Raw genomic sequence first — 56,402 nt, 5'->3', positions numbered from 1 at the left:
CGATTGACACAGGTTGAGTTATCGGCAGATACAGCAAACACAACGGGCGGCTCTGATAACAGAGCTGCCCGTTGTGTTCGTTTATGAAAAGGAGAACTTAGATCTCATACCACTTGATCTCGTTGGCATCCAGATGCAGAGCAAAGCTGCTGCCGTCTGTGGTGTAAACGGTGGTGTCCTGCGGCTCGTAGGTGTTGTTCACCACGCAGTACTTGCCGTTTTTGACGTAGGCGTGCACCTCCACGTTGTAGTTGGAGCTGAACCATGTATGCAGCTCCTCCTCGCTGTGGGCACTCCACAGGATAGCGCGGTAAAGGGTACGGCTGTTGGCAAAACTGTAAGGCACACCGCTGATGTACACGGCACGACCCTTGCCGAAGTCGTGTGCCGCCATCTGCACTTCTTTGTTTCGCTGCACCAGCACTTCGGTGCCTTCAAGGGCGTAGATGTTCTTTTTGCCCTCGCCAAAGTCCACGGGTTGGTCGGCATCCTGCAGAATGAAATGGTCCGGGTGTTCTTCCCAGTTGTACTTGTCGTAGTTGAGGGTGAAGCCGTTTTCTTCCTCCACGCCCAGCACGCTGGCAAGCTGGAGAATGTGGCCCTGATACGGGTGACCGGAAGGCTCACCCACGCCGATAAAGCCGCCGCCGTTCCAGACGAACTTGCGGATAGCGGAGGAGATCTCCGGATCTTCCCACCAGATGCCGCCGGTGTGTGCGGTGTCGGCATCGCCGACATTGATAATGACATCCAACGAATCCAGCAGATGCGGGTCGTTCTTGATATCCTCAAAGCTGATAAACTTCACATCAAAGGGCGCACCGGACAGCATCTCAATGACACCGGCATAGCTATAGTTCTGCTTGTAATAGAGGGCGTGATGCACCATGTGACAGCCCCAAGCCCGCATTTTACCCCAACAGTTCAGCACGGCCACCCGCTTGACACAGTAGGGTGTGGTGCCCTTGATGTTCTCGTACAGTTCGCGGAACTCGTTGCAGACGCTCTCCACGTAGTCCACGAACTCCGGGAACTGCAAGGCCAGTTTCAGATAGCCGCCATAGCCGATGCGGTCGATGGGCTTGCGCAGGATAGCGCGGCGGGCTGTAACCCAGTTCTCCTTGGCTTCCCGCACCGGGTCGCCGCCCTCGTGGAAGGTGTCGGGGAAGAAGTACGGCAGGAAACGGCCCTCGGTGTACTTCACGCCCTCAATGTCAGAGATCAGGCGCAGGGTGGAGCCGTTGCCCACGCTGCCCACTACGGCATCCAGTCCGATGGTCTTGAACTCCGGCATGAAAGGTTCGGTGCCGATCCAGTGATCGCCGAGGAACATCATGGCTTCGCACCCGCACGCGTGGGTGATATCCACCATCTCCTTGGCAAGCTTTGCCACCTCGCGGCGCTGGAAGGCCTGAAAATCCCGAAATTCCTTGCTGGGCACCCGATACTGGTTGTTGTAGTAGCCCTGATCGATGATGTACTCCGGGCGGAACTTGTAGCCCACTTCCTGCTCAAACTGGTTGAGGATATAAGGGCTGACCGAAGCAGAGTATCCATACCAGTCCACGAACTTCTCCCGCTTCAGCTCGTCGAAGATCAGGGTGAACTGGTGGAAGAAGGTGGTGTAGCGGATGACGTTTACATAGGGGTGCTCTGCAATGAACTTGCGCAGGCGCTCCATGGAATACTTGTGGGTCTTGGGCTGACGCACGTCAAAGGTGATCTGGTGCTCAAAATTCGTCCAGCCGTTGGTGGTAGCGTTGTACATATGCACCGGGTCCCAGATGAGGTAAGCCAGAAAACTGACGGTATACTCATGGAACGGTACGGCCTGTACGGTCACACTGCCGTCGGCGTAACTCCACTGCTCCGGCGGCACGGGCTGACCGGTGGTTCGATCCATGACCTCCCACCAGCGGGTGATGTCGTCGTTGGTGTTTACCTGCATCAGCTCCGGGCTGATGCCCTTCATCAGCGGGATGGTCACGGTGTCGCCGGGGGCGGTGTAAAAGCCGGTCATGATGTAGCACTGCTGTACCTCGTCCGGGTTTGCCTTTGCCCATGCGTTGTCCTTGCGGGTGGTATAGTAGGTGGAGTAGATCTTGGCGTCCGCATTCTTGAGCTGTTGCGGGAAGTCGGTGCCGTCGCAGTCGCGGATGGCATCAGCACCCCACTTTTTTAAGATCTCCAGCGTTTCGGGCACAACGTCCAGGTCTGTGGGAATGGTCACGCGCCCGGTCTTTCTTATTTCATCCATGGGAAACTCTCCTTTTGCCTCTCTTTGAATCGTAGGGGATCAATCGTAGGCGGCGTTATACAGCGCCAGCACAGCCAGCAGCAGCGCTACGCCCACCAGCATGATGCCAAGCCCTGCCAGCTGTCCGGTCATTTTCCAGCCGGACACCACCAGCACCAGTGCCAGCACGAACAGCACCAGCATCAGGACCATGCGCAGGGCGGGATGGTTTTTCCAGTATGCTTTCATCGTTTGTCACCTTAACCTTTCAGGCCGCCCACGGTCATGCCCTGCGTCAGCTGCCGCTGCACGCAGATGTACAAAATCAGGGTGGGCAGCATTACCAGCACAAGACCTGCATACATCGTGCCGTACTGGGCGGCGCTCTGCTGCGCCTGCATCAGGTTCAAAAGACCGACCGGCAGGGTGCGGGGTGCCTTGGTGGAGCTCATCAGGGTCATGGAGATGATATACTCGTTCCAGAAGGACAGGAAGTTGAACAGGATAATGGTGATGATGGAGGGCTTTGCCATGGGGAAGATGATGCGGGTCATGGTGGAAAAATAGCTTGCACCGTCGATATAGGCGGCCTCCTCAAAATCGTGGGGCAGGGTGGCAAAGTAGCCCGACAGCAGGTAGATGGTAAAGGGCAGCGCGGTGGCGGCGTATACCACCGCCAGCACCACCAGATTGTTCAGCAGAAAGCCGCTACCAAAATGGCTTTTCAGCCACACATCGCCGTCCCGCAGCATCAGGAAGATGGGCACCACGATGTAGTTCACGTTGATGAACAAGCCCGCCATGAACAGGGTGTTCAGCACCTTGCACCCCTTGAAGTGAAAGCGGGACAGGCAGTAGGCGGCGGGCAGGGCAACGACCAGCAGCAGCGCCAGCGCCAGCGCGGTGACGATGACCGAGTTGAGCATATATTCGCCCATTTTCGCGCCGTTCCATGCGTTGACAAAGTTCTGCCAGTAGAACCCGGCGGGCAGTGCCCACGGGTTGCCGTAGAACTCTGCATTCTGCTTGATGGAGGCCATGAACACCCATGCCACCGGCACGATGATGGTAACGGCCAGCAGAACCAGCACAAAATAGATGAAAAACTTGTACAGACCTTCCGCAGAGCGGGAAGATTTTTCGGTGGTATTCTGCATCTTCTTCCCTCCTTAAAATTCCAGCGTATCGCGGTTGGTGACCTTGTTGACACAGGCGGACAGGGCAAACGAGAACAGGAAGATTACCACGCCGATGGCCATACTGTAACCATACAGGCCAGCGTCTTTCTGGCTGTACATATAGCTCAGCGCCACATCCGATGCGCCGTTGGGCCCGCCGCTGGTCATGGCCTTGACGAAGAGGAAGGCCATGTTGATGGTGGAGATGATAAAAAAGGTGAGGGTGGTGCGGATATTCGTCCAGATGAGGGGGATGGTGATCTGGAAGAACTGGGTCAGCCGCCCGGCACCGTCCAGATTGGCGCTCTCGTACAGGCTGATGGGCACGGCAGACATGGAGGCCATATACATGACCATGTAGTAGCCGATGGCCTGCCACACCATGGCAATGATGATGGAGGGGATGACCAGTTTTTCGCCCTTCCACAGGATGGGGTCGCTCATGTTGCGGAACAGGCCGATGATGCTGTTCAGCATGCCGTTTTCCGGCTTATAGATGGCAGAGAAGATGCCGGAGATGACGACCACCGACAGGATGTTGGGGATGTAGAAGATGATGCGGAAAAAGTTCTGGCCTTTGATCTTCTCCCGGGTGAGGATGGCGGCAAATACCAGTGCAAAGGCGAAGGTGATCAGGGTGACCGTTACCACCAGCAGGATCATATTCTGCATGGAGCGGATGAACTGGGCGTCCCGCAGCAGATGCTGGAAGTTTTTAAGCCCCACAAAGGTCTCGTTGGGAGAATAGGCACCCCGCTCATACAAACTCATGCGGAACACGTTGAGGGTGGGCAGGATCATAAAGAGGAAAAACAGGATGGTAGCCGGTGCCACACAGAGGAATACGAACCGTTTGCGGCTTTTATCCGTTCTCATAGGGGATTGACCGCTCCTTTCTTGATGGTACTGTACAGCCCAAAAAAGCGGAGGCGGTAAAAACCGCCCCCGCTGGGCAGGGCTTAATTACTCGATGATGTTGGCGCGCATCTGGTCGCTGGCGGACTTGATGCCATCGATCCACTGCTGCTCGGTCATGCTGCCGGACACCAGAGAGTTGACAGGGTCGAAGAACACGGTGCGCACTTCCACGCCGGGGATGGCACTGAAGGCTGCAAAGTTGCCCATGGCGGCCTTTGCGCCGTTGTCGTAGATGGAGTAGAACATCTTGTTGTCGCCTTCCAGACTGTCGGCGATGCCCAGCACAGGCTGGATAGCGCCGCTCTCGGCAAACAGCTTGCAGGCTTCGTCGCTGTACAGGTAAGCCACGAACTGCTTGGCGGCATCCTGATGCTCGGCACCGGCGGGGATCCATGCCTGCTCGAACCAGGTGTAGCTGTAACCATCGCCGCCGGCCTTGACAGCGGGCAGGGCGGTCATGCCCCACTCAAAGCCGTCTGCACGGGGAGCCTCGGCCATCTCGCCCACGATCCAGGTGCCGTTGGGCATGAACAGGGCCTTGTTGTCCAGCACCAGCTGCTGGTTCTGGGTAAAGTCCTGATCGTTGGCCTGTGCGGGGGTGATGGGGTTGGTGTAGGAAGCCAGCTTTGCCACGATATCAAAGCAGGTCTTTGCCTCGGGGGTGTCCCAGATGCCCTCGGTGTAGTGGGTGGCCTTGTTGAAGAACTCCGGGCCACCGGCAGCGTACATCAGCGCATAGAAGAAGGCGTCGAAGTAGCCGGTGGTGGGGTAGGTGAACAGGTAGGTGCCCTCAGCGGCAGCCTTGTCGCCCAGTGCCCACATCTCGTCCCAGGTCTTGGGCACGTCCCAGCCCTTTTCCTTCAGGAAACCGGCGTTGTAGAACAGGCCGCAGGGGCTGTAGAACATGGGAGCCAGATAGGTTTTGCCGTCGCCGTAGGGGTTGGTCAGGGAGGTGTCGGTAAAGCCGCCGGCGATCTTCTCGCTCACCTTCTTGCTCTCGCCGGGCACGGTCATGCTCAGCACATCGGTGATGTCGGCGATCAGGTTGCCCTTGATGAACTGCTCGGTCAGGGCAGCTTCACGGCCGGTGGCCAGATGGACCACGTCGGGGTAGTCGCCGCCCTGCATGGAGGGGCCGATGACGTCCTCCAGCTTTTTGTCGGTGGTCAGGTCCACCTTGATGCCGGTCTGTGCGGTAAAGGCCTCGGCGACCTTCTTCCACATATCAGCGCCGTAGCCGGTCTCGATGGCGGCTACCTTGATGGTAACGTCTGCAGCCGCCGCTGCGGAAGAAGCGGCGGTGGAGGATGCCACGCTGGATGCGGTGGAGCTGGAAGAGCCGCCGCAGGCAGCCAGACCCAGTGCAGCGGCGCCAACGCCGGCCGCCTTCAGGAAATTACGACGAGAAATACGATTCATACTGTGTTGCCTCCATCATTTTGTTCCGTTCAAACACAGCCGGGCAAACAGGCTTTGCCCGAAGGACTGTGTGTTTTTCTGCCTCCAATATAAATTCTTTCGCTTCCTTGCTCAAGAGGTTTGTTGTTTCATTTTTTATAGATGTTGCTTTCTAAAAAATTCTTCCAGCAAAAGTGCTAAAAATCTTTTAAAAGTTTCAGCATAATCCCCAGCCTGTAACTATTTTGACATATTTCGAAGGGACTTGAGAAACAAAAATATAAAAATTAGCCTAAAATCAGGGCTTGCTTTTTTTGTATGTTCCCTCTATAATGAGGGTAAAGTGCACGATACAACGCACCATTTTTTGATAATGTTTTTAGAATGTTGCGTTTATTTTTAGAAAATTTGCGTTTCCCGAAGGAGCCGATCATCTATGAGTACCCAGCGCTTTGATATCCGCCACGCGCCCGCTCCGCGGGAATCCTTCCGGCTGCTGTACATCAGCAAAAGCAAATTTGGCGGCGATTGGAACAGTACCACCCACACCCACTCCTGCACGGAGCTGTTCTACTGCCTCAGCGGCGAGGGACAGTTCTACCTTGCCGGGCAGCTGTTCCCGGTAAAGCCGGACGATATGGTCATTGTGAACCCGCAGGTGGAGCATACCGAGCTTAGCCTGAACGCCTCGCCCTTGGAGTATATCGTGCTGGGCGTTGCCAGCATGGAGTTTTTGTTCAGCAAGGCGGATACGAACTACGCCATCTTCAATTGCCGGGAGAACCGGGAGCGGATGGTCACGTTGCTGCACATGCTGCTGGCCGAGGCCGACCGCAGCTTAGACGGCTGCGAGACCGTTTGTCAGGACCTGCTGGAGGTACTGCTGATCTGGCTAGTGCGCTGCACCACCATTTCGCTGCAGCTGGAGGAGGCTGCCCCGACCGAGAACCGGGAGTGCGCCGAGATCAAGCGGTATCTGGACACCAACTACCGCGAGGATATCTCGCTGGACCTGCTGGCAGAGCTTGCCCACCTGAACAAATACTATCTGGCCCACACCTTCCAGCGGGAGTACGGCATTTCCCCCATTACTTACCTGAACCGCCGCCGCATTGAGGAGAGCAAGCATATGCTAGGCAACACCAGCTACAGTCTGGCGCAGATCAGCGAGCTGATGGGCTTTTCCTCCCCCAGCTATTTCTCCCAGTGCTTCCGCAAGGCGGAGGGCATGACCCCCAACGAATACCGCCGTCAGACGCGGCAGGGAAAACGCCCCGCCCCGACAAAACGGCATGAAGTATAACGAAAACGAGGAATTTATGATGAAATCCGTTACCCTTTCTTTGCTCCAGTCTGCTGCAAATGCCTTTGATTTTGGCGGGCCTGTGCTCTGCGATGCTCACCACTATGGTGAGGGGCATATCAACGACACCTTTGTGGTCTGGCGGGAAGATCATTCCAAACGCTTTATTTTGCAGCGCATCAACACAGATACCTTTACTAACCCGGTGGGCCTGATGGAGAATGTCTGCGGCGTGACCCGGCATCTGCGGGCGAAAATTCTTGCCGAGGGCGGCGACCCAGCACGGGAAACGCTGAACGTCATCCCAACTTTGTCGGGGTCGACTTGCTATCTGGATGCAGACGGCGGCGCATGGCGTGCCTACGACTTTGTAGAAGATACCATCTGTTTGCAGCAGGTCGGCAGCGAAACCGACTTCCGCACCGTGGCCGAGACACTGGGCAAATTCCAGAACCAGCTGGAGGATTATCCGGCCTCCACCCTCCACGAAACCATCGCCCGCTTCCACGACACGCCCAACCGCTATGCCAATTTTGAAAAAGCCCTCGCCGCCGATGCACTGGGCCGCGCAAAGAACATTGCGCCGGAAATCGAATTTATCCATGCGCGGGAGCAGGACTGCCATGTCCTGCTCGACCAGCTTGCCGCCGGGGAAATCCCCTTGCGCGTCACCCATAACGATACCAAGATCAACAATGTCCTCATCGATGCCGCTACCGGAAAAGGCATCTGTGTCATTGACCTCGACACCGTGATGCCGGGACTTTCGGCCTACGACTTCGGCGATTCCATCCGCACCGGTGCCAACGACTGCGCTGAGGACGAACCTGACCAGAGCAAAGTCCATTTTGACCTGCATCTGTACGAAGTGTTCGCCAAAGGGTATCTCTCCACTGCCGGGGCATCCATGAGCATGGCAGAAAAAAAGAGCCTTGCATGGGGTGCAAGGCTCATGACGCTGGAATGCGGCATCCGTTTTCTGACTGACTATCTGGAGGGCGACCATTATTTCCATATTGCTCGCCCGGATCACAACCTCGACCGCGCCCGCACCCAGTTCACACTGGTGCGGCAGATGGAAGAGGTTTTCGATCAGATGCTGGAAATCGTCTGCCCGGACAATCACTGATTTCGCAATCTCCTCCATTCGGATACAGCAAGAAGCATGGACGCTCTCCTTTTCGGGGGCGTCCATGCTTCTTTTTACAGCTTATCCCTACACACCCATCAAATCGTCCTTTGAGGACGCTGGGAGCGTCGAGGACATGATGCGCTGCAGCAAATCATGAAAGCCCTTTTCAGCCCTGACCAATCACAATCCCCCAATGGCTATCATTGTAGCTGTAAATAGAAAAAACAGCTCAAGCAGCCTCCTATAAGTCCTACTATCACCGCTTTGCCGCAATAATTTTTTTCAAATTATCTTGACGCACCGTTCAATGCGTGATATTCTCTGTCACAAATCCCGCTGCTTTTGTGGATTGGCTTGAAGCCATCCACAAGATGTGGTCGTGTTCATTTTGAACACAGCCTCGCCGTGGATCATCCCTAAAAGATCAACCGCCCCGCAACACACCCGATTCATTTTGCCGCTGTTTCACCCGACAAAATCATCGCTGCGCTGCGTGGGCGGTATTTTTCTTTTATGGGTAACGCACCTTGAAAATTTCATGAGCCGGCCGGACGTGATACCGACTTTTTGTCAACGCCGCTGCATAAACAGGGGCAGGAACTTCGTTCGGAGCAAACGGTGACCCCATTACATGAGCAGCACCACCTCTACTTATTTTTGCGTCTTAACAATTCGGAAACATTTGTTGAAAATGCGTTTTGAGCGCAGCGGTAGAGGGCAAGAACCGTCCCGTGGCCACAAATTTTCAATTCTTGAAAATTTCCTGTCCATCCGGGACTTCACTTCTCAAACTCTTGCGAGTTTTCTAAGTGATCTTGTTGGGGTAGCGCTTGTCGGGGCAACGCCCCTCCATCTGCTGTCGCAGACCGCGCTGCCGCTTAAAAGCCCCACTGGGGCTTTCATTGCTCCGCTGCGCTTCGCAAACGCGGTCCCACCCCAAACCCTGCTCATGGTTCGCACCTGACGGTGCGAACAGCAACGGCGTGTCGTGCTTACATAACTTCACCGAGGAGTTATCGAACAGACAGGAGGTACAATGACCAAAACGAATGTTCAATCGACCCTTAGCAATTCCCAGCACCACGACACGCCGAACAACAAAACGCACGTCATCAAGTTCCGTGTAACAGCGGAGGAAAAAGCGTCACTGGAACTCACTTGCAAACTCCTGAATCTCTCCCTCTCCACCTTCATCCACCGCGCCATCCACAACGTCAAGATTCATACGCTTCCATATGCTAATACCTCTTCTGAAACAAAATAAAGCCTGTTGCTATGATATCTAGTTTTCGCTACATTGTCAATTCTTCAGTAAAATCGCAGAATATTCATTTCACAAAATTTGTTTCAGATATTTCTCCGGGTCACCATTCAGAATCAAATCTGCATACGCCAGTGGGTCATTGTAGATGAGGTAGTCCAATTCTGCCCTCTGCGCTATGGTCACATCCAACGCATCCTCGACTCCGGTGCAATTGATGGAAATTTTTCTTCCATCCCGGAGCAACAGCTCCACGCAGCCGGTGTCCATGTTGAATTTGCAAGCTCTTGCATCGTACTTCATACTCGTATCCTCCTGAAATCATGTTGTGGCTTATGTCAGTCAATCTATGATTTCGGATTTTATCTTCCACGGACACCTGCATGGAACTTGTCGGGGCAAAGCCCCTCCATCTGCTAACGCAGACCGTTCCGTCGCTTAAAAGCCCCACTGGGGCTTTCATTGCTTCGCAAACGCTAATTTTCCGAAGAAAACAAATAATCCGAACCCATCTCCTATCGGAAACAAGTTCGGATTATTTTTGTTTGGTCCGAGTGGCGAGAATCGAACTCACGGCCTCTTGAACCCCATTCAAGCGCGCTACCAAAACTGCGCTACACCCGGATATCTGCAAGCGGTTATCGCTCACAGCTCAATTAGTATACTTGATTCAGGGTGTTTTGTCAAGCTTTTTCTGCCAAGTTTTTGCAAATAAATTTTCAAAACTCCGGCTCGTTTTCCTGCAGCGGCTGATCCCTTGCGGGAAACATTTCAAATTCAACAGTGGCAAGTGCAATTGCAAACACACTCTCGGCACCGGCTGCCAGCAGCGCCTGTGTGCAGGCTGCTGCCGTGGCACCGGTGGTGATCACATCGTCTACCAAAAGCACCTTTCTGCCCTCCACAAGTTCCGTGTCCGTCACCCGGAAGGCACCCGCCACATTGGCAAGGCGCTGCTCAAAGGGCAGGCCCGCCTGATGCCGCTTTGCACGAGTGCGGCCCAGTGCTTTCGGGTACAGCGGTATCCCCAGTGCGCGGGCCAGCGGCACCGCCATGAGCTGCGGCACATTGTAGCCGCGTGCTCTGCCGGATGCCGGTACGGGAACGATGCAGTCGTACCCAAGGGACATGCCTTCCACAAGCTCCGGCACCGGTTCTGCACCGGCCATATGCATCTCGCTGCCAAAGGCCAGCTTTGCCAGCCAGAGGCCCAGCTCCACCGCCGCCCACGGTGCAGCATGGTATTTTGTATGCAGGATGCCGCGCCGCACACAGCCCTCATACCGGAACGGTGCTGCTGCACCGGTCAGTTCCCCTAAATAATGCTGAGAAGCGTCCAGCCGCATTCCCGGCTTCCTGCGCAGCTCTTCCAGCTCCGCGGCACAATCCGGGCAGATGGGCACACTGCCCAGCACCCGATCACAAAACGGGCAGCGGCGTGGGTACACCAACTGCCTTGCCCCGCGCAGAATGCGGCGCGGGACGCTGTAATAATCCATCAGTCCTTTTTGACAGCCACGATCACACGCACGCGCTTGCCCGCAGCACAGCCAAAGTTATCGTACCAGCCGGTCAGGTAGTAGCCCTCCGAGTTGACCTCGGTCAGCTTGGTGGCGTAGTACTGACCCTTGTACCACAGATACACCTGTGCGTCGTCCGCCATCTCAAAGCGGGTGCCGTTGCTCATGACCGACGCTGCACCCACCTGATCGATCTTCATGGGCATGAGCTGGACCATCGTCCGCACGCTGCCGGTCGTCTCTCTGCGGGCTGCAACACCACCTACCAGCACCGGATATTTGACGTTGGTGGTGAAAGCTACCTGCGAACCATTGACATAGCACACATAGGTAGCACCGCCGCCAATATAGCGGAAGATGGACGCATACGGTTCGCCTACAAGGCTGCCCACCTGCCGCAGACCAAGGCTGAGCAGGCTATCCGTGTTGGCTGTGATCTTCTGCCACAGAGTGGAGAGGATGTCGCCGTTGATCACACCCCACAGCACTTCGCTGGTGGTGGGCACCAGAACATCCTTCAGGTCGTCCACGATCTTATCCTGCGTATCCGTGCTGTCGCTCTTGCCGGTGGAAATGATCTTGGCCAGCGTCTGCAGTTCCGAGTAGTTGACTGCCACATTCTTGATATCATCCAGCACGCCGTAGGTCCACAGGTCGCCGGTGACATCATTCAGGATCAGGCGGTCGATCTCGCCCTTCTCATTCAGCGTATAGTAGCGGACATTCAGAAGATTCAGGTCTGTCCCCGCTAGGCGGCTGGGACGAACCGTCCCAGCCACACCCTCCGCAGTTGTATCCAGAATCTGTACATCGTCGGCAAGGGCATAGCTGCCCAGTGCCGTTGCATCTGCATTGACCTTGCCGGTAACGACCTTGTTCTCGATGCCGCTCACGGACTCGCCTTCCGGTGTTACGCGGATCTCTACCAGCCAGCCCTTGGGGTAGTTCAGGCTTTTGTCCACATTCACAGTGCGCTGAACACCATCGGTGCACATGACAGCCACACGCTGCAGCACATCCGCGCCGTTATCTTCCACAAGGCTGCGGGCTGCGCCCTGCACCACGCCGTAGAACACCTCGTCGGCCTCTGCGCCGGTAATAACATCCGCCGCCTCATTGTTCATGCCCAGCAGCAGAGTGACCACTTCGCCCACGCCGCCGCCGTTCAGGCTGGACACCTTGGAAGCCACTGCTGTGCTGCCCAGCTGATAGCTGGTGCCCGCCACGGTAACGGCCGTGGGTGCGCTGGCGCTGGGCGAAACGGCAGTGATGCGGCCTGCTGCTTTGCGGGTGTAGATCCACACCGTCTGTAGACTCTCGCTGTAATAATACACATCGTAGCGGTTCAGCTCTGCAGAAGCCGAGACCTTATCGTTGCGGTAGATGCTCACCGGCGTAAAAGGCAGCTGGGTGCCTTCCGCTGCCACAAAGGGTCCCTTCAGGCTCTTGAGCATTACCGTGGAGGTGTCCACCTGACCGTTCGAAACCGTAAAGCCCAGGCTGGTACCATAGGCGCTGCCAGAGGCGGTGTTTGCCGTGAGGGTGTTATACAGCAGCAAAGCACAATCCTCATAGTTCATGGCCTCGCTCTGGCTGCGGTTCAGCTGGTTACGCAGGCCCAGTTCCTGCGCCTTGTTCAGCTGTGCCGTCGGGAACACGCCGTTGAGGTCGGTCATTTTATAGCCCAGCAGCTTGAGCGCTGCGGTGCAGGCTTCTTCCAGCGTGACCGTATTATCCGGGCGGAATGTACCATCAGTATAGCCGTTCATCCAGCCCTGCTGCACCGCAATGCGCACATAGGGTGCCCACTGAGAGCTGCCGGGCACATCCTTATACAGTGTGCCCAGATTGCCCTGCTGGCTGGCGCTTTCGCGGTAGGCCGAAAAGGAGACCAGCATCTTGGCAAATGCACCGCGGGTGACGGCAGCATCCAGACTGCCGGTCTGGCTGGTATCCATAGCGCCCAGCGTGATGGCCGTCTGGATGGCCGAGTTGTTCAGGCTGGCCGCCGATGCCGGAAGCACCAGCACGGATACAGCCAGGCATGCTGCAAGCAGACATGCGAAGAGACGTTTTTTCATAGGTATATTCCCCTTCCTTGGTGTTTTGCAGTCCGGCGCAACGCCGGCTGAGAAGAGTTCAGTCATAGCGCAATGCTTCAATGGGGTTGAGCCGCGCTGCGCGCTTTGCGGGCAGGTAGCCGAACAGCACGCCAATCCCCACCGAGATGCCAAAGGCCACTGCGATGGAATTGAAGGACGGGCTGACCGTGACCGTTGTGCCGCTGGTGAACATGGGCAGCACCTTGTTTGCTCCCATGGATACGATGTAGCCCAGTGCAATGCCCAGTGCGCCGCCGAGGGCCGAGGTGGTGGCTGCTTCCACCACGAACTGCGACAGAATGGTGTGTTCCTTGGCACCCAGTGCCTTGCGAATGCCGATCTCGCGGGTGCGCTCAGTCACCGACACCAGCATGATGTTCATGATGCCAATGCCGCCCACCAGCAGCGAAATGCTGGCAATGCCGGTCAGGATCACAATGACCATGTTGATCATGTTGTTCATTTCCTCCAGCCACTCGCTGGCGCTGTAGACATAGTAGCCGTTATCCGAGCCAAGCAGGCGCTGCAGTTCGCTTTCCACCGCAGACTTTGCTTCGTTGGCGCGGCCCTCATCCTCCATGACCGCGGCATAGTTGTTCACCGTGCTCTGGCTGGAAAGACGCATGGCCGTGGTATAGGGCAGGTAAACGCAGTCGTCATCGCTGCCCTGCTGCATGTCCGGATCGCTGACTTTGGCCGCCAGCACGCCCACGATGCGGAACTTGTTGGCACCGATCTTGAGCGTCTGGCCAAGGCCGTTGCCGCCAAAGGCCACACGGTTGAGGTAATCGCCGATGATGCACACATGCTTGTTATCCTTCATATCCATGTACTGCAGGCCGCGTCCCTGCGCGATCTGGTAATTTTTCATGGCGGAATAGTTCTCGTCCACGCCGCTGATGTTGGACCAGCGGTAGCTGGTAGTGCCGATCTTCAGCGTGCCGCTGCCGCTGAAATCGATCTGCGGCGAAATGGACTGGATCAGCTCCGGGTACTCCGTGGGCAGCTTGTACATTTCCTCCACCGAAACGGTGCGGGAGCCGTTGCCCCACACCTGCACCGAAAGGGTGTTGGTACCCAGTGCCGAAAAGCTGTCGCGCATGCTTTTGGTCATGCCGTTGCCCAAGCCCACGATGACGATGACTGCCATAACACCGATGATGATGCCCAGCATGGTAAGGAAGGTGCGCAGTTTGTTGCTCCACACGTTCTGGATGGCCTGACGGAAGGTTTCAATAATCATGCTTTCTCCTCCTCATCCGGCGTTTCCGGCAGCAGCGTGGGCTGCACCACGGCTTCCGGTGCATGGGCATCGCCATCGTAGACCACCCGCCCGTCCTCCAGACGGATGATGCGGTCTGCCTGCACCGCAATGGAATTATCGTGGGTGATGAGCACCACGGTGTGGCCCTCATCGTGCATCTGCTGCAGCATTCCCAGCACTTCGCGGCCGGTGTGGCTGTCCAGTGCGCCGGTAGGCTCGTCGGCCAGAATGACCGCCGGGTTCCGCACCAGCGCCCGAGCGATGGAAACACGCTGCTGCTGGCCGCCGGAAAGCTGGTTGGGGCGGTTCCTGAGCTTATCGCCCAGACCCACCTGCTCCAGCACCTCTTTGGCCCGGGCGTGGCGCTCGGCGCGGCCGATGCCCGCATACACCAGCGGCACCTCCACGTTCTCCATCAGGTTGAGCCTTGGCAAAAGGTTGTACTGCTGGAAGATGAAACCCAGCATCTCGTTGCGGACGGATGCCAGCTCATTGCGGCTCATCCTGCCAACGTCTTTTCCGTTCAGGCGGTAGGTGCCGTGGGTGGGCACATCCAGACATCCGATGATGTTCATGCAGGTGGATTTGCCGGAGCCGGACTGGCCCACGATGGCCACGAACTCGCCTTTTTCGATTTTCATGGTGATGTGGTCTGCAGCCTTTACCGTGGTGTCACCCATCTGGTAATACTTGCACACCTCATCAAACTCGATCAGAGCGCTCATGCATTCCTCCTGTGTCAGCCCAGATAGACCACGCCGTCTGCCTGAGACGGATTCACGTCATCCCCTGCGGAGCCCTGCTTTTCCTCGGCTTCCACAGGCTCTTCCGCCGGTACGGTCCCGTTTTCCGTTTCTTCTTCATCGACCATGCTGTTCGCAGCATCGGCGCCTTCCTCGCCCTCGGTGCCCTCTGCATCCGCCTCGTAATAGCCGCCGTCGTCATAGTACGTATCGGTACTTGCTGCGGCAGAGTCGTAAGCCACCGTGTCATTGCCGGTCAGCCCGCTGACGATCTGGGTGTAGTTGTCATCGCTGACGCCGGTCTTGACCGGCACATACACATAGCCGTCCGGCGCGATCATGCCCGGGTCTGCGTTGACTGCGCTGGGGGAGTCCTGCGTGACCAGCACATAGCCGCCGCGCACGATGGCAGCGTTGGGCACGGTAAGGGTATTCTTTGCCTGTGCCACCACGATCTCAGCATTGGCGTTCATGCCCGGGCGCAGGCCATCGGTCTCATCAATGCGCACCTTGACCGGGTAGGTGGTGGTGCCGCCGTTGGAGGTACCCTTCATGGAAACACGGGTCACAACGCCGGTATAGGTCTTGTCCGGCACGGCATCCGCCGTGACCTGCACGCTCTGACCCACCGACAGGCTGCTGACCTGCAGCTCGTCCACGTTCAGGGTCATCTCCAGATAGCTCAGGTCAAAGATCGTGCACAGGTCCGAGCCGGCGGACAGCGCGTCCCCGGCCTTGGCATTCTTTTCAATAATGGTGCCGCTGATGGGCGAGGTGATGGTGTAGTTGTTCATGGCCTCCTGCAGATTGTCCATGTTCAGCTCGGCGCTGCGCAGGCTCTCGGCGGCAGACTGGATGGCCTCGGTCAGGTCCTCGCCGCTGATCTGCAGCACGATATCGTCCTTGTTCACGGCTCCGCCTTCCGGCACATTGATGGCCGTCACGGTACCGGCGGCAAGGGCAGTCAGGGTGCGCTCCGCCTGATACTCAAAGCACTTGGCGGCAATGCAGTTCACGCCATTGATGGTTGCCGTTGCTGCCTGCGCAGTGGTCAGGCCTCCTGCATTGCGCACAGCAATGGTCACGGTGCGGGTGAGCAGGTTGCCGGTGCTCAGGGCATCGGTGCCGGTCACAGCGGTCACGGTGCCGGTCAGCATTTCAAAGGTGCCGTCCAGCGTCACCTCTGCGCTCTGGCCCACCGAGAAGGTGGCGGCATCTGCTGCCGGGAACTCCAGCCGCAGCACCATTTTGGAGCTGTCACGGATGACCGCCACTTCCTGACCGCTGGTCACTTCGTCACCCTTGGCCACCTTGAGGGCACTCACAACACCGGCCACCTCGGCGCGGACATACTGGCGGTCTGCCGTCTTGTCGTAGCTGCGCTGTGCCTGCTGCAGAGCAATGGACGCCTGCTCCGCCTTGGTGGTGGCATCGGAGGAGTCCACCGTGTACAGCACGGTGCCTTCCTCCACGATGTCCCCTTCCTCAAAGCTGCTGGTCAACACCTTGCCCGCTACCAGCGACTTAACATTATACGTATTGGCAGGGTTCAGAGTGCCGGTTCCGCTGAGGGTGTTGGACACATCCCGCTTGGACGGCGAGACCTGCACATAGTTGATGTCCTTATTGGCATTCTGTGCCTTGTCCGGGCGCAGGATGAACCATCCGCCCAGCACGGCCACGCACACCACCGGCACCATCCATTTCCAGTTCTTGCGGAAAAAGGCTGCTGCTTTGCCGCCCTTCGCTGCGGGCTTTGCCTCACCCGCAGCCGTCTGCTGTACCGCAGCATCCTGCTTCTTTTTAAAGATCATGCTTGCTGTTTCCTCCTGTATCTTTCAGGGCATGCCCTGGTTTCGGTATCGGGCGCAGGCTTTGCAAAAGCGCGCGATAAAGAGTTTATTGTTAGTTTATCGCATTTTCGTCTATTACACAAGCGTCTAAATTTTGTTTTGACGCATTTGTGTCAAAGTTTTACCCAACTTTCACACCGTGCCCTCTTTTGCCTTCCAGACAAAACAAAAGAGACAGTGCCCCGCTCTTGCAGGGTACTGCCTCTTTTTTGAAGCACGATCTTTATTCAGCTGTAGTTTCCACTACCACATACACCCCGGCAGGGACGCATGCAGCCCATGCGCCGTCCTTGTCCAGCCAGCCGAATTGCTCGCACACATGGTCCGGGCACTGACTGTCCAAGAACGCGATGGCACCATCCTTTACCTGCAGATGCACGACATAATTGCCCACATCATACAGGTAATCGTGGTCTGTATCCAGCGGCAGAGTCTCGGTGATGCCATCGCCAAAATCGACGGTGGCCTGCAGGCCGCTGCCCTTGCTGCTGTGTGCTGCGCGCACGCCGAAATACAGCGCTGCTGCCAGCACAAGGATCACTGCAGCAAAGATCAGGTTCTTCATCCATGGCTTCAGGCCTTTGGAGCCGGAAGCGTTTTCAGGTGCTTTGCGGGTACTCATGCAGCGTAGTCGCTGGCAGCCTTACCTGCAATGCGGCCAAACACGGTGAAGTCTGCAACAGCGTTGCCGCCCAGACGGTTTGCACCGTGCACACCGCCAGTGACCTCACCTGCTGCAAACAGGCCCGGGATCACAGTGCCGTCCTCCTTGAGGACTTCGGTGTTGGTGTTGATGGTCAGGCCGCCCATGGTGTGGTGCACACCAGCAGTGACCTTGATTGCATAGTACGGAGCAGTATCCAGCGGGTTTGCAAAGCTGGTGCGGCCAAAGTCGGGGTCATTCTTGGCCTCAACATAGCCGTTCCAAGTCTTCATGGTCTCGGCAAAAGCAGCCTCATCAACGCCCATTGCCTTGCCCAGCTCCTCGTAGGTCTCGCCGGTCACGGTGAAGCCCTTCTTGATGTAGCCCTGAATGACGCTGGAAGCATCGACCATAGCCTGATCGACCACCAGCCAGCTGTAGCTGCCGGTCTGAGCGATCTCAGCAGCAGAGACCACGTCACGGGTGCCCACTTCGTCGATGAAGCGCTTGCCCTCAGCGTTGATCAGCACAGCGCCGTCGCCGCGCAGACCCTCGGTGATCAGGGCAGCGGTGTTGGCCTCAACGGTGGGGTGGATCTGGATCTGGTCCATATCCACGGTGCCAGCACCGATGGCGGTGGCCATCTCAATGCCCTGACCCTGAGCGCCGGCAGCGTTGGTGGTCATGAAGCCCTTCAGCTCAGGCTTGTACTCGACAACCATGTCCAGATTTGCGCCGAAGCCGCCGGTGGTCAGCACCACAGCCTTGGCGTTCACAGTGACGGTCTCGCCGGTAGAACCGGTGGCCTTGATGCCCACAGCAGCGCCGCTCGCATCGGTCAGGATCTCGTTGGCGGTGGTGTTCAGCAGGATCTGAACGCCAGCCTTCTCACAGTTCTCCTCCAGCAGGGGGATCATGTAGGAACCGACAGAAACGGTCTTGCCCTCTGCGTCCACAGGGCGATGGATGCGCTTGACGGATGCACCGCCAAAGCTGGAAACGCTGTGCAGGGTGATGCCGTGCTCGTCCAGCCAGTCGATGGCATCAGCAGAGTTGGAGCACAGGGTCTCCACCAGAGCAGGGTCGTTGATGCCCTTGCCGCCGATCATGGTGTCCAGCTCCATCAGCTCAACAGAGTCGAAGTAGCCGGTGGGGTTCTTCTGGTACTCTGCCCACTGCTCAGAGACGGTCTTTGCCAGAGCGGTGATGGTCTCGTTGTCAGCGTACTTTTCAGCAGCGGTCTTCAGGGTCTTTTCGACACCGGCAGACTCGCCGAACTCGTTCTCATCCTGATACACGGTCTTGCCGGCGTTCATGCCGCCGGTAGCGCGCACAGAGTTGCCGCCCACCATGGCCTGGCTCTCCACGATCACAACGCTCTTGCCCTCGGCAGCAGCGGTGATGGCAGCGGTCATGCCTGCGCCGCCTGCACCCACGATGACAACGTCAGCGTCAACGGTGGAATCCTCGGCCTTGGTCTCGTCGGCCTTGACCTCGATCTTATAGTCGTCGGCGTTCAGGCCGGCGGCAGTCAGGGCAGCGGCTGCTGCCTCCTTGATGGCGTTGGAGGTGATGGTCGCGGTGGACACGCCGTCCACGGCGATGCTGCCGGTCTCAGCGATCTGAGCGGGCAGCTGCTCCAGTGCCAGCGTACCGATGCCGGGGGTCTCGTCCTTGCCCTCAGCGGTGCAGCCGGTGATCTTGCCGTCTTCCAGCGTCAGGGTAACGGTAACGTCGCCGCCCATGCCCTTGGCAGTGCCGGTGAAATCACCGGACACGCCGCCTGCGGTGGAAGCGGACTTGCTGCCGCAGCCGTAGCCCAGCAGACTGACACCCACAACAACCGCCATGGCCAGCGCAGCCACGCTCTTGCGGATCTGATTCTTTTTCATTGTTTCTTCCTTCTCATATTCGGGTTGCTTGTGTTCGGACATCTATCAGCAAAAAAGGGGGAGCTGCTCATTCGGAAAGCAGCTTCCCCTCGCTGAAACTTAGAAAAGACTTAGGCGTTAGCCTGAGCTGCAGCAACAGCGCATGCAACGGTAGCACCAACCATCGGGTTGTTGCCCATGCCGATCAGGCCCATCATCTCAACGTGTGCGGGCACGGAGGAAGAACCTGCAAACTGAGCATCGCCGTGCACACGACCCAGAGAGTCGGTCAGGCCGTAGCTTGCGGGGCCTGCGGCCACGTTATCGGGATGCAGGGTACGGCCCGTGCCGCCGCCGGAAGCGACGGAGAAGTACTTCTTGCCGTTCTCGATGGCCCACTTCTTGTAGGTGCCTGCAACCAGATGCTGGAAGCGGACGGGGTTGGTGGAGTTGCCGGTGATGGAGCACTGAACGTCCTCCTTCTTCATGATGGCAACGCCTTCCATAACGTCGTTTGCACCGTAGCACTTGACGGCTGCGCGCTCGCCCTCAGAGAAGGGGATCTCCTTGACGACGGTCAGGGTCTGAGTGGGGATGTCGTACTCAGTCTGAACATAGGTGAAGCCGTTGATACGGGAAATGATGTAAGCTGCATCCTTGCCCAGGCCGTTCAGGATGACACGCAGGGGGGTCTTGCGGACCTTGTTTGCAGTGCGGGCGATGCCGATAGCACCCTCAGCAGCTGCAAAGGACTCGTGGCCTGCCAGGAAAGCGAAGCAGGTGGTGTCCTCGCTCAGCAGACGAGCGCCCAGATTGCCGTGACCCAGACCGACCTGACGCTGCTCAGCGACAGAGCCGGGGATGGTGAAAGCTTCCAGACCTTCGCCGATGGCAGCAGCGCACTCGGCAGCATCGGTCAGGCCGCGCTTGACAGCGATAGCGGTGCCCAGGGTGTATGCCCAGACAGCGTTATCAAAGCAGATGGGCTGAACGCCGCGCACGATCTTGTCGCAGTCGATGCCCTTAGCGAGGAGCATCTCGTTGCAAGCGTCCAGAGACTCCAGGCCGTTAGCCTTCAGGCATGCCTCGATTTTCGGCATGCGGCGATCCATAGATTCAAAAGTTGCCATGAGTTGTTCCTCCTCTCTTATTCCTCACGCGGGTCAATGTACTTCACAGCACCCTGCTCCTTGCTGAAGCGGCCGTAAGTACCCACGTTCTTCTCATAAGCCTCGTTGGGGGTCTTGCCGTGACGGATATCCTCCATCATCTTGCCCAGCTTGACGAACTGATAGCCGATGACCTCATCGTTGGCATCCACAGCCAGCTTGTTGATATAGCCCTCGGTCAGCTCCAGATAACGGACGCCCTTTGCCTTGGTGGAGAAGATGGTGCCGGTCATGGAGCGCAGGCCCTTGCCCAGGTCGTCCAGACCTGCGCCGATGGGCAGACCGTCCTCAGAGAAAGCGGTCTGGCTGCGGCCGTAGACGATCTGCAGGAACAGCTCACGCATAGCAACGTTGATGGCATCGCACACCAGGTCGGTGTTCAGAGCTTCCAGAATGGTCTTGCCGGGCAGGATCTCGCCTGCCATAGCAGCAGAGTGGGTCATACCGGAGCAGCCGATGGTCTCCACCAGAGCCTCCTCGATGACACCGTTCTTGATGTTCAGGGACAGCTTGCAGGTACCCTGCTGAGGTGCGCACCAGCCCACACCGTGGGTGTAGCCGCTGATGTCCTTGATCTCATAGGCCTTGACCCATGCGCCCTCTTCGGGGATGGGAGCCGGACCATGCTTAGGACCTTTGGTGATCGGGCACATATTCTGTACTTGCTGCGAATAGGTCATAATCATACTCTCCTTTTGACAAATGTTGCTTTGCAGCACAAAGCCGCTGCCGCGCCCTGCCGGCACAGCCGCTGCCCTTTGCTGCTTGCATCTGACCGGGCGCGCCGCTCTCTTTCAGCGCCTTAACCGGTACTACCACGCATGATTTTATTATAGAGAAAGCTGACGGATTTTGCAATACATTTCCGGTAAAAAACATCAAAACTATTTGCAGTTGCCTGCTGCTAACTGTCAATTCGGATGCTTTTGTCATTTCATTCGTCAAGTTTTTGTCAACTATGTCAAGAGGGCAAATTTCACGCTCCTGTGTCCTGCCTGCGCGGTGTCTGCCCGGCAGGCTTCAGTACCCACATGGCCGCAAAGCCCGCCGCTGCGCCGCCCACGGCAAGCCAGTGCCGCCCGGCTTCCAACCCCCAGAGATTTGCTGCAAACGGAAAGGCCAGACTGCCCACGCTCTGCCCCAGTGCCAGAAAACCGTAGTTCACCCCTGCGTGCGGCAGGCCGAACAGATCGGTGGAAAGGGCGGGCAGCACCGCTGCAAGGCCGGAATAGCAGAAGGTAAGCCCCGCATAACAGGCGATCACCCACCAGCCCTGCGCAAACGCAAACCCTGCCGAAAGCCCCAGCGACACCGCAAACAGCAGCAGATCGGTGGGCCTGCGGCCAATTTTATCGCTGAGCATGGGCATCAGCAGGCGGCCCGCCGCACTGCCCACGCTGCCCAGCACCACGCTCCACAATGCAGCGCTTTCGTCCAGCCCCCGCTCCACGCCCAGCTTCAGGATGATGGGGCTGAACAGAAGCACCGCCGGGGTGGAAAAGCACACCGCGCCTGCGCACAGCCAGTACTGCTTTGTTTTCAGCATCTGCCACGGGGAAAGGTCAATGGTATTTTTGTCGTTTTGCCGCTGTTTTTCGGCATCCTGCGGCGGGTCCTGCAAAAGCAGGCTGCCCGCAAGGCAGACGGGCAGCGTTATGGCGCCCAGCGCCCAGAACGCGCCCCGGATGCCCTGCACGATCCCAAAGCCGCTGACCGCCGTGCGCACGAACACGGTGAGGAACGCACCGGAAAGGCCCACCGCCCCGCCGATCACGCCGGTGGCAAGGCCCTTGCGCCCGGCATACCACTTCTGTGCGCAGGACTGGATGGATGGGTACAGAAACGCCGTGCCCAGCCCCGCCGGGATGCTGAATGCCAGAAAAAAGCTGCCCGCACTGCCGCCCGGCAGCATGGCCGCTGCAAAAAATCCGCCGCACAGCAGTGCTGTTCCCCACAGAGCCGCACACCGCGGGCCTCGGCTGTCCTGCAGAAAGCCGCCGAGGACGCACCCCACGCCGAACGCCGCAATGAGGATGCCGAAGGCATAGCCTGCCCCCTGCTCGCTCAGGCCGTACTCGTCCATGACCGGCTGCTGGAATACGCCCCACGCCGCCGGGATGCCCGTGAGCACCTGAATGGCTGCGCCCGCCGCAAGGATGGTCCACGGATGTTTTGCTGTAAATTGCTGTTTCATCGTCTGTCCTCCGAATGGTTTTTCCTTTACAGTGTGCCCATTTCAATTGACAAAACGGCAGATTTCTTTATAATGAATAAGGTAAAAGTATTTACATTGATTTATATAGAGAGGAACCATCTTATGAAAACACAGGCATTGAAGGGCATGCGCGACCTGCTGCCCGCTGAGCAGACCCTGCGCGATTACATTCAGGGCAAAATTCTGGAGACCTACCGCGCGTCCGGCTTCGAGCGCATTTCCACCCCCATGCTGGAGGATATGGAAAACCTGGACAAATCCGACGGCGGCGACAACCTGAACCTGATCTTCAAAGTGCTCAAGCGCGGCGATAAGCTCACCGCTGCCCTGAACACCGGCGACCCCAAGCAGCTTTCCGATATGGGCCTGCGCTATGACCTGACCCTGCCGCTGAGCCGCTACTATGCCGCCAACAAGGATAAGCTGCCCAGCCCCTTCAAGGTGATCCAGACCGACCGTGTGTTCCGCGCCGAGCGCCCGCAGAAGGGCCGTCTGCGCGAGTTCGTACAGTGCGACATCGACATTCTGGGCGATTCTTCCCCCAATGCCGAGGTGGAACTGATCGACGTGACCACCCGTGCCCTGCTGAACATCGGCTTCACCGGCTTCACCGTCAACATCAATGACCGCCGCATCCTGCGCGGGATGCTGGAGAGCATGGGTTTTTCCGCTGATACGCTGGATTCCGTCTGCATCACCTTTGATAAGATGGACAAGATCGGCGCCGATGGTGTGAAGGCTGAGCTGACCGAAAAGCAGCTGCCGGAAAATGCCATCAACGCACTGGCCGACTTCATTGCCGCAGGCGAAGTCACGCTGGATGCCGTGGCTGCCCGCTGCGCAGACCCCGCCATTGCCGATGACCTCAAGTATGTCCTTGCTACCGCCAACGCCATGGCTGCAGGCCGCTATCAGGTAGCCTACTGCCCCAGTCTGGTGCGCGGTCAGGGCTACTACACTGGCATGGTGTTTGAGATCACCTGCCCGCAGTTCAGCGGTGCCGTGGCCGGCGGCGGCCGCTACGACAACATGGTGGGCAAGTTCCTGGGCACTCAGGTGCCCGCTGTGGGCTTCTCCATCGGCTTCGAGCGGGTGTGCGGCATCCTGCTGGAGCAGGGCTATCAGATCCCCGGCGCAAAGCAGAAGATCGCCCTGCTGTACGGCAAGGATGCCGACTTCACCACCGTTCTTGCCAAGGCTGCAGACCTGCGCAGCAGCTACAATGTCACCGTTCTGCAGCAGGCCAAGAAGCTGGGCAAACAGTTGGGCCAGCTGGAAGCTTCCGGTTTTTCCGGTGCCGCCTTTATGGATAAGGATGAGATCAAAATTTTTGCGCAGCAGTAAATAATTGCACACAAAGCCCCTTTACTTTTGATATGCTACCCCTAGAATAGACAGAGTAAAAACAAAACTCTGAGTACTCTTGGGGTATTTTCATGTCAAAAAAAACACCTCAGAAAATCGAGCGATTTTCTGAGGTGTTCTTGTTTTTTCTGGTTTAAAAGCCGGTAGGCGGCACATAGTAACTGGGGATCGAGGCTGTTTTCTGCACATTTGCCTGCTGGCGCAGCGCTGAACGGGTCACCTCTGCCCAAGAATACTGGGTCATATACTCGCCGCGATAGGAATTGGTGGCCGAGCGGCTGCCCCGCAGGAAATTGTAATAATCACAATCCACCTTGCTGGTGTCCAGCGCCAGTGTGCTGCGGCCGCGGATGAGCAGGCCGGTAACACCTGCATCCTCCAGCGTATGGCTCAGGTCAAAGATCAGATTGCGGAGATGGCTGTGCAGCGATGCGGTGTCGGGCTTATCCTCCCACAGCACGGACAGCATTTCGCCGTTGGTGCAGGTGGCACCATTGCGATCCACCAGATAGGCCAGCAGCTCCTTGCTCTTGCTGCGCTTGAAGGCCAAAGCGCGCCCGCCCACGAAGATCTCAAAATTGCCAAAGCACTGGATCTTGATGCCGACAGGGGCATTCTCCGGCGGGTAGCGCAGATGCTCCAGCACATTGCGCACATCTGCCTCGTTTGCAGGCTTGAGTAAAAAGCCGCTCACGAAGATCTGCAGCGCTTCCAGCGCATACTCCGGGTGCTCTGTTACCACAATGATGTTGCAGCGCGGCTGCAGCTTCTGGATCATGCGCGTCAAAGCAAGCCCGTTCATGCCGGGCATTTCCAGATTGAGGAAAGCCGCGTCCATCGGCCCCTGACGCATCCAGCTCAGTGCATCCTCGGTCGTCATGGCGCTGATATAGTCACAGTCGGGTGCAACGCGGCACAGGATGCGGATCAGCGAGTTGATTGCAAGCTGTCCATCATCGACGACCAGTATCTTCATTCGTACACCCCCGCAAGTTTACCATACATGTTCCCTGTTTCAGTTTAACACTTTGTCCTTTGATTCGCAAGTTTTTTTGCACAAAAAGCCAGAAGCTCCACACTTCTTTACAAAAGGACGTTCCTTTCCCATCCGTTTCCTCACGAAGCAGCTGGCTGAAAGAGGCGTCTTTCCCATTTTCATTTCCGGCAGTCAAAGCAACTATACAAGATACTCTGTGCCATCCAGTCCGGTCAGTTTTTGTGCTGTCGTTTGTCCCACACGGGTGCAGAGCCGCTCATACGCCTGCCGCATCCGGGTCGGGCGCGAGGTGCAGTTGTGTGCATCCGAAGAGATTGCATCCACAAGCCCCGCCTTGACCCAGTGCTCCAGCCGCATCCACTGCCAGAAGCCGCTGTCCAGCACAGCCGAACAGTTGATCTGGCAGCGCAGCCGGTACTGCTCATGCAGGCGGGCCAGCAGGCCGTGCTGCGCAAGGCAGGGATACCGCTCAATGTGGGCCACCAGAATGCGGTAACCCGCACCCGTGATCTCCTGCAGAGCCGTTTCCAGCTCCTTTGCCGTTATGTTCGGCACAAATTCCAGCAGCACCCAGCCGGTATCTCCCAAGGTCAGCAGCTGGCGCTGGACTGCCGCATATCCCGTCGCAGGGGTATACAGCAACTCAGAGCCGTGCTCCAGCTTCAGGTCGTAGCCTTTTTGTGTGCAGTATGCGCGGGCCAGCGCCAGATGCCGGTCGTAGATTTCCTGCGGGAAGCGTTCCATGCCCGGCGTACTGTGCGAGGTAGCAAACAGGTGCCGCACACCGTCTGCTGCCGCTGCATCCAGCATGGCATACATTTCTTCTCTGGTCTGCGCACCATCGTCCACGCCGTAGACGAAGTGCGCATGATAATCCGTAAAGCCGCTCATTTCTTTTCCGCTTCGTGGCTTCGTTTATAATACTTTCTGTAATAGCCGTACTTTCCATACTTTGAGTAGGATTTGTAGTACTTGCGGCCCATATAGTTGTCGTAGTCCACCTGATTGAGCACGGTGCCCAGAATGGGGCAGCCGGTCTGCTCGATCTGCTGCTTCACGTCCAGCAGCTCCTGACGGCTCACATCGTTGTAGTTCACTGCGATCAGGGTGCCGTCACATGCCTTGGCGATCTCCGCCGCATCGATGACCACGCCCACCGGGGGTGCGTCCACAATGACGTAATCTGCCATTCTGGCCAGCATATCCAGCAGTTCGGCAAAATGGCTGTTGGTCAGCAGCGCCAGCGGGTTGGGCACATCGCGGCCCACCGGCACCATGATCGCGTTGGGGATATCGGTCTGGTAGATCACCTCATCCATGCCCACCATACCGGCCAGAAAATGGGAGAGGCCCTTACCGTCGCTGCGGCCATCCTCATATTTCAGGCCGTAGTCACTGTTGACCAAGCTGCGGCGCAGGTCTGCGTCCACCAGCGCCACCTTGATGCCGCGCTGTGCCAGCGTGCGCATCAGGTTCATGGACAGATAGCTCTTGCCCTCTGCAGCATGGCAGCTGGTGATCATGATCTTTTTGACACTCGCACCTGCAAAGGAGAGGTTGGTGCTCAGGGTATTAAAGGCTTCATTTCCCGCATAATCCAGAGCCGGAAATTTTGTGATCTTCAGCTGTTTCATGCTTTCCTCCCAGAGCTGCCACCCACACGGCGGCGGACATCATTGGCAAACCGCTTGGTGCGGCGCTTGAACTCGCTTTTCTCTTTCGGCTGTTCGCCAGCATCGGCCAGCGGGATCGATGCCAGCACGACCATGCCGGTATACTTGCGGATATCATCGGCAGACTTGTAGGTATCGTCCAGCATGGTCCGCAGCACCACCACGGCGCAGGCCAGCACAAAGCCCACTACAAAGCCCAGCAGGATGTTCTTGGCCTTGTTGGGACTGAACGGGTTCTCCGGCACACGCGCAGAAGACATCAGGGTGGGCTCGTCCGTCTTCATCTTTTCCGAGATGTACTTTGCGCCCACATCCGCATACTCGTTTGCGATCGCTGCTGCTTCTTCCGGGTCCGGGTTCGTGACCGTGATATCCAGCATACGGGTGTCGCTGGTGTTGGTGACAGACAGCATACTGGCCATATCGGTGTAGGTGTAATCCAGATCCAGGTTGCTGATGACCTTTTCGTGGACTTCCCACATTTCAAAGACCTTGATGTAATCGCTGGTCAGCTCGCTGCCGACCTGCAGATCGGAGAAGTTCAGCACCGAATCATTGCGGCTGACCACATAAATGGTGGCCGTTGCCTTGTACATCGGCGTTACCAGAAAAAACGTATAAAGCGCCATCAGTACGGCACCCACCACAGCCGTGGCTGCAATGAGCGTCCAGTGGGCCAGCAGGCCCATGAACAGTTCCAGCAGATCAATGGTATCTTCTCCCTGTTCCGGCTGTACCGCTAAAGCTGTGCGCTCCTTCATAAAAGTATCTTGCTGCACGATTTCACTCCTTATAACCTTATAATACTGCCGCCCATGCGGCCCGGGCGTTGTGCCCTTTCCTCTATTTCTCTGAATCCTATACGCCAAAAATGCGGCGTTCCCTTTTTCATCAGGGAGCACCGCAGAACATTTCTAGTTCTTAGCCCTCAATGGTCTTCACGGCCACCAGAATGAAGTTGGAGCCATAGAGCTTGACCTGACGGCCCTTCAGGTTCACCACGATCTTGCCATCCACGACCTTACCGGGCACAGTATAGTAGGTATAGGTCACAGTGCCGTCTGCCTTCGTCTTGGGCACAGCCACCAGAACGGTAACTTGCTCGTTGTCCTCGTAAGCAGCCTCAATGACCTTGGACTCAATGGTCAGCTTAACATTTGCAGCGTCGAGCAGGTTAGAGGTCTGCATCTCAAAGGCCTGCGTTACAGTAACATCTATAGTCGTCTTCTTTTCTTTCGAAGCGCCCGCAGCCTTCTGCAGGTCTGCATCAGAAGTGATGTCCTGCAGGACTTCCTCGACCTGAGCGGTATCCTCCTTGGCAGTGACCTTCACATCGCTGACAATGCCCAGAACACCGGTGACGGTAGCAGAACCGCTGGCCTTGACCTCATCTGCCACAGTCTTGCTGGGCGTTGCTGCCAGAACAGACACACCCATGCCCACGACCATAGCAGCGGTCAGAACAGCGCTGATAACTTTCTTCATAATGAAGATCTCCTTTCACTTCAAGCCGCACTCTCCAAGATGCTGCTTTCTATCGCAAATGCTTTTCAACATTTACATCATTCTTCAACAGGCTCCCAGAACAGCGTCAGAACCGCTTTCTGGATGGAAGCTTCGGTCGGATAGAACTCGGTGAATCCGTCCTCTGCCACCTTATGCTCGCCCTCCAGTGCAATGGCAGGCTCCACAGTATCGTCCTTTGCGGCCCACACCTCATTGACCAGCTGACCCTTTGCAAGGTCGGTGACCAGATAAGGCTGCAGCGCATCGTACACCTGTGCGGTGAACTGCTGATCCTGCTGCACCCTGCTTTCCAGCTGTGCGGAAAGCTGTGCAAGATACTCCTCCTGCCGCACCATGCGGGCTTCGTTGGTGCCTTCGCCAATATCCATGCGCCTGCGCACAAAAATCTCAGCCTGATCGCCCTGCAGCGTCAGGGTAGTTCCCTTGGTCATGGCCGGGTCTGCTGCGGAGAAATCATCCTCCAGCGTCACGGTCACACCGCCTGCAAGGTCGTTCAGCACCGAGATGCCGTCCAGACTCATAGCCAGATAGAAATCAATGTTTTCCCCCTGCAGCAGGCGGGACACTGCATCACGGGCATAGCCGCAGCTTTCCTCCTTGCCATCGCCAAAGCCATGTGCAAGGCTGATCTGCATCTGAGTGGTGCCCACCGGATTGCCCAGCATGCCAAGCACCGTAACCTCTGCCATGGTGTCGCGGTCGATCTTGAGCTGACGGACCGTCTTGTCTTTGCTGTCTATCACAATGAGCCGCTGAAAATCCGCCTGACCGCCCTGATAGGAGCCTTCTGCTTCCACCTCGCTGTCATGGTCAATGCCCATAACAAGGATGGTGGTCAGATCTGTGCGCCTGCGGTAGGTCACGCCGTCCACTTCCATGGTCTCGGCGGTCTCCTGCGGCAGCTCCGTCCGGGTCTCCGGCTTTTGGCTGCACTTTTCCAGCCAGCTTCCGCCCACAAAAAACAGTACAGCTGCCAGCACCAGCACAGCCAGCGCAACAGCGGCACCACGATGTTGTTTTTGTCTGTTCAAGCGGGTAAGCTTCCCTCTTTTCTTCGGAATATAGTTTTCTGCGGGAAGGTCTTTCCATTGCCACAGAAAGATATTCCTTGGCCTATTATATCGTCACAGGTGTGCAACTGTCAATGTATTTTCGTTATTTTCCGGCAGAAAATTTCGCATTTTCAGCCTTTAGGGAGCCACAGATAAACACAAACCCCGGCCATGCAGAGTTCATCCGCACAGCCGGGGCCAATTGGTATTTTATTTGATATCCAGTTCAGGCGGCACATCGATCTGGTCCGAGACATACTTGCCGTTCTTTTTGCGCTGCCGCACGCACTCCGTCAGCAGATATTCGATCTGCCCGTTCACCGAGCGGAAGTCATCTTCGGCCCAGGCGGCAAGGGCATCGTAGAGCTTCGCGTTCAGGCGCAGGGGCACCTGCTTTTTTGGTTCTGCCATCAGTACAGGCTGCCGCTGTTCACGATGGGCTGGGCATCACGGTTGCCGCACAGCACCACCAGCAGGTTGGAGACCATTGCCGCCTTGCGCTCGTCGTCCAGCTCCACTACCTTGTTCTCATTCAGGCGTTCAAGGGCCATTTCCACCATGCCCACAGCACCGTCCACGATCATCTTGCGGGCATCGATGATGGCGCTTGCCTGCTGGCGCTGCAGCATCACGGCTGCGATCTCCGGCGCATAGGCCAGATAGGTGATGCGGGCTTCCACTACCTCGATGCCAGCCTCGGCTACATTCTTCTGGATCTCGTCCCGGATGCGGGCGGCTACCACCTCCGAGGAGCCGCGCAGACTGCCCTCATCGGCTACGCCGTCGCCGGTGGTATCCACATTGGGAGCCACATCATAGGGGTAAATGCGCACCACATTGCGCAGAGCGCTGTCGCACTGCAGGGAGAGGTACTCCTTGTAGTTGTCCACATTGAATACGGCCTTTGCGGTATCGGTCACGCGCCAGATGACCGCAATGCCGATCTCCACCGGGTTGCCCAGACAATCGTTGATCTTCTGGCGGGAGTTGTTGAGGGTCATCATTTTGAGCGAGATCTTCTTGCTGGTCGATTCTGCGGTCTGGGAACTGCTGTTACCTGCCTTAAGCAGGGCCGCCATGCCGGTTTCGCCGCTGTTCACATCGCCGCTCTGGCTCAGTTTGGTGCCAGCTGCCGGGTTCACCGCGGTGCAGAAGGGGTTCACCCAGTAAAACCCCTGTCCCTTCAGGGTGCCGATGTAATCGCCGAACAGGGTGAGCACCAGTGCTTCCTGGGGCTTTAACACCTTCAGGCCGCAGAACAGGAAGATGCCCGCCACCCAGTATGCGATAGACAGGATCGTGAGCAGGATGCCCGGAAACAGGCTTTCGTCCAGCAGAATGATGCTGTAGAAAAACAGCAGGACGGTAACAGCATAGCCCAGCAGGGTGAACAGCAGCATGACCATGCCGTTCTTTTTGGTCTGCAGAATTTTCTCTTCCATAACAGTTCCCTCCTTCACAGGGTGCGGAAGTATTTCTTTGTGATATCAAAATCATATCACTTTATATCATTCTTGTCAAGTCCTCCGCAGGCAAAAAAAGAGCCGCCGCACAAACACTGTGCAGCAGCTCCTTTTTGTTTATCTTTTTATTTCAATCCCCCTTATGAGGTATCCAAATGACACAAAATACAATTACACTGATCGTTCTGGCCGTCCTTGTTGTTTTTTCCCTGCCGGCTTTGTACCGAAAAAAGAAAAGCGGTGATCTGACCCTGTGGGGTAAGGGACGCAACATTCTGGGGCAGCTGCCCTCGGAAGAAGCTGCTTGTGCAGCGGTGTCTTCCTCTTCCCGCAACGGATCCCAGAAGGACATTCTGCAGTTCGTTTCCTCTCTGATGAAGCTGGTGCGCAAAAATCACTGGTACATCGTCATGCCCGGCCAGCTTTCGGACGGCAAGACCAAAACCAATCTTTCGCCCGTGCTCATCACACAGCATCGTGTCATCGGCCTGAAATGTTATGGTTATGGCGGTGCCCTTACCAATAACGGAAAAGCCGCCGACTGGACACAGAAGCTGGATAAGACGACCAAGGCGATCCATTCTCTCCTGCCGGATCAGACCGCGCAGCAGGCAGCTCTTGCGTCTCTTCTGCCCCAGCTGAATGCATCTCAGGTCGAGGTCTTTTCCGTTTTTACCACACCGGGCGTGCAGCTGATCAACTGCAGCGGCCTGAACTGCTTCACTTCCGTTTCCCTGCTGGAAAAGCTGCAAAGCTCTTCCGCGGACTGCACCAGCCCTCTTCAGCCGAAGGAGCTGGGCGCTGCACTGGAAGCCATGAAGCCGGACCCGCCCGCCAAAAACAGACAATAACAACCTCCCATATGTGCGGTTGCCGTACAAGCAAAAACACCCTCACAGCTTTTCCATTTCAGCTGTAAGGGTGTTTTTGTTTTGCTTTTTATTATAACCCGTTCACGATATTTTCCGGCCGCTGTCCGCTTTGCACCGCCCGGATCGCCGCGGCGATCATGCGGCAGGCTGAGCAGCGGATTTTCCGTTGTGACCGGTTCCGGCGCAATGGTGTCCAGTCCGGCTCCGGCGATCTTGCCGCTGCACAGGGCTTTGGCAAGGGCGGCGCTGGCCACAAGGTCGCCGCGGGCAGTGTTGACGATGAAAATGCACCGTCCTTCATGCCCGCCAGAAAACCTGCGTCCACCATGTTCACGGTCTGAGGTGTGACCGCCAGATGCAGGCTGAGGATATCGCTGCATTTCTGTATCGTTTCAAGAGCTGCATATTCCGCATGGTTTCGTTGACCACCAGATCTTCCAGCCACTGTTTCCGCACGGCCTTTTTATCGCAGGTCTTTTTCTTCTTGGCAGCAGCACACTTGTAGTAGGTATACATTTTCCCGGTGTGGCTGACACCGCTTTCTCCGAACATCAGCGCTCCGCACTTACCGCAGTACAGCTTGGTGGTGAGCAGATAGCTTTCCTCTGCCTTATGACGGGCAGGGGCCTTTTTATTTTTCGCCAGCTTTTCCTGCACCTTGTTGAACAGGTTCGCGTTTGCGGAGCGCAGTGCAGCAGTGAAAGCCCCAGTGGGGCTTTTAAACGACAGAACGGTCTTGCGTAGCAAAATGGAGGGGCCTTACCCCGACAAGTTCACCTGACACAAGTGCCGGGATCGTATTGGGCTGTACCACATCCCGCAAACGCAATTCGCCGATGTACCGGCGATTACTCAGCATCCGCTAAATCGTATTGTAGGACATCTCCCCGCCCATTGAATTTTTGATGTTGTGTACCTTTAACCAATCCCGCAGGTCAGTCATCAAAGATGCCACGTTCGCTGTCCTTGATCATCTGCTGGAACTGCGGGCGATTATCCGTTTTTTTAACCGAATACAATTCTTTGTTCCAATAAAAGCCGCCATCATTCTCAGATCGTCCAGTTCTGGCTTGCCGACTGCAGATCCACCATGTGGGTGTACAGTCCCTTCCGGGCGTACAGCTCTGCCGGGCTGCCCTGCTCGGCCACGATGCCGCCCGACAGCACCACCACCTGATCCGCACCGGCTACGGTGCGCATCCTGTGGGCGATGATGAGGACGGTTTTGTTTTTTATGAGCCGGGATAGAGCCTCCTGAATGGCAGTTTCGTTCTCCACATCCAAGCTGGCGGTGGCTTCGTCCAGCAGAATGATGGGCGCATCCTTCAGGAAGGCGCGGGCGATGGAAATGCGCTGACGCTCGCCGCCGGAAAGAGCGCAGCCATTCTCGCCGATGTTGGTGTTCCACTTGTCCGGCAGCTTTTCGGCAAATTCCTCGCAGTTTGCCAGCTTTGCCGCCGCCAGAACCTCTTCGTCCGTTGCACCTTTGCGGCCCAGACGGATGTTTTCGAGAATCGTGTTGTCAAACAGGGTCACATCCTGAAAGACGATGGAATACAGGCTCATGAGCTTTTCCGGGTCGATTTGGGAAACCTCCATGCCGCCCACGGTGATGCTGCCCTTCTGGTAATCCCAGAACCGTGCCGCCAGCCGGGAAACGGTAGTTTTGCCGCCGCCGGAGGGGCCCACCAGTGCCGTGACCTCGCCCTGCTTTGCGGTAAAAGAAACGTCCCGCAGAACCGTCTCGCCGGAGTTATAGGCAAAGCCCACATGGTCGAACACGATATCGCAGCCCTGATTGGTCAGCTGTTCGCTGCCGGTCTGCAGGGGAGCGTCCATAATCTCATTCATGCGTCCTACATTGGTGCGCATGGCAATGACCGCCGCCAGATTCTGCAAAGCCCCCTGCATGGGGTCGTACATCCGGGATGCCGGCATCAGGAACAGAAACAGGGTCAGTACGTCGATGCTGCCCTGCACCAGAAGCACCGAACCGGTGAGCGCCACCGACGCAATACCCAGCTTGAGCACCATGCCGGCGGAGGACACAAACAGCGCTGTTGTCAGTTCTGCCACGATGGACTGCTTTTCCACTGCCCGAATTTTTCCGGAAAGGCCGGACAGATAACGTTGCTCCGCATTGCTGACTTTCAGGTCGCGGAGGGTCTCGATGTACTCCTGAATGCCGTCCGCACAGGCCATTTTCGCCGCCATGGTCTTGGCCTGCACCTTGTCCTGCACCCAGTAGCTGCCCACCACGATGGCAACAGATACCGGGATGACCCACAGCGCCGCCAGTGCCATCCGTCCGTCAAAGGCGAACAGGCTCAGGGCAATGAGCACGGTAGAGATGAGGGAACCGAACAGACCGGGGATGAAGTGGGAGCAGTCCTTTTCCAACACCTCGCAGTCTGCCATGATGGTGCTGGTCAGGTCGGCAAGGTCGCGCTTGCCGAAAAAGGACAGGGGCAGCTTGCGCAGCCGCTCCGCAAGGGTCAGGCGACGGGTGCCGCTCTCTTTATAGGTGGTAAAATAGGTGCCGTTATACTGGAACCATGTGGTCAGCAAAATCAGCACAAAGCAGGCAACGCATCCCACCAGATAAAAGGTGCTTCTCCCGCTCGTAGAGCCTTCCAGCAGGTCTTTTACCAGAAGATACAGCAGCCCGGTGGGCAGCATGAACGCCATGTTCTGGAACGCACAGGCCAAAACGCCCTTTACCAGCCCCTTTGCGCCCTCCGGGGAGCTGGCCGTTGCGTGTTGAATTTTTTCGATCATTCCTTACCCCTCCTTTGCGACCTTCCACTGCACTGATGCCTGATAATCCTGCCACATCCGGGCAAACAGGCCATTCTGCGCACACAGCTCGTCCTTTGTGCCGGATTCTGCGATCTGCCCATCCCGCACCACATAGATGCAGTCGGCGTTGGCGACGGTGGACAGGCGGTGTGCAATCATCAGCACCGTTTTGCCCTTGGCAAGCTGGGCAAAAGCGGCCTGTACTTTTGCTTCATTGTCCGGGTCGGCAAAGGCGGTGGCCTCGTCCAGGATCAGGATGGGCGCATTTTTCAGCATGGCACGGGCAATGGTGATGCGTTGCTGCTCGCCGCCGGAAAGATACACGCCCTTGGTGCCGATGACCGTATGGATGCCCTCCGGGAACTTCTCCACGATATCCATGCACTGTGCAGCTTTCAGTGCTGCCAGCACCTCGGCTTCGGTGGCCTGCGGCCTACCCAGACGGACGTTGTCCAGAATGCTGCCCTTGAGCAGGCGGCTGTTCTGGAGCACAAAGGAAATGGTGTCCATCAACTCTTCCTTGGGGATGTCCCGCACATCCGCTCCGCCCACCCGGACGCTGCCGCTCTGCACATCAAAGAACCGGCAGACAAGGTTTGCCAGCGTGGATTTTCCGCCGCCGGATGGACCTACAAAAGCCACGGTCTGTCCCGGCTGAATCTCCAGCGAAACGCCCTTGATGACCTCGTTTTTTCCGTCGTAGCTGAAATGCACATCCTGCAGCGTGACAGAGGAATCCTTCGGGTGCTGCGGAACAGCCTGCACCTGCATGGGCGCCGCCTCCAGCACCGAGTCGATGCGTGCCAGCACATCCGCTACCACCATCTTGCTCTCGCTCATGTACATCATGCGGGTCAAAGTCAGGGAGATCACCGGCGTAATGATGATATAGAACAGCAGGTTCAGCAGAAACTCCGGGGTGACGCCGTGGGTCGTGAACAGCAGCCCGCCCGCGATCAAAAAGGCGAACACGCCGTTGACGGCGGCGGTGTAGAACATCATGGGCAGGCGCAGGTCTTTGGTGTAGGAGATGACCCACTTTTCATACTCATCAATGGTGGCCTTGAACTTTTTGAAGGAAAATACCGACTGCCCGAAGGTCTTGACCACCGGGATACCCCGGACGTACTCCACGGCCTCATTGGACATCGCCTCCAAGGCGTTGCCGTACTGCCGCATTTTTTCAGCCATCCGCTTGCCGGTCATGGTCGTCATAATGAGGAAAGCCAGCACCACCGGCGCAAGGCTCAGCAGCCCCAGCCGCCAGTCAAATGCCAGCAGCAGCACCAACAGCCCCACCGGGGTGGCGATGGCGTTGTACTGGTCGGGCAGCTGGTGTGCCAAATAGGTCTCGGCGGCTCCGGTGCTCTCGTGGATGATCTTGCGCAGCTTGCCGCTGCCGAAGGTCTCGGCAAAGCCCAGCGGCAGCACCGCCAGATGCTCCGACACCGCCAGCCGCAGATTGGTCGCCACCCGGAACGCCGACAGATGGGAGCACATCAGCGCTGCAATGTAAATGAGGTAGGACAGCACCGCAAACAACACTGCCATCCAGCCGTAATGGGGGATGTTCACCGCCTGCGCATAGTCCGGCGCAGCGTTCAGCACATCCCGCAGGATCTTCCAGATGTACACAAAAGGCACCAGCGCCACCAGCGCACTGACCGCAGACAGTACCCACGAGACGTAGGTGAAATATCGGTAGTTCCCGGCATAGCTCATCAACCGGGAAAGATCGGACTGTTTTTTCACGAAAAGACCTCCTTCAAATAGTTTTTATGCAAAAATGTGCCGTGGCGTTTTTGCTCCACAGCACATTCTGCGTATTAACCTGCTAGATTTTCAGTACAGAACAGCTCAATGCAGTTGTCGATCATCGTCTGGTCACAGTCGGTGGAAATGCCGGAGGCCAGCCAGTAAGCATATTCGCCTGCATCGTACTGGCTCAGAGCTTCTGCATCCGAACCATAGCGGAACTCAATATGGTAAGTTTCCGCACTGGTGTCCGGCGCAAGGAAGAAGTAGGTGAACTCGCCGGAATCGGCATCATCGCTTTCAAACTCATACAGCCCACGCACAGGCTCCATGCCAATATAGTGATAGGCATGGGAGAACAGCACATTGCCGTCCTTATCGGTGCCGGAAATGGTAGAAGTTTCACCATCGAAGGTCAAGGTCGCAAGGCTATTGGTAAAGCCGCAGAAATAGGCTCCGCCGCCGTTGGCATACGCTTTGACTGCATCTTCGCCGTAAACATCACCTGTCACCATAGAGGGCAGCTTCTCAAAAGCAGCTTCGGCATTGTCCTCGCCCACGAGAGCGGTACAATCATCCAGCCATGTCTGCTTATATTCGTCCGCCAGAATCACCGGCCACAGTTCCTGATAGCTGCCTGTTAGGTCGTTCAGCAGCTGTGCAGCGGCAGCTTCGTTTTCATCCACAGCAGAAGAGGCGGTCTCTTCTACGGAAGAAACAGTGCTTTCTGCGGCAGAACTTGCAGAAACGGGAACAGAGCTCGCCGTGCCGCTGCTGCAGCCAACCAGAAGAGAAGCAGACAGAGCTAGCACAGCAGCTGCACTCAGAATTCTTTTCATCAAACGCATTATCAATTTCCTCCACAAAATCAGAATATCGGCGTTAGCTTCAACTAATCACGATACTGATTTTACTGGAACCGGACTTTCTGTGCAAGAACCAAATCGACAGAATCTATCCAATCGGACGCATCTTCCGATACTCCGTAGGCGTCATGCCGGCTGCTTCCCGAAATGCAGAAGAAAACTTATTCGGATTTTCGTACCCGACCCGATGGGCGATTTCAGCAACCGTGCAATCGGTTTCGAGTAGTAGCTTCTGTGCCAGCTGCAGCCGGTACTCTTTCTGATACGCATAGACCGAGCTTCCGTAAATGCCTTTGAAACAGCTTTTTAATGCCGTAGGCGAAAGGCCGACCTCCTGTGCAAGCTGTTCGATTGTACGGCGAACTGTCAGTTCCTGCGTGAGAAGAGCCGCAGCCTGCTTCACACACTCCACCTGATGCTGATTGAAATACTCTGTCTGCTGCACATCTTCCCTGTTTTTCAGCCGGGTCAGAATATGCAGCAACTCCAGCACTTTCAGCCGAAGATAGCCGGTGTCCGGCACAGAATGCGCTGTGTAAAGCTCTGAAAAAATATGGGCAATGGTCGGTTCTGACCGCAGGATACAGCAGCGGTTTTCCGTGCAGATGTGCCGCCGTATGACATCAAGGTCTACGCTGTACCATTCCATTTGTTTCCGCATTTCCGGCGAGATTGCATCCAGATCCAGCAGAATGGTAATGCCGTGATAGTGCCGCAATGGGAAGCAGGAGGAGGATTTCTTGCGCGCTGCTGCACACACCGCAAAATCCCCTGCTGCCAGATAGCAGCAGCTATTTTCCCCAAAACTGCACTCGTAACGCCCCACGCGGCAGTGGTTGATCTCGATCACATTCCGCGCTGGTGCGGGAGCCTCGTCAAAGGAAACAAGATGCATATCGTTGTAGTACAGTTCTGCCCCCGAAAACAGTGGACAGATGGTCATACTCCCGCTCCCCGTTCCGTTGGAGAACACGACGGTGCGGGGCATCGCCGTAGAAGCAGTTTGCTCCGGGGAAAGAGCAAAAAGTGATTTATACATAGCCATTCTCTTTTCCTGAAGATTCGCTTTTTCTTACTGATTCGCAGACGTGAACTGTCAAATTCCATTTCTCTGCAAAAATGTTTCCATCAAATCAAGATACCGTTCCGCCTGAACGATGAAGCCCACATGACCGCCCGGAACATTGTGAATCTCCGCATCCAGTTTCCGGAACAGATCTGCGAACCGTTTCTGATCTTCAATCGCTGTCATCCTGCGAGGTGCGCAGAGTGCTTTTTCTCATACACCGCAGCCGCGATGCACCAGCGGATGAACTGCTTTGATTCTTCTTTCTTCATTTTCTTCGCTTCCTGTTCGTAATCATAATAGCCAAAAGCGTTCCATCTCCGACACAAGCAGTGCCGGATGATTGATGATCTCGCCATGGCCGAAACCGGGGAAACAGCGGACGATCAGGCTCGGATATGCCGTCCGCAGCCGCTGGATGGCCTTTTTCATGTGCCCTTCTTTTTCTCCGTACCAACAGGCGACCTTTGCATCGGGCTGTACCAAAAAGTCCGTTCGATAGAGATAAAGTCCTGCCTCCCAAGTGGCCCGGACGGATTCCAAACTGATATGATCCGGGATACGGCGGAGCATAGTCTGCATTCCCTGCTCCGTCTGCCCCATAAAGCGCAGTGCCCATGCAGGCATGTACTTTTCGTGTGCCGTTCGATATTGCTTTTGCGGCATGACCTTCAAAATCAGTCGATTCAGCACTCCGAAATCCAGATACTCCGGCCCGCTGAGGATCATCCGATCGATCTGAACGGTTGGGGAAGCCTTCAGAAAAACAGCCGGTCCGCAGCCCAGCGACTCTGCAAAAAGCAGATCCAACTGTCCGTCAAGCTCTTTTTCAATATAAGCAGCCAACTTATCCGCCTGATCCCGGGCAGTCGTGTAGGTCGTTTCACCGGTTCCATCAAAGCCGTCGAAGCTGACGGCATACACGCAGAATTTTCTTTCCAGCAGCGGGATCAAGTCCTCAAACTGCCGCCAGCACATAAGATTTCCGTGCAGCAGCATCATGGTCTTTCCCTCTATATTGCCGAATCGTTTGATCTCCATGCCAATATGCCTCCCCGCTATTATCTGACCTTCATGCAAAAATCGCAGCGGTCATTGCCGCGTCCCAGCGTCATGCTTCTCTCCCAGATCAGCTTCGGATGCAGGCCGGTATAGCTGATGTCATCACTGTCGCAAAAGCAGCGGCACAGCTCCGGGCAGCCGTATTCTGCGCAGGTGTCGTGATAGGGACACTTCATCATATCCACACGCCAGACGCCGTTACCGGTCTGCAGTTCTTTTGGGGCAAAGCCCGCCGCCGGGCCGAAAACGCTCCGGGTGGATTTGACGAAAACGCCGGGAACAAGGCGGTAAAGCCCCGGTATGTGCAGCAGGGCGGCAAGCTGTTTGTGGCTCGTTCTCGCCAGCCGCTCCACATAGCCGTGAACGGTTTGCAGTGCTTCTTCTTTCGGCATGACCCGCTGCAAGGTTTCGTAGGCCGCAATGCCTGGTAAGATTTGCCGCTTGAGGTGGTACTGCTTCTCCTTGCTTGCACCCGCGTTTTCAGCCAGCAGCGTATTCAGGCGCATATCAAAAGCGGCGTTCAGCTGCTTTGCCTGCGCGGAAAAGCGTTGTGCCGCAGTCTCCCGAAAGTCACGGGAAAGATAGGTTTCCTTCGCCTTCATCGTCCGTCACCCCTTCTTTTTGTACCCGCAGTCGCAGTAGGGTCCGCCGGAGGCAAGGGTATACTGCCGCACAAAATTTGTCACACCGCCCGCTTCGCTCATGGTGTAGTCCAGATGGCACAAAGCGGGGGTCAGGTCGTACAGACCCAGCTCCTTCATCAGCACACAGATGCCACACCTTGTAAAGCGTCCCTCGTAGCCGCTGCCATCCGGGTATTCGTAAAACTCCATGTTCCACGAGTAGGGGTTGCGGTCGGCGGCTTTCATGGCAGCGGTGGCTTTCATAGCGGCAATATCCTTTGGGGTAAACTTGCTTTTTCCGCTTTTGCGGCAGAACCACTGCATGGGCTTTGTCATCATGGACTTTGCGTAGTAATCCGTCATCCTGTCCACCTCCGGACGTTGCGGCATGGAGAGGATGAACGCGCCGAGCATTGCGCAGTTGACGATGTTCATTTTGAAACGGTCGGCTTTTTCAAACTCCGGCAAATCAGCAATGATCTGCCGGTATTGCGGCTTTGCCTTTTTCGTGATGGCTCTTGCGGTGGCTGCATCATAGCCCAGCACAGCGGTCAGCTGCTTTTGAAAGGAGCCTGAAAACAGCACCCACATTCCAAAGGGCGTTCCGGCATATTTCATTGTCTGCCTCCAAATCCGATCTTCACGATCTGCATTTTCATCCCGTTGTCTCCAACCTTTGCGAGGAATCGGAAAAAGCCGCTAACAGAAGGATCTTTCAAATCGTTGTACCCCAGCATATAGCCCCGGCTGGACACTTGCAAACGGCTGTCCCATGGGGAAAGCTCGCTTTTCGCATCCGAAACCGCGAAATATGCTCCCACATCCTTGATTTTTGCCGTTCTGAGCCATGTTTTGGCAATCATCTTTACCGCCGTGCGGTTGGCGGCATCAAAGACCAGCACTCCGCCGGGGAAAGCGTCCGCCATCCCCTGCACCAGTTCCCGAACCTGCTCCGTCAGAAAGTAATAGAACACCCCGGAGGCAAAGAACACCGCCCCGCCGGAGGCATCGATCTTGTCAAACCATGCGGGGTCTTTCAGGTCGCAGGGGATGTTTTGCTCCCGCTCTCCGGCGGGCAGCAGCTGCTGCCGCAAGGCGATCACATCCGGGAAGTCCAGATTGTAGATCTTGCACCTGCCGTTGTCGCAGGCTCTGCCGGTGTTATCCAGCCCGCAGCCCAGATTGACCACTGCCGCGCAGGGGTGGTTTTTCAGGTACGCCCGCACCTCAAAGGCAAGGTCATTCTGCCGCATGGCGACCTCCAGCGCACCAAAGCGCTGCATCAGACTGCGGGCATTTTTCTCTGCCTGCGAAAAATCGTAGTCGATCTGGTCGAGCAACCGAACCGCTGTTTCGTCCCGATAAAGGTTTGGGTACAGCTCGGTACACAGCTTCCGGGAATACAGTGGGAGGATCAGCGTCTCCTGCACGGTGTTTTTCTCGATTTTGTATTTCATAGGTTCCTCCCTCAGTGAGTAAAAACAGTCATTATTGCCGCCAGCACCATCGCTATGGCTGCCATACCTACCGTACCGAACAGCCACTTTTTCTGCTTGTCTTTTGCAGTAATGTAGGGCTTCAGATCCTCCGTTCCGGGGATCGTCCATGCGTTCGTGTGCCCCACCCAATAGCTGTCAACCAACAGGCGGTCCATGAGATTCATAACGGACAAGATGACGAGTAACTGCCAGAAACCCTGAACAAAGCCCTTTGCACCGTTTATCCCATAGACACAGACCAGCACATAGCCGATATAGCCGGGAATGCAGACTGCTTTGAACAGCAGGCTGTTGCGTCGGATGCGTTCCGGGCTTGTAAGCCCCAGTTTTACGCACCGCTGCTGCACCGCCGGGCTGTAAAGATGCACCATCCCAACAGCCCCCTTACGGATGCCCGCAGCGCAGATCAGAACCAGCAAAGCCCCCAGCCCAAGACCTTCCAGAATCACCTGTAAAAGCATTACTTATTCCTCCTGTATCCGTTTTCATCCCGGTATTCGGGATGTTCCTTTACGTATGAATCCTTATCGCCGCAGATGGTATAGTCGCATCGGCAGCCGTCCACGCAGGTGGTCGTCCGCACGAGCTTGGCATGGAGCAGTTCCATGGACGCATAGTCCACATTGCACAGGGCGGGCATAATGTCCGCAAATCCGAACCGCTTGGCAAATTCCGCCGCCGGACACGCCGTAAATTCATAATAGATGGGCTTGCTGTTTTCGTAAGGCGTAACATCCATCTCGTAATCGTGCCATGTGTCACAGTGTTTTTGGGCGGTGCTGAATGCCCGATACATCAGCTTTTTCCAGAATGGCTTGTTGATGTCAACGAATCGCAGCTTCCGGAAGGACGGCAGGATCAGATTTTCTTCGATCTCTTCCATTTCGCGGAATGTGACCACATCCCGGCACACATCGTAAAAGCACATGATGGCGATGCAGTCGTAGGTGCCGCCTACGCCGTTGTGAAAATTCTTTTTACCGCCGAGGTCGGTGCGCCACTTGGAAAGAAGCTCTGCGTATCTCAGCTGCACCTGCTCCCAGACCGCCTCGCGCTCCACCTCCGGATAGTGCAGAGTGATTTTCGCCAGAATTTCCTTTTTGCAGGGTTTGGAATATAGCACATGGCAGCTACGGTCAATTTGTAATTCACTGTCCTTCATCTTCCCACGCCTTTCAGAAAACCGCTCTTTGCATTTTCTTCGGTGTCGTCCGATTCGTCGTAGGCATCATAGGGTGCCGATGGGTCGTGTACTCGCTTTTTGAATGGTGAACAGCTCTTGTCTTTGTGGGCAAACGCATAGGCAAAATTGTCCGTCCATCCCGTGTGACCGGTGATGAAATATGGATGCAGCCCACGTGCGCGCAGTTTCCGCTCCAGCTCCGCCAGTGACTGCACAGCCAGCTCATTGTCCTCCGCCAGCGAGGAAATGAAGCTGTAGCCGCCGTCCGCGCCGAACCAGATGGTATCGCCGGTAAAGAGATATTTCCCGTCCACAAGATATACCATGTGCCCCCATGTATGACCGGGAACGAGAAAGCACTCGATCCTGACCCCGTCGATGTCGATGACCTCACCATCGTGCAGCAGCACTTTTTCATTGTTGATCGTGACCTGCGGCAATTTATAGAGATGATAGATGACTTTTCGCCGCACCTCGCCGGTGAGATACCGGTTCTCGATCTCACCGATGTACAGATTCGCATTTCGGAACAGCCCCGGACTGTCTGCTTCCACCGCACCCACATGGTCGGTGTCCTGATGGGTGATAAGGATATGGTGTATCGACTTCGGATCAATCCCAAGCCAGCCCATTTTTTCGGCAAGGCGGTCGTAGTTATATCCCGCATCGACCATAATGGTCGTATCGCCTTTGCGGTAGAAGAAGATGTTCGCCACCCATTCGCGCACGCAGGCAACATTCTCGTCGATCCAGCCGGTGTTCAATGGCTTGAAGATCTCCTTGCCCCGGTACATCCAGCTCATTGCTTTTCTTTGAAATTCCGTTGCTTTTTTCGACATGATCACACCTCATTTCTGTGCTGTGATGCACAGCCAGCCCTTTTTATTTTTGTGGTTCTGGATCTTACAAAATCCTGCTTGCTCCAGATACGTTTTACCGTTCACAATACAATGCTTTTTACCAGATGCGCCCACTGCTCCGGGTGACAGGCCAGCAATTCCTCGTGCTGCAAGTTCTGCTCATGGAGAACAGGATGTGCAAAATGCTGCTGATACCGGGCACGATATTTTGCGCCCATTTTCAGGACGTAAAAAATATGGATCTCGGTACCGGGCACATGGATCTTATCCGGCAGCGGAGTGATAAGATCGGAGTAGAACTGATTTTTACAGCTCTGCATGGTCACATAAGGGCGGGCATCGCCAAACATTTTCAGAAAAGCCTTGACATAATCCCCCGACTCTTTAGCACACTTGTCCAGACGCTTTTGGAGAAATTTCGCCTTAATCTTTCCGTCCCGCACCACAGGGTAGATCAATGGCAGCAGAAAATCCGTCTGCAAGCTTGCCGCCAGCGGCGACGCCTGATCCAAATCGGAGCTGCCCAGAATGCCACAGTCCATGTGGATGTTCTGCCGCGCCGCCAGCAGCCCCACAAACGAGCCGCCCAGAGAGCAGCCGTAGGCCGCCCGGATGCGACCGCCGCAGTGGGTCTTGAGGTAGGCCTCGATCTTTTCGGTTTCCTCCAGCACGGTGGGAAATTCGGTCTGTTCAGTCTCATCAAAGCCATCGTAGCTGACGCACAGCACCCGGAAGCTGTCAGCCAGAAGCGGGATCACCGCACCGAAATTGCTTTTCCAATGGCAACAGGTGCCCGGCAGCAGCAACAGCACCGGGGCATCCTCTGCACCAAAATGGTAGATCTTCATCCTGATACGCTCCTTCTCTATTTATTTTCCACCTGTAAATAGAAGAGATATATTTCTTCGTATAGGGCAGAGTTTTGAGTTAGGTAAAGCTAACTTTTCATTCTATAAAAAGCCGCTTCTCAGCGGTCCTTCTGCCAAAATAATACGCCCTGCCGTCTCCTCTGTCAAGAAGTTTAGGAATTTTCGGAGATTTTGAAAGAAATTTCGCTTCCGTCCCCCAACCATCACCCCAGTGCCACGTCCAGCACCATCATCACGCTGAAGCCCACCGCGAAAAACACCGTGCCAACGTTGGAGTGCTGCCCCTGCGACATTTCCGGGATTAGTTCCTCCACCACCACATACAGCATGGCTCCGGCTGCAAAGCTGAGCAGATATGAAGAAAAACAGAGCGTTTCCGACGGGGAACTCCCTGCTGTACATATCGCTGTTGTCTGTGGTCTTAATCGCAAGTTTTACAAGCAGTGCAATTCTCAACAACTTGTTTACGATATGCAATTCACGGTTGTTATCAACGAATCAAATCGTGAATTGCACTGGCAGGGTGCGTCCTATTCAGGGGCGCACCCTATTTTTGTTGCTATTTTTACCATCACATAAATTTGCGCTGCCGTTGCCATAGCAACCGACAAGGGAAAGTGAATTTGATAAAATGCTCTGCGGTTGGTTATTACTAACTAACTTCCACAACCAAAGAATCATTGATTTATCAAAGGAGTTTTCCATGAAAAAAATTTCTCGTCGTTCGTTTATCACTGCCATGGCTGCTGTAAGTGCAGCCGGTGTTCTGGCCGCCTGCGGTTCTTCTTCCAGCAGCACGGCTTCTTCTGTGGCTTCTTCCGCTGTATCCAGCGAAGCAACTTCCTCTGCCGCATCTATAGATGAGACCGGTACCCATACCGTCGTAGACCACGGCGGCAACGAAGTAGAAGTGCCTAATAAGGTCACCCGTGTCGTCATCGACCAGATTCCAATCCTGTCCACCTACATGGCTTATTTTGAGGGCAGTGCTCCCTACATCGTGGGTTACTGCGGCTCTTTCAAGTCGGTCATTTCTGACACTGTATTGAAGAATATCGCCCCGGAGCTTCTGGAGTCCAGCGATACGGTCTATGCTCAGAGCGACCTGAACATCGAGGAGATCATGAAGCTGAACCCTGATGTTATCCTGTACAATGCTGGCAACTCCTCCCATGCCGAAATCCTGAAGGCCAGCGGAATCCCCTCCATTGGTTTCGCTACCGTGGGCGCATCTACGGAAGCTGATCCCATTGAACGTTACGAAGAGTGGCTGAAGCTGCTGGAGCAGATCTTCAACGAACCGGGCAAGACCGACGCCTTTGTTGCTGCCGGTGATGAGATCGTGACCGATGTGGAAGCCCGTATTGCAGAAGTTCCTGAAACAGATCGCCCCAGCGCATTGATCCTGTGGAAGTATGCAGACGGTGTGCCGCAGGTATCCGGTCAGGGCACCTTTGGAACCTACTGGATGAAGCGTCTGGGTGTGACGGATAAGGCACTGGAAGCTACTGGCTTTGCACAGGCCAGCATGGAGCAGATTTATAGCTGGGATCCCGATATTCTTTTCTTGGATGGTCCCGGCCTGCAGCCCCTGCGCACCGAGGACGTGCTGAGCGGGAATGTGGACGGTGCTGACTTCTCCACCCTGACTGCCGTGAAGAGCGGCCGAGTCTACAACACTACGTTGGGTATCCTCGTGGTGCGCACATCGTCGAGCTGGGTGAGCAGAGCCACAATACGGGTGTTCTGCTGGATGGCACGATGGAAGAATTTTTTTATGATGAAAATGGCAATCAAATCAGCATCTGCCGTTTTTGTCCCGGAGAAGTATTTGGTGCAGAACTGGCCTGTACTGGCTGGACGGCAAGTCCGGTCTGTCTGCGTGCCAGTTCGGGCTGTACCGTAATGCAGCTGGATTTCAGCGCATTGATGTCACAGAAGACGCTGACCTGTCCCTGCCGGATGCAAGTCACAGCAAATCTTATGCAGGATATGGCGCAGCAGCTTCTCTTTTTTAACACCAAAGTGCGTATTTTAGCACAAAAACGGCTTCGAGATCGTCTGAAGATTTATCTTCAAACCTTGACACCCGATGAAAAAGGCTGTTACAGTCTGCCCTACACCCGGACAGAACTGGCAGATTTCCTCTGTGTGGACCGCAGTGCTCTTTCCCGTGAGCTGTGCCGGATGCGCGATGAGAGGATCCTTGATTTTTCCGGTGCAAAGATTCACCTGTTGAACCCAACGTTTTTGTATGGTTGGAACTGACAGTACTTCTAAATCTATGAAAAAAATTGTCTGCCGAATATTTTTGTTCGACAGACAATTACTTTTTAATCTTCTAGTGTACGACTACCGGACACATTCTTCAAATATTCCTTATAGCCCAGTGGGTCATTGTAGATGAGGTAGTCTAACTCTGACCTCTGCGCCATGGTCACGTTCAATTCATCCTCAACCCCAGTGCAGTCAATGGAGATCATTCTCCCATCCCGGAGCAGCAGCTCCACGCAGCCGGTGTCCATGTTGAATTTGCAGGTTCTTTCATCGTACTTCATACTCGTGTCCTTTCTGCCTTACGGCACTCTTACCATGGTCTGTCGTGCTATTTTGTGATAAGGCCTCGGACGTTTTTCGATGGAAGCAAGGGATTCGTTCTGTTTTCCAAAGAATACAAAAAATCCGAACCCTTCTCCTATCGGAAAAAAGTTCGGATTTTGTTGTTGTGGTGCACCTCCAGGGACTCGAACCCTGGGCCCACTGATTAAGAGAAACCAACGTGCAACAATCGTCAATTTCCAGAATTACGCAGATTCGTTGTTTTTATTGCTTTATCGTAAATTTGCGTTTTGCATTTGCTGCATCCTTTGCACCTGTTATTCCCTCTTGCATCCGTTATCCAGCCGTTCAAGTGTGCAAAAATGTGCAGAGCCAAAATCAGCCTCTTAAAACAGGGATCGGATTTTTATGCAAAGCCGGAAAAACGGCCGGGTTCAAGCCCGACACGGCAGCTACAATCTTGCCTGTTCAGACTAAGCATCAAATGTACATCAACAACTACGATTCATGGCAGGGATTTGGACAATCGAATAGACACTATCTTATGTAGAAAGAGGTTTCCCTATGAACAAACTGCTTTCCTGCCGCTACAACATGGATACCAACCGGGTGGAAGCCCGGTTCGAGGGTGGCACTACCCTTGCCATCGACTGCATCGCCGTGGAGGACGAATACGGCAACACCCCGGCACAACGGGCAGAACTGGACTGGCTGCTGTACAATAAGCCGCTGGAGTATGCACAGCTTGTGCTGGGTGGGGAGATTGAGCACTACCTGTCACTTGGCTGTGACCATGGAAGAATGGAAGATTGATTGACAAGGTTACATAATAGTTAACACAGCTTGCATTTGCCCTGCAATTTTTCAGAATGGAACGCCCCAAGGGCACCCGGTCTATATCCGGCAGATTTTTCATAAAGAATCTGCCGGGTATTTTTGTTTGTCATAAAGGAAGTCTTGCTTTTTATTGTAAAATTGGATACAATATAAAAAAGACATTTGCACGGAGGACTCTATGGAATATATCGGCATCCAGAAGAAAAACGGCGGTGTGGTGGAAGCCCTGCAGCAGGCCATTTTATCTGGGCAGATCCCGGCGGGCACTGAAATGACCCAGAACGAACTGGCAGAGAGTCTCGGTGTCTCCCGGATGCCGGTGCGGGAGGCCTTGATGATTCTTGAATATCAGGGTCTTATCATCCGCCTGCCCAACAATCGGATAAAAGCGGCAGATTTGACCGAAGAGACACTGCGCCAAATTCTGGCATTGGGGGCTCAGTTGGAACGGCAGGCTATGCGTGCGCTGCCGCAGGATGCGATGTTGGCAGGAGGCGAGATGCTGCAGCACCGTACCCTGCGAACCGTCCTGCCCTATCCGCTGCACCGCAAGCTGCTGGAGAGCATCCAGGAGACCTACATTGCCTTTGCCGTGAGCGCGCGTCCTACGCCGGTGAACGACCGGCTTGCCCGCCTGCTGATGCTGGACCGTCAGGGTTCCCCTGATGTGCCGGATGCATGGAACGCCTATGAAGAAGAACTGCTGCATCTGATTTTAACGATAAGGAGTCAATATGCTGGGACTGAAACCCATTAAGCTGCTGCCTGCCCGCGAGCGGGTAGCTTCCGCTTTGCGGAAAGCCATTATCTCAAAAAGCATCCCGGAGGGCGCAGAACTCACGCTGGAAAACACCGCACAGGAACTGGGCGTGTCGGTCACGCCGGTGCGGGAGGCCTTTCAGATCCTTGCCCGTGACGGTCTGCTGGAAGTCAAGCAAAACAAGTGCGCCATTGTGTTGGGCGTAACGGAAAAAACGATTCGGGAGCACTACCAGCTGCGCGCTGCCTTGGAAGGGACGGCATGTATGCTCTGCTGCCAGAACAACGCCGACCTGTCCAAGATCAAAAACTGCGTGGATACTGCTGAGGAGGCTCTTTCTCTTCAGCAGGCCGGAAATTATACTGACTACAACCAGTCCTTCCATTTTGAGATCTGGGAAGCTTCCGGCAATGAAAAAATGCGCAATCTTCTCTCGGAGCTGTGGAACGGCCTGTCCATTGGTGTGGAAATGAGCGAGTTGGACTATGCCCTCAACTCCCAGAGCGAGCATAAAAAGATCTATGCGGCGCTGGAAGCACGGGATGCGCTGGCCGCACGGGCTGAAATGGAAAAGCACATCCTGCGCAGCATGGACGATGCGCTGACCTATTATTTATAAGATCAAGGAGGACAAGACAGTGTATACCTGTGCGAACTGTACGGTTCTGGCCTGCGCCAACAACGAGCCGGAAAAGATGCCCAAAAACTGCCCTATGCGGAATGCTTCGGTGATGGAGGCCGCCCGCGCCGGCTATGATTTGCCTGAGAATCACGATTTCTACGTCAACTGTTCGGCCATTGAGGGGCTTGGCTACTGTCAATGGCCCCGCCTGAAGGAGACGGTGGAGTTCTGCAAGCGGATGGGCTACCACAAGCTGGGTCTTGCATTCTGCAAAGGTCTGCGGAAGGAAGCCCGCATCGTGGCCGACCTGCTCCGTGCACAGGGGTTTGAGGTGGTGTCGGTCATCTGCAAGACCGGCGGCATCTCCAAAGAAGAAGTGGGCATCCCGGAAGAGGTCAAGATCCACCCCGGCGAATTTGAGGCCATGTGCAACCCCATCGCACAGGCAAAGCTTCTGAACGAACAGCACACCGATTTCAACATTGAGGTCGGACTTTGTGTGGGACACGACTCGATGTTTTATAAGTACTCGGACGCCATGGTCACAACGCTGGTGGCCAAGGATCGCGTTCTGGCGCATAATCCCTGTGGTGCCATTTACTGTGCCGAGGGGTATTTCAAAAAGCGGCTGGAATAAAAGAATGAAAAAACGTGCGATCTCCATCTGCTTTGGAGATCGCACGTTTTTTGCAGAAGGCGGCGGAGGGAGATTTTCTTGTATCCTACTGTTTGTCTGGCGTGCACAAAAATTGGTACATAATCCGTGCAATGCGACAAAACTCGAAAAAAGGGATTGACAAATCTCTGTTTCGGGTGTATTCTCGTGTCGTCAAGTGGATACATTATCACAGATTAAATATAAAAATTTAAAAAAGACGCTGCCGAGATTCCCGGAATTCTAAGGTTCCGGGCAGACCCTTCCAGAACGAAAAAGGGCTGTGAGGGCACAGCACGGCGGCAAAGACTCTGCACAATGAGGTGCAGCTGGGGCGTTCCGAAAGTCAGGGCTGTTTTGTTCTGACAAAATGGATACATTATATTTCATCAAAGGAGGATCCCCAGTATGTCAGCAGCAACCATCACCCTACTCTTTCTTCTCTTCGCGGTCGTCATGTTCGTGTTTGAGAAGATCCCCCTCGGCGTAACGTCCATGATCGTCTGTATCGGTCTGGTCGTCACCGGCGTGCTGGACATCAAGACTGCTTTTGCAGGCTTCATCGACAGCAACGTCATCCTCTTTGTCGCCATGTTCATTGTCGGCGGTGCACTGTTTGAAACAGGCATGGCCAACAAGATCGGCGGCATCGTTACCCACTTTGCCAAATCCGAGCGCAGCCTCATCGTGGCCATCATGGTCATCGTTGGCCTGATGAGCGGCGTGCTCTCCAACACCGGCACCGCCGCCGTCCTGATCCCCGTGGTCATCGGCATTGCGGCAAAGTCCGGCTATGCCCGCTCCAAGCTGCTGATGCCGCTGGTGTTTGCAGCTGCCATGGGCGGCAACCTTTCCCTCATCGGCGCACCGGGCAACCTCATCGCCCAGAGCGCTCTGGGTGAGATCGGGATGTCCTTCGGCTTCTTCGAGTACGCCATCGTGGGCCTGCCCATCCTCGCCGTCGGCATCCTCTTCTATGCCACCCTTGGCATGAAGCTGCTGCCCAACCACCCCGTCTCCGATGATGACTCCTTCGGCGGCGAGCAGGACTTCAGCAATGTTCCCAAGTGGAAACAGGTGCTCTCACTCGTCATCCTCGTGCTCACCCTGCTGGGCATGATCTTTGAAAAGCAGATCGGCATCAAGCTCAACATCATCGGCTGTATCGGTGCGCTGGCTCTGATTCTCACCGGTGTCATCTCCGAGAAGGACGCCCTGAAGTCCATCGACCTCAAGACCATCTTCCTCTTCGGTGGTACGCTGTCTCTGGCCTCTGCACTGGATAAGACCGGGGCAGGCGCAGAAATTGCGAACATCGTCATTGGTGCTCTGGGCGAGAATCCCTCTCCCTACGTCCTGACTCTGGTGGTCTTCCTGCTCTGCTGCGTCATGACCAACTTCATGTCCAACACCGCAACCACCGCTCTGATGGTTCCCATCTGCCTGAGCATCGCACAGGGCATGGGTGCCGACCCCCGCGCAGTCCTGATGGCTTGTGTCATCGGCGGCTCCTGCGCTTACGCAACGCCCATCGGTATGCCCGCCAACACCATGGTGGTTTCCGCCGGCGGTTACACCTTCAAGGATTATGCCAAGGCTGGCCTGCCCCTCATCCTCATCGCAACGGTTGTCAGCATGGTGATCCTTCCCATCGCATTTCCGTTCTTCCCGCAGTAAAGCGGACAGGAACGTTGAATATGAGTGAACCAACGCGCAAAATGTACCAAAGCTAAGGAGGCATTGGAATGAACAAACAGGAACAGGTGCAGCAGATGACGACCTATATGGCAAACTTTGTGAGCCATATCGCCAAGGTGCTGCCGGACGACATCATCAAAAAGCTGGATGAGCTGGGCGCACAGGAGGATGCTCCTCTGTCCAAGGTCATCTACGAGACTATGAAGCGCAACCAGAAGCTGGCCAAGGAGCTGAACCGCCCCAGCTGCCAAGACACCGGTGTGCTGCAGTTCTGGGTAAAGTGCGGCGTGGACTTCCCCCTCATCGGTGAGGTGGAGGGTCTGCTGAAGGAGGCTGTGGTCAAGTCTACCTTTGAAGCACCTCTGCGCCACAACAGTGTTGAGACCTTCGATGAGTTCAACACCGGTTTGAACGTGGGCAAGGGCACTCCCACCGTGTGGTGGGATATCATCCCGAACAGCGACAAGTGTGAGATCTACGCTTATATGGCAGGCGGCGGCTGCACCCTGCCGGGCAAGGCCATGGTTCTGATGCCCGGTGCAGGTTACGAAGGTGTGACCAAGTTCGTCATGGATGTCATGACCAGCTACGGCATCAATGCCTGCCCTCCGCTGCTGGTGGGCGTGGGCGTTGCCACCTCTGTTGAGACCGCCGCTCTGCTGTCCAAGAAGGCTCTGATGCGTCCTCTGGGCAGCCACAACGAGAACGAGCGCGCAGCCTATATGGAGAAGTTGCTGGAGGACGGCATCAACTCCATCGGCCTTGGTCCTCAGGGCATGGGCGGCAAGTACTCCGTCATGGGCGTGCACATTGAGAACACTGCCCGCCATCCTTCTGCCATTGGCGTTGCCGTCAACGTGGGCTGCTGGAGCCATCGCCGCGGCCACATCATTTTTGATAAAGATCTGAACTACACCATTGATACTCATTCGGGGGTGACTTTGTAATGCTGACCATTAAAGACGGAAAGAAGATCCTTACTACTCCGGTCTCCGCAGAAGACCTGAAGGACATCCATATCGGTGATGTCGTTTACCTGAACGGCGACCTGACCACCTGCCGTGACGTGGCGCACCGCCGCCTCGTGGAAGAGGGCCGCCCGCTGCCTGTGGACGTCAAGGACGCTGCCATCTTCCACGCCGGCCCCATCATTCGCCCTCTGGAGGACGACAAGTTCGAGATGGTGTCTGTGGGCCCCACCACCTCCATGCGTATGGAGAAGTTCGAGTATGAGTTCGTGCAGAAGTCCGGTGTCCGCGTCATCGTGGGCAAGGGCGGCATGGGCCCCAACACCGAGCGCGCCTGCAAGGAGTTCGGTGCCATCCACTGTGTTTTCCCTGCCGGTAACGCCGTTGTGGCTGCCACCGAGGTGGAGGAGATCGTCGAGGCCCAGTGGCGTGACCTCGGTATGCCGGAAACTCTGTGGCACTGCCATGTTAACGAGTTTGGCCCCCTGATCGTTTCCATCGACGCTGAGGGTCGCAACCTGTTCGAAGAGAACAAGGTCATCTTCAATCAGCGCAAGGATAAGGCCGTCGAGGAAATTTGCAAGCACGTTGGCTTCATCAAATAAGATCCAACTGCGAAGCCAGCGTTGCCTATACCCTGCGGAGAGCAACCATCCATCAAAAGCTTCTTCTCCTAAAATGAACTCACTATCACGTTAATTCTAACAACCATATTCGCTTTCACAGATCCAACAGACTTCTTATCATTTACTCCTATCTTCATTACCCTGTTTATCCTGCTTCTCCGCAAAACACCCCGGATGCTGTCTGCCATATCAGCATCCGGGGTGTTGCTATTTGCGGTCAAATATGTGCACGAAAAAAATGTAGACAAAGAAGATCTTGACCGTTCTTTTTGTTCTACACACCTTTGCCACTGCTTTGCATCTGCAAGGTGGAAGTAATCCACAGGAGGACAACCCAAATGAGCCCATTGGAGATCACACTGGTCATCCTGCTTGTAACGATCATCGCCTTTGTATCCGGTAAAGTCCCGTTCTCGGTCATTTCTACCGGCATCATTCTGGCGCTGATCCTCACCGGCATCAAGACCCCTGCCGAGGCCTTTGGCGGCTTCATCAACACGAACGTGGTCATGTTCGTAGCCATGTTCGTCATCGGTGCAGGGCTGACCAAAACGCCCCTGATTGACAAAGCCCAGAGTCTGGTCATCCGCTACAAGGACAATATGCGGATGCTGATTTTTCTTTCCTGTGTGGCAGGTGCGTTTCTGGGCGCCATCACCAGTGCCACCGCAACTGCCGCTATCATGATCCCGCTGCTGGTAGGCATTGCGAACGACATCGGCGTGAGCCGCAGCAAGCTGCTGTATCCTTCTATGGCCTGTGCCAACATTGCCACCCAGATGACCTTTCTCGGTCAGGGTGCTTCCAACATGGCATGGAACGATGTCATGATGCAGGCTGGCGCACCGACACCGCTGCACATCTGGGATTTCACCATCGCACGCATTCCGATGCTGACCATTGCCATCCTGTACATGACCTTTGTTGGCTATAAGCTGATGCCGGATATTCCCAACGAGCAGTTTTCAGATGCAGCACATACGGCTTCTGAGAGCGAAAAACTCAGCCCCTTTAAGCGCAAACTGGCTGTCCTGATCGTTCTGGTCTCCATTGCAATGATGCTGTTGGAAAATGTCATTGGTGTCAAGATGTATCTCACTTCCTGCATCGGCGCTGCCGCTCTGGTGCTGACGGGTGTGCTGACCGAGAGGGAAGCCCTCAACTCCATCCACCAGCCGACCATTTTCCTGTTTGCCGGTGTGCTGGCTCTGTCGGACGCCATCCAGACCACCGGTGCAGGCGATGTGGTGGCAGACTGGATGATCCGCCTGCTGGGCGATACCACCAATCCGTACATCATTATGCTGGTGTTCTTCCTTGTTCCCTTCATTCTGACACAGGTCATGTCCAATCTGGCTACCCTGACCATCTTCATCCCACTGGTCACTTCCGCCTGTATCCGCATGGGCGTAGACCCCCGTGCTGCCGTGGTCGGTGTGATCACAGCCAGCTGTGTGTCCATCATGACCCCCATGGCAGCTCCCTGCCAGATCATGATCATTGAGCCGGGCGGATACACCTTGAAGGATTATCTCAAGTGTGGTACCCCGCTGGCGCTCATCCTCATTGTCGTGTCCGTATTTTTCCTGCCGACACTTTATCCTTTTGCCTGATTCTATTTTCCCACCGCAGTAGTATCAGCAAACTGCATATCATAAATATGCCGTTCTGTTCGGCGCTATTTTTGAAAACCGCAATAAAAGCAGCAGAAATTTTTGAGCATCTCATAATTCTGTCAAGAGGGCCGGCACCGTCCAGCCCTCTCTCTTTTTGCCAAAGTTTCCCTTGTGTTTTCTTGCAAGCTGCCGAAATCAGCGTGTTCTCAAAAGTTCGCGTTTGCGAAGCGTAGCGCAGCAATGAAAGCCCCAGTGGGGCTTTTAAGCAACAGAACGGTCTTGCGTAGCAAGATGGAGGGGCCTTGCCCCGACAAGTTCACGTTGACACAGCTCGATTTTTGTGGCAACCTATTCCAACAATTTAATATAACATATTTACTTAGAGTTCCAGCTCGGCTCCCGAAGGAGCCGGAGCAAGTTTTTAACTTTCTTATCGCTACATAGCAAACCCGAACTAAGGCCATCCCAGAAGGGATGGTCAGGTTCAGGTTGTTGTGTGGCGATTTTTTATTGCCAAATTCAGCACCGTACCTTGAAAATCGAAAGACCGTCTGCATGGGATACCCGGCGATGACCCCGCAAAGGAGAGCCGGAAAACGCCGCCGGAAGGGGGCAGGAAAGCCATGCGGGGAGAACGGCTAAACGTTGATTCCTCAGTTACCAGAAAACAATGTGGTCAAATTGACCACATTGTTTTTCTGTAACGCCAGTGAAAGGAGGGTCATTTCCATGTATATGACAAACGAAGAATGGGAGCAGAACAATCAGGATTATTTGAAAGAATCGTATGAGGAAACGGGTTTTACCGCCGGAGGATCTGACGGAAAAAGAGTACAACCAGCTCAAGGCTGACTTTTCCGGGCTGGACAGCCTGATCGAGCAACTTTCGGCTTATATCCAGTCCACAGGTAAGAAGTATGCCGACCATGCTGCCACCTTACGCATCTGGGCAAAACGGCAGAAAGCAGAACAAAAATCGAAAGCGGGCATCCCGGACTACACCTTCAAGGAAGGAGAAAGCCTATAAAGACGATCGAGAAAATTTTAGAACAGTCCGTTTCCAGTATTCCCGAAAATGTCGAAGATTATTATGGCATGGATGGATTGCTGTACTGCGGAAAATGTCATACGCCAAGGGAAGCGTTCTTCGCAAAAGGCATTGCCCTGATGGGCAAGAACAAGCACCCAATCGAATGCAGCTGCCAGCGCACCGAGAGGGTAAAGCAGGAAGCCCTTATCAGCCAGCAAAAGCACCTTGACCGTGTACGGCGGCTGAAAACAGAGGGATTTTCTGACCCGGCAATGCTGGACTGGAAGTTTGAAAACGACAATGGCCGCAGCCCACAGATGCACCACACACCGCTATGTAGAGCAATGGCAGACCATGCGCGCAGAGAACCTTGGGCTTCTTCTCTGGGGTGGTGTGGGCACCGGCAAGAGTTTCCTCGCCGGGTGCATTGCGAACGCTCTGATGGAACAGGAAGTGCCTGTGCGGATGACGAACTTTGCACGAATCCTGAACGAGCTGAACAGCAGCTTTTCCGGGTGCAATGATATTGTGGACAAGCTCTGTCGCTATCCCCTGCTTATCATTGACGACTTCGGCATGGAGCGTGGCACCAAATACGCACTGGAACAGATCTACAGCATCGTGGACAGCCGATACCGCAGCCGGAAACCACTGATCGTCACCACCAACTTGACGCTGGACGAGATACGCCACC

54 protein-coding genes, 1 tRNA gene and 5 pseudogenes are annotated in these 56,402 nt (G+C 55.5%); 20 read left to right on the top strand and 40 right to left on the bottom strand.

The window, feature by feature from the left end; all coding sequences use genetic code 11:
- Positions 1 to 97: 97 nt before the first annotated feature.
- The 5 genes from gnpA to GKG36_RS00285 form a co-directional block, all read right to left on the bottom strand.
- A complete protein-coding gene (gene gnpA / locus GKG36_RS00305) occupies positions 98 to 2,257 on the bottom strand; it encodes a 1,3-beta-galactosyl-N-acetylhexosamine phosphorylase (RefSeq protein ID WP_154258517.1) in 2,160 nt (719 codons plus the stop codon).
- Positions 2,258 to 2,296: 39 nt separating this feature from the next.
- Entirely contained in the window at positions 2,297 to 2,485 is a 189-nt protein-coding gene (locus tag GKG36_RS00300) for a hypothetical protein (protein WP_005946255.1), read from the bottom strand.
- Between the two features lie 11 nt (positions 2,486 to 2,496).
- Positions 2,497 to 3,393, bottom strand: coding sequence for a carbohydrate ABC transporter permease (locus GKG36_RS00295; RefSeq protein ID WP_005946252.1), 897 nt, complete (start codon positions 3,391 to 3,393; stop codon positions 2,497 to 2,499).
- 12 nt (positions 3,394 to 3,405) lie between these two features.
- On the bottom strand, positions 3,406 to 4,290 hold the full coding sequence (locus GKG36_RS00290) for a sugar ABC transporter permease (protein WP_005926926.1): 885 nt from the start codon (positions 4,288 to 4,290) through the stop codon (positions 3,406 to 3,408).
- A gap of 87 nt (positions 4,291 to 4,377) precedes the next feature.
- A complete protein-coding gene (locus tag GKG36_RS00285) occupies positions 4,378 to 5,751 on the bottom strand; it encodes a carbohydrate ABC transporter substrate-binding protein (protein WP_005926929.1) in 1,374 nt (457 codons plus the stop codon).
- A gap of 415 nt (positions 5,752 to 6,166) precedes the next feature.
- Here GKG36_RS00285 and GKG36_RS00280 point away from each other — a divergent pair, with 415 nt between their 5' ends.
- The 4 genes and pseudogenes from GKG36_RS00280 to GKG36_RS00265 all read left to right on the top strand — a co-directional run.
- Positions 6,167 to 7,033: an AraC family transcriptional regulator gene (locus tag GKG36_RS00280; protein WP_005946244.1), complete on the top strand. Its 867-nt coding sequence runs from the start codon at positions 6,167 to 6,169 to the stop codon at positions 7,031 to 7,033.
- 19 nt (positions 7,034 to 7,052) lie between these two features.
- Entirely contained in the window at positions 7,053 to 8,162 is a 1,110-nt protein-coding gene (locus GKG36_RS00275) for an aminoglycoside phosphotransferase family protein (protein WP_173012859.1), read from the top strand.
- A 634-nt stretch (positions 8,163 to 8,796) separates the two neighbouring features.
- Positions 8,797 to 9,129 carry a hypothetical protein gene (locus tag GKG36_RS00270; RefSeq protein ID WP_154258513.1) on the top strand — a complete coding sequence of 111 codons (333 nt, stop codon included), beginning with the start codon at positions 8,797 to 8,799 and terminating at the stop codon, positions 9,127 to 9,129.
- 72 nt (positions 9,130 to 9,201) lie between these two features.
- Positions 9,202 to 9,387: pseudogene (locus GKG36_RS00265) on the top strand (mobilization protein); the annotation flags it as partial.
- 111 nt (positions 9,388 to 9,498) lie between these two features.
- Here the strand turns inward: GKG36_RS00265 and GKG36_RS00260 are convergent.
- The 12 genes from GKG36_RS00260 to GKG36_RS00205 form a co-directional block, all read right to left on the bottom strand.
- Positions 9,499 to 9,729 carry a DUF6061 family protein gene (locus GKG36_RS00260; RefSeq protein WP_097800178.1) on the bottom strand — a complete coding sequence of 77 codons (231 nt, stop codon included), beginning with the start codon at positions 9,727 to 9,729 and terminating at the stop codon, positions 9,499 to 9,501.
- A gap of 243 nt (positions 9,730 to 9,972) precedes the next feature.
- Positions 9,973 to 10,050, bottom strand: a tRNA-Pro gene (locus GKG36_RS00255).
- 95 nt (positions 10,051 to 10,145) lie between these two features.
- Positions 10,146 to 10,925 (bottom strand): phosphoribosyltransferase family protein, encoded by a 780-nt coding sequence (locus tag GKG36_RS00250; protein ID WP_154258511.1) that lies wholly within the window; start codon positions 10,923 to 10,925, stop codon positions 10,146 to 10,148.
- Complete coding sequence (locus GKG36_RS00245; protein ID WP_154256520.1) at positions 10,925 to 13,027, bottom strand: S-layer homology domain-containing protein; 2,103 nt, start codon at positions 13,025 to 13,027, stop codon at positions 10,925 to 10,927. Before GKG36_RS00245 ends, GKG36_RS00250 begins: the two co-directional genes overlap by 1 nt.
- Before the next feature lie 58 nt (positions 13,028 to 13,085).
- Positions 13,086 to 14,291 carry an ABC transporter permease gene (locus GKG36_RS00240; RefSeq protein ID WP_154258509.1) on the bottom strand — a complete coding sequence of 402 codons (1,206 nt, stop codon included), beginning with the start codon at positions 14,289 to 14,291 and terminating at the stop codon, positions 13,086 to 13,088.
- A complete protein-coding gene (locus GKG36_RS00235; protein ID WP_097774684.1) occupies positions 14,288 to 15,037 on the bottom strand; it encodes an ABC transporter ATP-binding protein in 750 nt (249 codons plus the stop codon). Before GKG36_RS00235 ends, GKG36_RS00240 begins: the two co-directional genes overlap by 4 nt.
- Before the next feature lie 14 nt (positions 15,038 to 15,051).
- Positions 15,052 to 16,869 carry an HlyD family efflux transporter periplasmic adaptor subunit gene (locus GKG36_RS00230; RefSeq protein WP_154258507.1) on the bottom strand — a complete coding sequence of 606 codons (1,818 nt, stop codon included), beginning with the start codon at positions 16,867 to 16,869 and terminating at the stop codon, positions 15,052 to 15,054.
- Between the two features lie 262 nt (positions 16,870 to 17,131).
- On the bottom strand, positions 17,132 to 17,530 hold the full coding sequence (locus tag GKG36_RS00225; RefSeq protein WP_005940526.1) for a NusG domain II-containing protein: 399 nt from the start codon (positions 17,528 to 17,530) through the stop codon (positions 17,132 to 17,134).
- Entirely contained in the window at positions 17,527 to 19,443 is a 1,917-nt protein-coding gene (locus GKG36_RS00220) for a flavocytochrome c (protein WP_097778331.1), read from the bottom strand. The genes GKG36_RS00225 and GKG36_RS00220 overlap by 4 nt, the downstream gene beginning before the upstream one ends.
- 110 nt (positions 19,444 to 19,553) lie before the next feature.
- Positions 19,554 to 20,552 (bottom strand): GGGtGRT protein, encoded by a 999-nt coding sequence (locus GKG36_RS00215; RefSeq protein ID WP_005935035.1) that lies wholly within the window; start codon positions 20,550 to 20,552, stop codon positions 19,554 to 19,556.
- A gap of 17 nt (positions 20,553 to 20,569) precedes the next feature.
- Positions 20,570 to 21,271: a nitrogen fixation protein NifU gene (locus GKG36_RS00210; protein ID WP_044953520.1), complete on the bottom strand. Its 702-nt coding sequence runs from the start codon at positions 21,269 to 21,271 to the stop codon at positions 20,570 to 20,572.
- 296 nt (positions 21,272 to 21,567) lie between these two features.
- Positions 21,568 to 22,785, bottom strand: coding sequence for an MFS transporter (locus GKG36_RS00205; protein ID WP_154258505.1), 1,218 nt, complete (start codon positions 22,783 to 22,785; stop codon positions 21,568 to 21,570).
- Between the two features lie 123 nt (positions 22,786 to 22,908).
- Between GKG36_RS00205 and hisS the strand changes: the two genes are divergently transcribed.
- Positions 22,909 to 24,150: a histidine--tRNA ligase gene (gene hisS / locus GKG36_RS00200; protein ID WP_154258503.1), complete on the top strand. Its 1,242-nt coding sequence runs from the start codon at positions 22,909 to 22,911 to the stop codon at positions 24,148 to 24,150.
- Positions 24,151 to 24,304: 154 nt separating this feature from the next.
- Here hisS and GKG36_RS00195 read toward each other — a convergent pair whose 3' ends face one another.
- The 8 genes from GKG36_RS00195 to GKG36_RS00160 all read right to left on the bottom strand — a co-directional run bounded on the left by GKG36_RS00195 (position 24,305) and on the right by GKG36_RS00160 (position 30,862).
- The gene (locus GKG36_RS00195; protein ID WP_154258501.1) at positions 24,305 to 25,147 is read right to left on the bottom strand and encodes a response regulator; all 843 of its coding nucleotides are present in this window, start codon (positions 25,145 to 25,147) and stop codon (positions 24,305 to 24,307) included.
- 201 nt (positions 25,148 to 25,348) lie between these two features.
- On the bottom strand, positions 25,349 to 26,059 hold the full coding sequence (locus GKG36_RS00190; protein WP_154258499.1) for a CpsB/CapC family capsule biosynthesis tyrosine phosphatase: 711 nt from the start codon (positions 26,057 to 26,059) through the stop codon (positions 25,349 to 25,351).
- Complete coding sequence (locus tag GKG36_RS00185) at positions 26,056 to 26,802, bottom strand: CpsD/CapB family tyrosine-protein kinase (protein ID WP_154258497.1); 747 nt, start codon at positions 26,800 to 26,802, stop codon at positions 26,056 to 26,058. Before GKG36_RS00185 ends, GKG36_RS00190 begins: the two co-directional genes overlap by 4 nt.
- On the bottom strand, positions 26,799 to 27,620 hold the full coding sequence (locus tag GKG36_RS00180) for a Wzz/FepE/Etk N-terminal domain-containing protein (protein WP_154258495.1): 822 nt from the start codon (positions 27,618 to 27,620) through the stop codon (positions 26,799 to 26,801). The genes GKG36_RS00185 and GKG36_RS00180 overlap by 4 nt, the downstream gene beginning before the upstream one ends.
- 142 nt (positions 27,621 to 27,762) lie before the next feature.
- Positions 27,763 to 28,326, bottom strand: coding sequence for a hypothetical protein (locus GKG36_RS00175; RefSeq protein WP_154258493.1), 564 nt, complete (start codon positions 28,324 to 28,326; stop codon positions 27,763 to 27,765).
- A 77-nt stretch (positions 28,327 to 28,403) separates the two neighbouring features.
- A complete protein-coding gene (locus GKG36_RS00170; protein ID WP_154258491.1) occupies positions 28,404 to 29,399 on the bottom strand; it encodes an LCP family protein in 996 nt (331 codons plus the stop codon).
- 231 nt (positions 29,400 to 29,630) lie between these two features.
- Positions 29,631 to 29,831 carry a PTS ascorbate transporter subunit IIC gene (locus GKG36_RS00165; RefSeq protein WP_005940562.1) on the bottom strand — a complete coding sequence of 67 codons (201 nt, stop codon included), beginning with the start codon at positions 29,829 to 29,831 and terminating at the stop codon, positions 29,631 to 29,633.
- Positions 29,831 to 30,862, bottom strand: a complete 1,032-nt coding sequence (locus GKG36_RS00160) for an SPFH domain-containing protein (RefSeq protein ID WP_154258489.1) — start codon at positions 30,860 to 30,862, stop codon at positions 29,831 to 29,833. Before GKG36_RS00160 ends, GKG36_RS00165 begins: the two co-directional genes overlap by 1 nt.
- A gap of 176 nt (positions 30,863 to 31,038) precedes the next feature.
- Here GKG36_RS00160 and GKG36_RS00155 point away from each other — a divergent pair, with 176 nt between their 5' ends.
- Both GKG36_RS00155 and GKG36_RS14725 read left to right on the top strand, forming a co-directional pair.
- Positions 31,039 to 31,734 (top strand): hypothetical protein, encoded by a 696-nt coding sequence (locus tag GKG36_RS00155; RefSeq protein ID WP_154258487.1) that lies wholly within the window; start codon positions 31,039 to 31,041, stop codon positions 31,732 to 31,734.
- Positions 31,735 to 31,892: 158 nt separating this feature from the next.
- Entirely contained in the window at positions 31,893 to 32,096 is a 204-nt protein-coding gene (locus GKG36_RS14725) for a hypothetical protein (protein WP_044953524.1), read from the top strand.
- A 58-nt stretch (positions 32,097 to 32,154) separates the two neighbouring features.
- On the opposite strand, the pseudogene GKG36_RS00140 reads toward GKG36_RS14725, so the two are convergent.
- The 14 genes and pseudogenes from GKG36_RS00140 to GKG36_RS14900 form a co-directional block, all read right to left on the bottom strand.
- A pseudogene (locus GKG36_RS00140) lies at positions 32,155 to 32,424 on the bottom strand (recombinase zinc beta ribbon domain-containing protein); the annotation flags it as partial.
- A gap of 381 nt (positions 32,425 to 32,805) precedes the next feature.
- On the bottom strand, positions 32,806 to 34,533 hold the full coding sequence (locus GKG36_RS00135) for an ABC transporter ATP-binding protein (protein ID WP_154258484.1): 1,728 nt from the start codon (positions 34,531 to 34,533) through the stop codon (positions 32,806 to 32,808).
- A gap of 3 nt (positions 34,534 to 34,536) precedes the next feature.
- Positions 34,537 to 36,306, bottom strand: a complete 1,770-nt coding sequence (locus tag GKG36_RS00130) for an ABC transporter ATP-binding protein (RefSeq protein WP_173012851.1) — start codon at positions 36,304 to 36,306, stop codon at positions 34,537 to 34,539.
- 74 nt (positions 36,307 to 36,380) lie between these two features.
- Positions 36,381 to 36,995, bottom strand: a complete 615-nt coding sequence (locus GKG36_RS00125) for a hypothetical protein (RefSeq protein ID WP_173012850.1) — start codon at positions 36,993 to 36,995, stop codon at positions 36,381 to 36,383.
- Positions 36,996 to 37,263: 268 nt separating this feature from the next.
- Positions 37,264 to 38,118: an AraC family transcriptional regulator gene (locus GKG36_RS00120; RefSeq protein ID WP_223388001.1), complete on the bottom strand. Its 855-nt coding sequence runs from the start codon at positions 38,116 to 38,118 to the stop codon at positions 37,264 to 37,266.
- 417 nt (positions 38,119 to 38,535) lie between these two features.
- A complete protein-coding gene (locus tag GKG36_RS00115) occupies positions 38,536 to 39,243 on the bottom strand; it encodes an alpha/beta hydrolase (protein ID WP_223388002.1) in 708 nt (235 codons plus the stop codon).
- A gap of 59 nt (positions 39,244 to 39,302) precedes the next feature.
- Complete coding sequence (locus GKG36_RS00110) at positions 39,303 to 39,905, bottom strand: L-2-amino-thiazoline-4-carboxylic acid hydrolase (protein ID WP_154258480.1); 603 nt, start codon at positions 39,903 to 39,905, stop codon at positions 39,303 to 39,305.
- 6 nt (positions 39,906 to 39,911) lie between these two features.
- A complete protein-coding gene (locus GKG36_RS00105; protein ID WP_154258478.1) occupies positions 39,912 to 40,544 on the bottom strand; it encodes an L-2-amino-thiazoline-4-carboxylic acid hydrolase in 633 nt (210 codons plus the stop codon).
- A complete protein-coding gene (locus GKG36_RS00100; RefSeq protein ID WP_154258476.1) occupies positions 40,541 to 41,383 on the bottom strand; it encodes a class I SAM-dependent methyltransferase in 843 nt (280 codons plus the stop codon). Before GKG36_RS00100 ends, GKG36_RS00105 begins: the two co-directional genes overlap by 4 nt.
- Before the next feature lie 11 nt (positions 41,384 to 41,394).
- Positions 41,395 to 41,886 carry a hypothetical protein gene (locus GKG36_RS00095; RefSeq protein ID WP_154258474.1) on the bottom strand — a complete coding sequence of 164 codons (492 nt, stop codon included), beginning with the start codon at positions 41,884 to 41,886 and terminating at the stop codon, positions 41,395 to 41,397.
- Complete coding sequence (locus GKG36_RS00090) at positions 41,886 to 42,587, bottom strand: L-2-amino-thiazoline-4-carboxylic acid hydrolase (protein ID WP_154258472.1); 702 nt, start codon at positions 42,585 to 42,587, stop codon at positions 41,886 to 41,888. Before GKG36_RS00090 ends, GKG36_RS00095 begins: the two co-directional genes overlap by 1 nt.
- A complete protein-coding gene (locus GKG36_RS00085) occupies positions 42,584 to 43,447 on the bottom strand; it encodes an MBL fold metallo-hydrolase (RefSeq protein WP_097774052.1) in 864 nt (287 codons plus the stop codon). Before GKG36_RS00085 ends, GKG36_RS00090 begins: the two co-directional genes overlap by 4 nt.
- Before the next feature lie 101 nt (positions 43,448 to 43,548).
- Complete coding sequence (locus tag GKG36_RS00075; RefSeq protein ID WP_154258470.1) at positions 43,549 to 44,316, bottom strand: alpha/beta hydrolase; 768 nt, start codon at positions 44,314 to 44,316, stop codon at positions 43,549 to 43,551.
- A 224-nt stretch (positions 44,317 to 44,540) separates the two neighbouring features.
- The gene (locus GKG36_RS14900) at positions 44,541 to 44,666 is read right to left on the bottom strand and encodes a hypothetical protein (protein WP_005940669.1); all 126 of its coding nucleotides are present in this window, start codon (positions 44,664 to 44,666) and stop codon (positions 44,541 to 44,543) included.
- A 302-nt stretch (positions 44,667 to 44,968) separates the two neighbouring features.
- On the opposite strand from GKG36_RS14900, the pseudogene GKG36_RS00065 reads away from it, so the two are divergent.
- From GKG36_RS00065 to GKG36_RS00060, 3 genes and pseudogenes are all read left to right on the top strand, one after another.
- Positions 44,969 to 46,006, top strand: a pseudogene (locus GKG36_RS00065) (ABC transporter substrate-binding protein); the annotation flags it as partial.
- A gap of 38 nt (positions 46,007 to 46,044) precedes the next feature.
- Positions 46,045 to 46,206 (top strand): annotated as a pseudogene (locus GKG36_RS15020) (Crp/Fnr family transcriptional regulator); the annotation flags it as partial.
- A gap of 36 nt (positions 46,207 to 46,242) precedes the next feature.
- The gene (locus tag GKG36_RS00060; RefSeq protein WP_005940681.1) at positions 46,243 to 46,605 is read left to right on the top strand and encodes a helix-turn-helix domain-containing protein; all 363 of its coding nucleotides are present in this window, start codon (positions 46,243 to 46,245) and stop codon (positions 46,603 to 46,605) included.
- A gap of 65 nt (positions 46,606 to 46,670) precedes the next feature.
- On the opposite strand, the gene GKG36_RS00055 is transcribed toward GKG36_RS00060, so the two are convergent.
- Complete coding sequence (locus GKG36_RS00055) at positions 46,671 to 46,895, bottom strand: DUF6061 family protein (RefSeq protein ID WP_154258464.1); 225 nt, start codon at positions 46,893 to 46,895, stop codon at positions 46,671 to 46,673.
- Between the two features lie 565 nt (positions 46,896 to 47,460).
- On the opposite strand from GKG36_RS00055, the gene GKG36_RS00050 reads away from it, so the two are divergent.
- The 10 genes and pseudogenes from GKG36_RS00050 to GKG36_RS14720 all read left to right on the top strand — a co-directional run.
- The gene (locus GKG36_RS00050) at positions 47,461 to 47,709 is read left to right on the top strand and encodes a DUF6061 family protein (RefSeq protein ID WP_154258462.1); all 249 of its coding nucleotides are present in this window, start codon (positions 47,461 to 47,463) and stop codon (positions 47,707 to 47,709) included.
- Between the two features lie 202 nt (positions 47,710 to 47,911).
- On the top strand, positions 47,912 to 48,490 hold the full coding sequence (locus GKG36_RS00045) for a GntR family transcriptional regulator (protein ID WP_154258460.1): 579 nt from the start codon (positions 47,912 to 47,914) through the stop codon (positions 48,488 to 48,490).
- Complete coding sequence (locus GKG36_RS00040) at positions 48,468 to 49,112, top strand: GntR family transcriptional regulator (protein WP_154258458.1); 645 nt, start codon at positions 48,468 to 48,470, stop codon at positions 49,110 to 49,112. The genes GKG36_RS00045 and GKG36_RS00040 overlap by 23 nt, the downstream gene beginning before the upstream one ends.
- A gap of 19 nt (positions 49,113 to 49,131) precedes the next feature.
- Positions 49,132 to 49,752 carry a DUF1847 domain-containing protein gene (locus tag GKG36_RS00035; RefSeq protein WP_044953533.1) on the top strand — a complete coding sequence of 207 codons (621 nt, stop codon included), beginning with the start codon at positions 49,132 to 49,134 and terminating at the stop codon, positions 49,750 to 49,752.
- Positions 49,753 to 50,178: 426 nt separating this feature from the next.
- Positions 50,179 to 51,447 (top strand): SLC13 family permease, encoded by a 1,269-nt coding sequence (locus tag GKG36_RS00030; protein WP_154258456.1) that lies wholly within the window; start codon positions 50,179 to 50,181, stop codon positions 51,445 to 51,447.
- A 68-nt stretch (positions 51,448 to 51,515) separates the two neighbouring features.
- A complete protein-coding gene (gene ttdA, locus GKG36_RS00025) occupies positions 51,516 to 52,415 on the top strand; it encodes a L(+)-tartrate dehydratase subunit alpha (RefSeq protein WP_044953528.1) in 900 nt (299 codons plus the stop codon).
- Complete coding sequence (ttdB, locus tag GKG36_RS00020; protein ID WP_005940583.1) at positions 52,415 to 53,041, top strand: L(+)-tartrate dehydratase subunit beta; 627 nt, start codon at positions 52,415 to 52,417, stop codon at positions 53,039 to 53,041. Before ttdA ends, ttdB begins: the two co-directional genes overlap by 1 nt.
- Positions 53,042 to 53,400: 359 nt before the next feature.
- The gene (locus tag GKG36_RS00015; RefSeq protein WP_120080847.1) at positions 53,401 to 54,675 is read left to right on the top strand and encodes an SLC13 family permease; all 1,275 of its coding nucleotides are present in this window, start codon (positions 53,401 to 53,403) and stop codon (positions 54,673 to 54,675) included.
- A 790-nt stretch (positions 54,676 to 55,465) separates the two neighbouring features.
- Entirely contained in the window at positions 55,466 to 55,705 is a 240-nt protein-coding gene (locus GKG36_RS00010) for a hypothetical protein (RefSeq protein ID WP_154258454.1), read from the top strand.
- 68 nt (positions 55,706 to 55,773) lie between these two features.
- Positions 55,774 to 56,402 (top strand): annotated as a pseudogene (locus GKG36_RS14720) (ATP-binding protein); the annotation flags it as partial.

Origin of the sequence: Faecalibacterium sp. BIOML-A1, assembly GCF_009679715.1 — a bacterium.
Classification (GTDB): Bacteria; Bacillota; Clostridia; order Oscillospirales; family Ruminococcaceae; genus Faecalibacterium; species Faecalibacterium taiwanense.
Note: the sequence above shows the minus strand (reverse complement) of the source record. Positions and strands in the feature narration are given on the sequence as shown.

Bases quoted from the DNA above. Each gene is read 5' to 3' on its own strand.
- GKG36_RS00105 (WP_154258478.1), bottom strand. From the start codon at position 40,544: ATGAAATATGCCGGAACGCCCTTTGGAATGTGGGTGCTGTTTTCAGGC.
- gnpA (WP_154258517.1), bottom strand. From the start codon at position 2,257: ATGGATGAAATAAGAAAGACCGGGCGCGTGACCATTCCCACAGACCTG.
- ttdB (WP_005940583.1), top strand. From the start codon at position 52,415: ATGCTGACCATTAAAGACGGAAAGAAGATCCTTACTACTCCGGTCTCC.
- GKG36_RS00160 (WP_154258489.1), bottom strand. From the start codon at position 30,862: ATGGAAGAGAAAATTCTGCAGACCAAAAAGAACGGCATGGTCATGCTG.
- GKG36_RS00120 (WP_223388001.1), bottom strand. From the start codon at position 38,118: ATGACCATCTGTCCACTGTTTTCGGGGGCAGAACTGTACTACAACGAT.
- GKG36_RS00165 (WP_005940562.1), bottom strand. From the start codon at position 29,831: ATGGCAGAACCAAAAAAGCAGGTGCCCCTGCGCCTGAACGCGAAGCTC.
- GKG36_RS00195 (WP_154258501.1), bottom strand. From the start codon at position 25,147: ATGAAGATACTGGTCGTCGATGATGGACAGCTTGCAATCAACTCGCTG.
- GKG36_RS00290 (WP_005926926.1), bottom strand. From the start codon at position 4,290: ATGAGAACGGATAAAAGCCGCAAACGGTTCGTATTCCTCTGTGTGGCA.
- GKG36_RS00235 (WP_097774684.1), bottom strand. From the start codon at position 15,037: ATGAGCGCTCTGATCGAGTTTGATGAGGTGTGCAAGTATTACCAGATG.
- GKG36_RS00205 (WP_154258505.1), bottom strand. From the start codon at position 22,785: ATGAAACAGCAATTTACAGCAAAACATCCGTGGACCATCCTTGCGGCG.
- GKG36_RS00030 (WP_154258456.1), top strand. From the start codon at position 50,179: ATGTCAGCAGCAACCATCACCCTACTCTTTCTTCTCTTCGCGGTCGTC.
- GKG36_RS00295 (WP_005946252.1), bottom strand. From the start codon at position 3,393: ATGCAGAATACCACCGAAAAATCTTCCCGCTCTGCGGAAGGTCTGTAC.
- GKG36_RS00285 (WP_005926929.1), bottom strand. From the start codon at position 5,751: ATGAATCGTATTTCTCGTCGTAATTTCCTGAAGGCGGCCGGCGTTGGC.
- hisS (WP_154258503.1), top strand. From the start codon at position 22,909: ATGAAAACACAGGCATTGAAGGGCATGCGCGACCTGCTGCCCGCTGAG.
- GKG36_RS00175 (WP_154258493.1), bottom strand. From the start codon at position 28,326: ATGAAGAAAGTTATCAGCGCTGTTCTGACCGCTGCTATGGTCGTGGGC.
- GKG36_RS00215 (WP_005935035.1), bottom strand. From the start codon at position 20,552: ATGGCAACTTTTGAATCTATGGATCGCCGCATGCCGAAAATCGAGGCA.
- GKG36_RS00100 (WP_154258476.1), bottom strand. From the start codon at position 41,383: ATGAAATACAAAATCGAGAAAAACACCGTGCAGGAGACGCTGATCCTC.
- GKG36_RS00220 (WP_097778331.1), bottom strand. From the start codon at position 19,443: ATGAAAAAGAATCAGATCCGCAAGAGCGTGGCTGCGCTGGCCATGGCG.
- GKG36_RS00050 (WP_154258462.1), top strand. From the start codon at position 47,461: ATGAACAAACTGCTTTCCTGCCGCTACAACATGGATACCAACCGGGTG.
- GKG36_RS00115 (WP_223388002.1), bottom strand. From the start codon at position 39,243: ATGATGCTGCTGCACGGAAATCTTATGTGCTGGCGGCAGTTTGAGGAC.
- GKG36_RS00090 (WP_154258472.1), bottom strand. From the start codon at position 42,587: ATGAAGGACAGTGAATTACAAATTGACCGTAGCTGCCATGTGCTATAT.
- GKG36_RS00185 (WP_154258497.1), bottom strand. From the start codon at position 26,802: ATGAAACAGCTGAAGATCACAAAATTTCCGGCTCTGGATTATGCGGGA.
- GKG36_RS00045 (WP_154258460.1), top strand. From the start codon at position 47,912: ATGGAATATATCGGCATCCAGAAGAAAAACGGCGGTGTGGTGGAAGCC.
- GKG36_RS00275 (WP_173012859.1), top strand. From the start codon at position 7,053: ATGAAATCCGTTACCCTTTCTTTGCTCCAGTCTGCTGCAAATGCCTTT.
- ttdA (WP_044953528.1), top strand. From the start codon at position 51,516: ATGAACAAACAGGAACAGGTGCAGCAGATGACGACCTATATGGCAAAC.
- GKG36_RS14725 (WP_044953524.1), top strand. From the start codon at position 31,893: ATGCGGCAGGCTGAGCAGCGGATTTTCCGTTGTGACCGGTTCCGGCGC.
- GKG36_RS00155 (WP_154258487.1), top strand. From the start codon at position 31,039: ATGACACAAAATACAATTACACTGATCGTTCTGGCCGTCCTTGTTGTT.
- GKG36_RS00260 (WP_097800178.1), bottom strand. From the start codon at position 9,729: ATGAAGTACGATGCAAGAGCTTGCAAATTCAACATGGACACCGGCTGC.
- GKG36_RS14900 (WP_005940669.1), bottom strand. From the start codon at position 44,666: ATGCTGTATGTGGTGGTGGAGGAACTAATCCCGGAAATGTCGCAGGGG.
- GKG36_RS00280 (WP_005946244.1), top strand. From the start codon at position 6,167: ATGAGTACCCAGCGCTTTGATATCCGCCACGCGCCCGCTCCGCGGGAA.
- GKG36_RS00040 (WP_154258458.1), top strand. From the start codon at position 48,468: ATGCTGGGACTGAAACCCATTAAGCTGCTGCCTGCCCGCGAGCGGGTA.
- GKG36_RS00095 (WP_154258474.1), bottom strand. From the start codon at position 41,886: ATGCTTTTACAGGTGATTCTGGAAGGTCTTGGGCTGGGGGCTTTGCTG.
- GKG36_RS00075 (WP_154258470.1), bottom strand. From the start codon at position 44,316: ATGAAGATCTACCATTTTGGTGCAGAGGATGCCCCGGTGCTGTTGCTG.
- GKG36_RS00055 (WP_154258464.1), bottom strand. From the start codon at position 46,895: ATGAAGTACGATGAAAGAACCTGCAAATTCAACATGGACACCGGCTGC.
- GKG36_RS00250 (WP_154258511.1), bottom strand. From the start codon at position 10,925: ATGGATTATTACAGCGTCCCGCGCCGCATTCTGCGCGGGGCAAGGCAG.
- GKG36_RS00300 (WP_005946255.1), bottom strand. From the start codon at position 2,485: ATGAAAGCATACTGGAAAAACCATCCCGCCCTGCGCATGGTCCTGATG.
- GKG36_RS00190 (WP_154258499.1), bottom strand. From the start codon at position 26,059: ATGAGCGGCTTTACGGATTATCATGCGCACTTCGTCTACGGCGTGGAC.
- GKG36_RS00270 (WP_154258513.1), top strand. From the start codon at position 8,797: ATGAGCAGCACCACCTCTACTTATTTTTGCGTCTTAACAATTCGGAAA.
- GKG36_RS00240 (WP_154258509.1), bottom strand. From the start codon at position 14,291: ATGATTATTGAAACCTTCCGTCAGGCCATCCAGAACGTGTGGAGCAAC.
- GKG36_RS00085 (WP_097774052.1), bottom strand. From the start codon at position 43,447: ATGTCGAAAAAAGCAACGGAATTTCAAAGAAAAGCAATGAGCTGGATG.
- GKG36_RS00110 (WP_154258480.1), bottom strand. From the start codon at position 39,905: ATGAAGGCGAAGGAAACCTATCTTTCCCGTGACTTTCGGGAGACTGCG.
- GKG36_RS00060 (WP_005940681.1), top strand. From the start codon at position 46,243: ATGCAGCTGGATTTCAGCGCATTGATGTCACAGAAGACGCTGACCTGT.
- GKG36_RS00225 (WP_005940526.1), bottom strand. From the start codon at position 17,530: ATGAGTACCCGCAAAGCACCTGAAAACGCTTCCGGCTCCAAAGGCCTG.
- GKG36_RS00210 (WP_044953520.1), bottom strand. From the start codon at position 21,271: ATGACCTATTCGCAGCAAGTACAGAATATGTGCCCGATCACCAAAGGT.
- GKG36_RS00230 (WP_154258507.1), bottom strand. From the start codon at position 16,869: ATGATCTTTAAAAAGAAGCAGGATGCTGCGGTACAGCAGACGGCTGCG.
- GKG36_RS00135 (WP_154258484.1), bottom strand. From the start codon at position 34,533: ATGATCGAAAAAATTCAACACGCAACGGCCAGCTCCCCGGAGGGCGCA.
- GKG36_RS00010 (WP_154258454.1), top strand. From the start codon at position 55,466: ATGAGGAAACGGGTTTTACCGCCGGAGGATCTGACGGAAAAAGAGTAC.
- GKG36_RS00245 (WP_154256520.1), bottom strand. From the start codon at position 13,027: ATGAAAAAACGTCTCTTCGCATGTCTGCTTGCAGCATGCCTGGCTGTA.
- GKG36_RS00015 (WP_120080847.1), top strand. From the start codon at position 53,401: ATGAGCCCATTGGAGATCACACTGGTCATCCTGCTTGTAACGATCATC.